Raw genomic sequence first — 57,671 nt, 5'->3', positions numbered from 1 at the left:
GCGCTGGTGAGATCGCGAGCGCCGTCGCGCAGGGGAGCAGCGCGCATTTCGGCCGCTTCGCGCAGCTTTTGTCGTGCGGTGGCCTCGGTGAGCAGCAAGCGCCCCTTTTCCTCGCGCGCTGCATCGGGTCCCAATATGACCTCGAGGCTGGTCAGTTCCGCCTGGATGGTGACATAAGCCGTCTCCGCAGCCATGACAGCCTCGTCGGCATGGCTGCGCAAAGGCAAGGCCTCGCGCACGCTGTTGCGTGTTGTCGCCACACGCTGCTCGGCTGCGGCATGATGTTGCCGGATCTGTTCTGGATCGACTTTGAGTTCGAGGTCCCCGGCCCCGAGGGCACTCAGACGAGCAAGCTCCTCGTGTAATTGCTGTATCCCCTTGGGCGCGAGATCGGCAAGTCGCTGACGCGCCAAGCCCAGTTCGGTAGCTTTGTCGCGCGCTTCCACTAGGCGCTGGCGTGCCGTCCTGAGGCTATCGACACCGAGGGACGCAAGCAGGCTGCGGTGCTTCGCTTCGGCGTCTTCGATGGTCCGGTCGGCCTGCTGCGGCCGATTCGATCGCAGGGTCAAGGCTCCGATGCCGGCAATATCCAGGCGTACGGTGCCAGCAAAGCTTTGGTCTTCTGCATGGGGCAAGGGCTTGGCATCGATGGTCACCAAATCGGCGGCGCCGTCCCGGTATTCCATGCATAGCGTCGGCAGGGTTGCCAGGTGAGCTGCACGAAGGCTGGCGATCTCGATTTCGAGCGCCTGGAGTTGCTCGACAGCTTGTTCCGGCACCGCCAGCATCGCCAGTGCTGCCTCTCCATCTTCGATCTGGGTTCTGGCGACTTCGGCTTGTTTCAACCGGTTGTCCGAGCCGGCCAGTTGTTCGGCAGCGTCACGCGCCAAAAGAGTCGCATCCAGCCGCGCGAGCAATTCGCGTGCTTCGCGCTCTTCCAGTTCGGCTGCTTGAACTTCGCCCATCGCTTGTTCGTTTTCGGCAATGGCAGAAGCGCGCCGATCGAGAACCTCACTGCGGCGAAGCTGCGCAATCGTCGACTGCTGGCGCAAATCCGTGGCTCGTTTGAGCGCGGTCCGAAAACTATCGAGGGCCTGCTGCGCCGCGTCGTGGTGAATTGCGGCAAGGGCAGCTTCCGCCTCGGCGGCTTTCAAGGCTTCGCTGTGCGATTTGGCGGCCTCGACTGCGGCTTCCGCGGCCGAGATGGCTTCCCGCCGAGTGGCGCCTTCTTCGGGGTTTTCAAGCTCAGACAGACGCGCCAACGCCATGCGCCGCTTGTCGAGCGAATCGCGCAGACCGGTGACTTCGGCGCTGAGACGCTGCTCGTCTTTCACCAGCTTGTCACGCTCGTCGAGCGCTGCCGCATAGAGACCGCCGCTCTTGGGACGCAGCGTTGACGTAACCAGGCTATAGAGTTCTTCTTCACATGCCGCGGCGATTTCGGCCATGCGTCGCCCGCCGGTCAGGGCTTCAACTTCCCCCTGAACCGAGGACAGTAGGCTTTCGCGCACGCGTTTTTCGCCGTCCTCCTCGCTTTTGCTGCGCCTTTCGATGCCGGTGACCCCTTGGCGAACCCAGAGCAATCCTGCCGGTCCTGCGCTTCCGCCATGGATTAGTTTGCCGATAAAGGCTTCGGCCTCATCGGCTTGAGCCAACAGTCGCCCGCCGTCGAGGTCAATAACGCTGGCCAGCCTGCCGCCATAAAACTGCTTGGCAAGTCGATAGCGTCCTTCTGAAGTGGTGATGTCGGCCTCCACCACCGGATTGCCCCCACTGTAAGGCCGCAACAGTCGCACGCCTTCGGGTGTGCCCGTGTGAGGCTGGAAAAAGAGTGCGTGCAGCGCTTCGAAGAAGGTTGATTTGCCGAACTCATTGACCGCGCAAAGCACGTTGACGCCGTCGCCGATGTTTTCGATGGCGACGCCTTGCCCGGCGAACCGTTTGACGTTGTGGAGCCGAAGGGCCGTAAGTTTCATGATCCCATCGCCTCGCAATAGCTGAACAACCGAACCAGTGCTTCTCGCGATATGTCGCGTTCGACAGCCGACCGGGTTTCGTCGCTGCTTTCATCCAACAGTGCCTGCGCTGCCTCGCGAAGGGCACCAGAGCGGTCGATCCGATCCAAATCGCCACTTTCGCAGTCGGTCGCGAGCCCGTCCCCGTCCAGTTCCAGATAGGCGAAGTCGGGCGCGGCTACCGCGATCGCCGCTTGAAGGATCGTTCGCCCACTTAACCGCACCCGGCCAGACGCGGCAATTCGCAGCAAAGTCTGACGCCGCAGATGAGCCGGTGGAAGCAACGCTTCAAATGCCGCGGCGCTGTCGTCGCCAGACAGCAGATGCAGGGGAGCGGTTTTCCAGGAAAAGCTAGCTGTTTCAACGGCCACGATCTCGGGCACGGCGCCAGGCCCGGCAATGGAAACGACAAGGGCCTGACCGGGTGTATCATGCTTGAAACGGTCAGGTTCGGGCGCACCGCTATAACGGCTGCGCTCATTGATGGTGACGGGTCCGTGCCAGTCGCCAAGTGCCAGATAATCGAGGCCGGCCTTAGTCGCGCGATCTGGTGCAATGACATCGGACGCTGCTGAATCTTCGGAAAAGTTCTGAATAGCGCCATGAGCAAGGCCGAGCCGGATGGCGCCTTGCGGCGTCGCGGCGCTGTTCATCCACTCGGTAAGGTCGCGACCGGGTCTGCGGGTGGTGCAAGGTGCAGGCAGCAGCGCCACGTCCGCGCCAATGGTCAGGGTTTCGGGCCGCGTCGCCAGCAGGACATTGTCCGGCACAACGCTGTCCGCTGCACTCCACAATTGATCAGCCAACAGGGAATCATGGTTGCCAGGCAGCAATATCCAGCGCAGAGGCGCGCTCTGGCTCATCTCGGCCATGGCCTGCCGCAACATCGCTGGAGTGGGCGTTTCGGTATCGAACGTATCGCCGGCCAGAAGTATGGTGGATGCACCATGGACGCGTGCCTGCTCTGCCAGCCGGCTGATCGCGCCATGGCGCGCTTCACGGAGCCGCCCGCGCAGATCCTCTGGCATGTTGCCGAACCGCTTGCCGATATGAAGATCGGAGCTGTGGATGAATCGAAACATGGAGTCTCCGAGACTATGTCGATGCCAGGTTGCGCTGGGCGCGATCGATGGCTTCATCCAGCCGGGAGCGTGAAATCGCCGCAAGTCGCTCGACACCGAGCAGACGTGCAAGGTCGAGAGCGGGGTCGGACTGTTCCAGAATGTCCTCGTTCGCAACGACGACAGCGGCCAGCTCGGCGATTGGAATGTCGGCAATGGACCGGCGGGCATCGGCATCGAACGGCATGCGATAATCAAGCAGGTCGACCACCGTCCCTCTCTTCCATAGGAAGCTGCCGCTGGATTCTTCAGTTCTATCGAACTCGCGCAGATGCAGGTCGATCCGCTCCCGAATCTTGTTGCCCGTTCTGAGCCAGCCATGCGCCCGTGCGATGCGCTGCGCAAGGACGTCATCTCGCAGAGGTCCTTCCTGCTCGATCACCGCGTCGACCATGGACCGCAGCGTGCCTCGGTAGACGAAGTCATAAAACTGATCCGGGCTGGTGGAAAATCCGGTTAGATCAGTCAGGCGATAACGGCCGCCCGTCGGTACGGTATCATGCGTCGAATGCGCGGCCGCAGGCAAAATTCCTGCAGATGCCGATGGGCGCTCTCCCGTCGCGAGGGGAGCGGCGACAAGTTCTGGCTCTGATTTTATCGACGGATGTTCCGGTTCGCCGGCCGATGCTAGGTCTTCGGCTGGCAATGGGTCCATGGGGTCGACCTTATGTCCCATGTCCCAATGGATCGCGGCTTCACTTTCCTGTTGTTCAGCCTGTTTGCGACGGCTTTCCTCGAGCAGCGCGGCCAGGCTGGCATGAAGCCTCTCGGTGCAACCTTCGAGATCAAACCACCAATCGGTTGACCATACCCGGACAATGTTCCACCCGAGGCCGCGCAGGACCTGCTCGCGGACCTTGTCTCGATCTCGCGCCGTGGCAGAACTGTGATAGGTCGCGCCGTCGCATTCGACCCCAGCCAGATAGGCGCCGGCGAGATCGGGATGCCGGATCCCTATATCCACTCGAAAGCCCGAAATGCCGACTTGAGGAACGATGGTCCATCCGCGCTTCTCAAGCTCGGCAGCGACGGCCTCCTCGAAAGGGGATTCCAGGGCTCCGACCGATCCGCGTTCCTGCGCTGGCAATGCCACAGCGCCGCGTTCGGCAAAATCGAGAAAGGCTTTGAGATGCTGTACGCCGATCGCTTTGGTTCGGTTGGGGTCGATCTGGTCGGCGGCAAAACCTGAAAATACGATCAGTTCCTGCCGCGCACGCGTCACCGCGACATTCAGCCGGCGTTCGCCGCCGTCCCGATTCAGCGCGCCGAAATCCATGCTGCGCTTGCCGGCATTATCTTGCGAAAAGGTGATCGAAAACAGGATTATGTCACGCTCGTCCCCTTGGACATTTTCCAGATTCTTGACGATGGCGGGCTCAATACGCTCGTCGGCAAAGAACCATTCAAGCTCCGGCTCTGTCTGGCGTGCCTTGTCGAAAAGGTCGAGGATGAGCGACTGCTGTTGCGCGTTGAAAGTGATGACTCCGAGCGTGGGTCGGTCCTTTTCCGGTAGGGCCAGCCAACGCCGCATCCTGCTGACCGCCTCGTCGGTTACCGCTTGGGCTTCGATTCGATTGGTGCGGCTTTTGCCACGGTCATAGATGCCGGTCGTGATTTTTCGCAGCTGAACTGCCCGATCTTCCACCGTTGGCGAAGGGAATGTGATGAGCCGGTTCTGATAGTAGTGATGGTTGGAAAAGGCGATCAGCGACTCATTGCGGCTACGATAATGCCAGCGCAGGTCACGTACCGGGATGCCGGCCGCTTTGGCTTCGTCGAGAATGCTCTCAAGATCCTTTTCGTGTTCGACGACTTCCTCGTCCTCCTCGTTGCGGCCAAAGAAATTGGTGGGCGGCAACTGCTTGGGATCGCCTACGATTATGGTTTGATGGGCTCGCGCGATGGCACCGACGGCGTCCCAGGTGGTGATCTGCGATGCTTCGTCGAAAATCACCACGTCGAACAGGGCTTGGTCGGGCGGTAGATATTGAGCGATTGAAAGAGGGGACATCAGCATGCACGGCGCGAGCTTGGCAAAGCTCGTCGGCATCGCGCCAATCATCTCGCGGATTGACCGGCTGGGCCGCTGCAATTCCATCTGATGGCGCAACAGGCCCAACTCGGAATTGCGCGGGACGCCTTGCACAGCCGGCAAACCATGAGCGATGGCACTGATGACGCGAAGGCTTGCTTGAGCGCGGACAAGATCGTCGATTTCCCGGAAATCTTCGATGGCGTGCTCGTGCTGGAAGCGACGGAAATTCCGCAGCACCGGATCGGCATCCAGCGTGGCCGGCAGCCACCAGCGTACATAGGCCAGGCGGAACGCGGATTGAGCTTCAGCTGGTCGCACTAGACCCGCCTCGATATCGTCGACCAACGCTCCCAGATTGTGACTGACAGCCCTGCGACGAATGCCGCACCACGAAGTCCAGTCCCGGAGAAGATGACGGGCGTCGAGCAAGTCTCCCATCGCAGTCGTCAATTCGGTCAGCGGGTTATCATGTTCTGCCCAAGAAGGCGTCTTTCCAGCAGGGATCGCAAATTGGGTCTTGGCAGCCTCGAATGCTGCAGAAGCCGCAAGGAAGCGGGCTGCCCCATAGCGCATCGTGCTATCTGCTGCACCGCTTCGCAGGCTCGGGGCGGTTGCTTGCAGGAGCGCTTTGAAATCCTCCGTGCCGAGGCCGGGCAGGCGTAGCGTCTGTCGAAGCCTTTCGGCCATCGAGAGTATCTGATCGATACGGTGGGTGTCGGTATCAAGTGCGGCAAATCCGATCGGCTTCCCAGATAGGATGTTGGCTTCGACAGTGGCCCGGCGGTCCTGCATCAGGCGCAACAGCAGCAAGTCGTGCTGAGGATCGGCTACCCCCTCTGTGACATAGCCTTGAAGCAGCTTCTGGACTTTGCGTTTGCCCAACTGACTGTTTGGCCAGAATGCAGAAGCGGCCTGCTGCCATTGCTGCTCTATGTCCTCCACCCGTATGCGCGCAACGGCAGCCTCGTCATAGCGGGCCGACAGGTCCTTGCGAGACTTGCGATAGTCTCCGATTGCCTCATTGAGAGTGGCGAGGGCTCCCCGCAACTGGGCGAAATCTCGATCAAAGACAATGCTGACGTCATAGCCGGCACTGTCCTGGAGTGCCGCTGCTAGTTTTCGCAGCGCTTCGAGCTCCGCTTTTGACGCGTCGCCTTTGGCGCGCAGGCCGATGCTCACCAGGAAGGCGTCGAGTGCGGTCGCTAGAACCTCGGACGCATTCTTGAGGGTCTTTGCCCCTTCGAGCAAATTGTCCTGCCAGCCTGACGTCCACTCGGTGACATCTATAAGACGCAAGACCGACCGCATCTCCACCGACTGAAATGCGAGACCTGTTTCGGCGGCAATATGCTCCAGCGCCAGCCGGTTTGCCTCGTCATGGGAATCGCGCGATGGCCAGGACAATCTCGGAGCGTGCTGCCGCTTGTTCTTGAGAGCGATGCCGAGCGCCAGATAAGGCGTCAGACCATTGACATGGTGCCGATGCAGCGCTTCGACATAGGCATTCAGTTCGTCGCGACGGACGCGAAGCCGCTCGTTGATCGCAATCCACTCCGCTGCGTCCACGCGCACGCCGCTTTCCCAGCTGATCCTGAGCTGGGTGAGAAAGTTGCGTCGGTCCGCCTTGCTGGAATGGAGTTCGAGACAATGCGCGCCCAGGCCATGTTCGCGCAGGCGGCGATACACCACATCGAGCGCCGCCGTCTTCTCGGCCACAAACAGCACGGTTTTGCCAACTGAAAGACAGTTGGCAATCATGTTGGCAATGGTCTGGCTCTTGCCAGTGCCGGGAGGACCGATGATGACAAAATCGCGACCCTCAGCGGCGGCAAGACTTGCGGCGGTCTGTGAGGAGTCGGCCGGCAGCAGCAAAACCATGTCGGACGGGGCATAGTGCCGGTCGAGTTCGCGCTCGTCGCGGAATGATGCGCCATTGCCCTCGAAAGCTATCTCCGGCGTGTCGATCAGATGGCGCACGACACGGTTTTCGCGCAGCGCATCGGTACGCTCGACCAGATCCTTCCACATGAGAAACTTGGCGAAGGAAAAGGTCGACAGCGCCGTCTCGTCCACCACCTCCATGCCGGGGACGTCGCGCACTGCCTGGCGCATAAGACCGAGCAGCCTCGGCACATCAACGCCGCTTTCGTCCTCGGGCAGCTCACCGGAAAACTGTGGCAGTTTGAGCTCGAAGTCGCGTTCGAGAAACTGCAACAAGGTTGCGTTGAATCGCGGTTCATCTTCATGGAAGCGCAAGGTAAAATGCGATGTTGCGCTGCGGCGCTCGATTTTGACCGGTACGAGCAGCAATGGCGCGCGATAGCTGCGCTCGTCCTCGGCCTTCTTCTTCCAGCGCAGGAAGCCGACCGCCAGGAAGAGCGTATTCGCGCCGCCCTCGGCAAAATCGTTGCGCACTTGCCGGTAAAGATCGATCAGCCGGGATTCCAATTGACGCCCATCGAGCGTCGACGGGAGCTCGTCGCGCAGAAGCGCTTCCGCGGCAAAGCCACGCTGGAGGTCACGTCCGTGCACCTCGCGATAGAGGACAGCATCCCGCTCGCCCAGTGGATTCTGTTCGGGGAGCGAAATCAGCCGGATCGAAGCGCCTGCCATCAGACGGTCCTCGAGGTAGCCGACGTCAGTACAAAGAAACGGAATTGTCTTCTTGGAGTCCGGAAAATTGAGCAGGCGGTTCCGCAGTGTCAAATCGAGGAGCTTTTTCTGCCAGCGGTCGATCCGTCCGGCCGCTGTCGTCGGCTTTACCTCGACGATCTCGACCGGCAGGGCTACCACGGCCGGTGCGGCTGGCAACGGCAACGCGATTTCGGTTGCCGCCTCTGCATCCACGCTGCGGCGCGTCGGTTCGTGCGAAGCAAGCGGTGTGATGCCGCCGCTGCGCGAGCGGCGTATATCGATGGCTGCGACAAAGGTGGCTACCTGCGTTTCGTCGAGCCGCTGTTCGATTGCGTGTTGGGCAGCCTCCAACGTCATCGCCGGCCGATGCGTCACGCCTGTCGTCTCAAACACGATGAGTTCGCGCGATGCCAGCGCCTTGCGGACCTCCATGGCATCGGGTTCAATGGCGTTGGCGAGCGTCCTTTGTGTCATCCAGACGCCGACGGCCGCGTGTCCCTGAAACATCAAAACGACGGGATGCAAGCCCGTCGCCTCCAGGGCGGACGCGAATAACAGACTGGTATCGAGACAGGTTGCCAGCTTTTCTGCCGTAATAATTGAGGGACGTCGAATTTTTTGGCCGCGGCTTTCGAAGCTCGCAGGTGGCTCTGCATAATGCAGCGATAGGCCAGCAATGGCCGAATAAATTGCGGCCGCCAGCATGAATGCGCGTTGCGGATTGCCGCTTTGATAGCCATCGAGGCTGGAAGGATGACCATGCGCTGCGAGCAGCTCCGCTGCGGAACGCAGCAGTCCTGCGATCGCCGGGTCGTTCGGCATGACGAATGCGGCGAGCAATTGCGCCATATCGACGACGCCACCCCATTCGTCGCGGGCAAGCAGGCGCACCGCAACGCGCTGCTCGGCCAGCACTGCGCCTCCTGAGGTTAGGCGCAACGTTATCTCCCCGCGCTCAGCCTCGTTGAGACCGGCCAGATAGCCGGCGTCGAGATCGATTTTTCGATCGCTTAAGGGAAGCCGGTCGCCAGCAACGATCCGATCAATTGTCCAGCTTTTGGCGCGCAAAAAAGGGGGGTTCGATGTCAGCTCGAGAGTGCATTTTTCGAAACCCTGCTGGGTCGGGTTGTTGAGCGCGATAGACCGGATCACCGGAATAGCATTTTGGAAGGACGCATATGTAAAGCTGGCGGCGATGTCCGCCACGACTTCTATTACGGGCGCGGCTGATATACCGGCAGCATCGCCAGTCTCCGAACTCGTTTCCATACCCCATCCCCTATTTTCATTTACGATAGAACTTTGCCGCCAGAATTTGAAAGTAAATTCTCGGTATGGTCGCCGCTTATGTCCAGCAGCATAGATTTCTAAAAGTGTTACCGCCCAGATAACGGTCGAAATGGAGACAGGCGATAATCGGTCGTCACGATTGGAGGGGATCCAAAAGTCGCGGAAATCGGAGCGCCGGCGCACGCTGCTGAAACCCAAGACGGGCAGGACGTCATCCGCAAATGTGTGGCGGTCCGGGCGCCATGGACCAAGCGTTGCGCGCCTATCGCGAGCGCTGTCGTGGCGCCTATCGCGGACTCGGACCCAGCCCGACAGTGACGGCGAACCTCGATCGGCCTATCGGTGAGGCGGTCGAATTCCGCCCATAGACTATCGAAAGGCACGCACTTCCAGCTCTATCTCCTCGTACGCGTTGCCGGCTACCTAAATTCGTGCGCGCGGTCCAATGCCTTTGATTGCTGATGTCGTTGTGGAGACGTTTGATCGCTGAAGCATTTGTTTGCTGACCTAGCGGCGCGGGGGGAGGTCATTTATTGGGTACATCTCCAGCACTCTATGTGCGATCGCGAGGAAAATTTGTCCAGACAAGCGAATTCATCGAATCTGGACTAATCAATAAGTATAATGATGGTAAGATTCGGGGGGCAGGAATGGCCGAGGTTGGACTTTTGGAATGGGCGGATAAGCAGCCCGACTGGATTAGGGATGCCTTAAGAAGACACGCCGCGCGGCCGGGCTTCAACCTCGAGCAGGAGGATAAGGCCGGTGTAACAGCTCGGGTCCGCCACGTCGGTGGATTTACCGCTGATCTGCCCGAATGCTCTCCGCTCTCGGCGGAGCATTTGAGGGCCAACAGTTCGAACGAGCCGCGCGCGGTGCTTTGCTCACTCGGCCCCGTCAAGCATTTGAACCGCCTCGCCGAAGAGCAGCAACTGCGTTTCGCCACCGATGGCATCACCATTATCTACGGCGACAATGGAAGCGGAAAGAGCGGCTATTGCCGGATCGCGAAGAAGCTTTGCCGTAGTCTGACGGCGGATGATCTTCTTGGCAACGTGTTCGAGATCGGCACCAAACCGCCAGCCGAAGTGCTTGTCCGGTTTCTCGAAGAGGGTGCTACGGAACCGACCCCCATAACCTGGAAGGACGGAACGCTGCCCCCCGCGTCAATTGCACGGATCTCCGTTTTCGACTCCGCGAACGCTCGCCTCTACGTCGATAAGCAAAACCGTATCGGTTTTCTGCCCGCAGCCATCGCGCTTCTCGAAAGCCATGGACGTCACCGCACCGAGCTCGAAGCCGACTTCCGGGAAGAAATCAAAGCGATCGAAAAGAACCTAAAGACACCATTGCCGAGTGGGTACACAGCTGCCGGCGCGGTCGTAAAGCTGCTGGCTCGTCTCGAAATCAAGTCAAAGGACGTGATGCCTTCCGCAGCCGAAATCAAAAACCTCGCTGCCCTCTCAGAGCAGGACATGGCTGATCTCGCTGGCCTCGAACAGGCTCTGGCAAGCGACCCTTCAACGATGGCGACAAAGCGTCGGCGTGCCAAGGCGGCCTTGGAAAAACTGCTGACTGCATCTGAACAGATCGACGCGGCTCTCTCAGCGGCGGCCCTCGAGATTTATCGCAATCTATATGCAACAGCCGATTCTACAGCGCAGGCTGCACAACTTGCCGCCTCAGGAGCGTTCGCGACTATGCCGTTGAGCGGCGTTGGGCTTTCTCCCTGGCGGTATATGTTCGACCATGCACGAGCCTATTTAGCGAGCGTCACTGGCATCGATCATCAGCACTTGCCAGATCAGGAAGGCGATCGTTGCATGCTCTGCCAGGAGCCGATGACGGCGGACGCCGCGGGGCGGATCCAATCCTTCAATGACTTCGTAACGGGCGCCGCAAATAAGGCGGCGCAAGTCGCATCTATTGCCCATGAAGAGGCCCTGCGCCAAATCAAAGGACTCACCATTGCGACCGGGGAGGCGGTTGAGGCGGCTCTCGGAGAGTTTGGCGATCTGTCCGCCGCACGCAAGGCGATGGTGGCCCTGATCTCGGCATATTATGTCGAGGCAGGTAAAAGGCGTGATGCAATTGTCGTTGCGGCTGCGCTGTCCGAGTACGCTGCGTTCCCGCAACTTGCGGCGCCAGTTGCATCGAAACTCCGAACGGAGGCGGAGGCGCTAGAGGCCGAAGCGCTGACGGACGACAAGGCAGCGGCCGACGACGGGAACCGCGCTACCGATCGAGCTCGTCGCGATACACTCAAGGATCGGAAAAAACTGGGCGACGATCTCACCATCGTTCTCGCGCGCTTGGCGAATCTCGAAGAGCGGCGCAAGCTTCTCTCATGCTGCGATGCTGTCGAAACAGGCTCGGTGTCACGGCAGATGACGTCGCTTCGACGAAGCCTCGTCATGCAGGATCTCGAAAAGCGCGTCGTCGCCGAGATTGAGACTCTGGCGTTAACGCACATCCCGTTCGCAGTTAATGATCGTAGTCAAGATGGGCAGAGCTATTTCGAGGTCGGGCTCAACGCGGCAAAAGCGATCTCAAACAGCAAGGTCTTAAGCGAAGGAGAGCAGCGCGCGCTTGCCCTGGCCTGTTTCTTAGCCGAGGTCGGAGGAGACACATCGCGTCAAGGCATGATCATCGACGACCCCGTGTCATCTCTCGACCATGTTCGGATCAGGCGGGTCGCGGCAAGGCTCGTAAAAGAAGCGGCCACAGGACGTCAGATTATTATTTTCACCCATAATCTTCTGTTCTTCAACGAGGTGGTTGACGCAGCTGCGCAGGCCAATCCGCCGATTCCCCTTGTTCGAAACTACATCAACAAGTCCGAATCTGCCGGTTTTGGCTTGATTAGCGAAACTGACGAGCCGTGGATCGCACAGTCTGTCACGAAGCGCATCGAGACTCTCAAGACGCGCCTGAAGAGCTTCGACGGCGCCACTGATTTCACCACCGATGCTTGGCGAAGGTCAGCGAAGGATTTCTACAGCGATCTTCGGGAAACCTGGGAGAGGCTCGTTGAAGAAATCCTGCTCGGTAAAGTCGTCGAGCGATTTAACAGCGATGTCAAGACACAGAGCCTGAAGGGTGTGGTGGTCGAGGACGAAGACCACAAGCGAATCTATTGGGCCATGAAGCGAGTTTCGGAGCGTTCTGGACATGACATGGCGTCCGCCAAGGCCATTCCAGTTCCAACACCAAACGATATGAAGAGCGATCTTGATGGAATTGACCAATATCGTATCGACACCACCAAACGAAAAAAGGATGCCGAAAAGCGCCGGATTGAATTCGAACAGCCTCCCAAGGCGACTGTACTCTAGCCTAATGACTATTGTCGTGTATTACTGGCCCTCACTGGCTTCATCCTGCTGCGCATGCCGGTGTCCGCCTGCCGCGGGCGAAGCCGACGTGACGAGGAAGTATCGCGAGGGCGCCAAGCCATCAATGGCTGTGCGCTCGCTCTTCATCTTGGATTTCAGCGCCGAGAAGCCTGACCGCTGGTAGTGCTTCGCCTGCACAATGTCGCCGCCGGCAAGGGCATGTCGACCATCCATCGCGTCGTCCGGTCCCTCGGGAAAGGCCTCGAAACGCTTGTCGATCTCGCGACCTACGAGGTCGCGGGCCAAATCCTCAAACTCGTTATGGGACAAACTCGAGAAATCATAAGCCATGCGCCCAGATTGAGTGCCCATTTGGTGGGCAGACAAGCAACCGGGGGCACAATTGCGTCGTGCCTCTCCATTACCAACAAAAAGATAAACGCGCTTTCCAGGCGATGCGGTCGGATGATCGTTTCGCGCTTGGCAAAAGCGAACGGATTAGTCTATGGCTCTCGGCGGGGGGGCGAGTTATGCGACGGGTGCGAATCCTTCAAGTAGGCGATATTCACTATCCGGATTGGCATCCTTCCTCTAGCAACATCGATGCCAAGGATAGCAAGTTCGCTCCGAAAATAACGCAGAAGCTACGCGCGTCTTCGCTGCGTGCCGTCTTGACGAAGCTTCGGCGGCTGACGACTTCGAAGCCCTTGGATTCGATCGCCTTCATGGGGGATTTCACGAGCCGTGGCGACAAGACTTTCATTGCTTCGGCATTCCAGCATTTCACGTTGCTCTGCCGCGCACAGGGGCGCAGTTCAAAGGCGCTTCCGTTGATATTCGTACCGGGAAATCACGATGTGAACCGTGATGACGCGCGCGAACTTGGACCGACTGAGAAATTCAGCGAAATGGCGAGTTTAGCCGCCCGCTTGGGTTGGCAGACCGTTCCCGTGGACCAACCCGTGCACTTCAGACTTCCGACAGGATCCGCAGGCGCAAACTTCATCCTCGTCAACACAGCGATAGGCAGTTGGGAGCTTCAGAACCTTCCCGCGTTCCTTCGTGATCGTCTCGAGGCACTCGGTCCTTCTACAGAACCTGTAGATCTCGGCTCGCCGGACACCTCGGGACATTCGCCCGCGACACCTCCCAGCGATCCAGACAAGGAGGCGTCCGACGACGAGTATTACGGTCAGATGGACACGCCATACATCTCGCGTGAGATGCTTGCAGGCCTACAGGAATTGCTCCAGCAGCCCGACATGCGTTACGGCATCATGATCGGCCATCACAATCTGCTGCCACAAAAGACTCCGCGCATTACGCCATACGCGGAGATGCTCAACAGCGGATTTGTCAGAACTCAGCTGCTGCAGGGCAACAAGCCTATCGTCTACCTGCATGGACACATACATGCCGATCCGGTCGAGATCGTCAACGATCCAAGGTTTCCGGACGGCAAATTGATCTGCATCTCAGCACCAGAGATACAGTCAGGTTTCAATGAGCTCGTCTTCTTCACGACCGATCAGGGAGAGCTCGTCGGCATCCGACTTATACCCTACCGCACCAATGTCGCCGACGGGACGGTCATGGAAGGCGAACATTGCTTCATCTCGACTATGTCCAACGGCAAGGCCTTTCTGAACAACGACACGTTTGACCTGATGCGCCGACTGCGCGACCATGCCACCAGGCGCGGGAATGGGTTACTCTTCTGGGACGAGATCACTGAGATTGCCGCCTCCGCCGAGCTCGGGCTAGATTTGGAAGACTCTCTTCTGATGCTCCAAGCGGCGCGCTTCGTCGAGATAGACGGCCTCACGAAGGCAAACTCGGCTTGGCGCATTAAGGTAAGGGACGAATAGAGATGGAGAATCCGTTCGGCCCCAACAGGATCGAGTACGAAAGTCGCCCGATACTGTGGTTCAGTCAGAAGTCGGCCTTGATTTCTGCCGCCGCCAAGCCGGTCTTCGTCGCAGGGACGAGAGGCAGCGGCAAGACCAGTATTCTTCGCTCGCTTTCCACAGTTCATATCCTCGAAGACAAAAGTCTCGCGGACCAAGTCGGCAAGCTCGGCTGGTATGGCGTCTTCTTCCAGCTCAATGAGACATTTTCGCCCCTAATCGACAACGCGGTTCTGAACCTCATTCCGGAGCGGATACGCTTCGACACGGCCGCCGTGATCCCGCGGCAATTCGTAATCTTCTCTCACTATCTGGAGCTGAAGATAGTCGAACGCCTGCTCGAGAGCATCAGCCAGCTCAGACGCGACAGCCACTTGAAATACCGGGCCTCTGAAGATAGGGACGTCGCCTTGGCACTGCATCGCGAAGTGCTGCACTTCATACCCCAACCTGCCCGTCTCGACTTCTTCAGCATAGATGAGCTGCGGGGTGGGATAACCCGGTACGTCGACGAATGCTTCAACGCGTTCTTCTTTGCCGCCGATGAGGGAGCGACCGGCTTCAGAGCGACAGACCCTGGCGCGATCATTAACAAGGTCGCGACCGCGATCACCCCACTTTTAAATGGCCCATCTTTCGCCGGTGACAGGGCGCCCTTCTTCAAGATCCTGATTGACGACTGTGAGGCACTGACACCGCTCCAACAGCAGTTCCTGAACACCTTGGTGAGGAAGACGCGCGGCAATGTGAAATGGGTCCTCGCCTACATCGGCGGCCTTTACGACACGATCCGGACGATCATACCCGGCCAGTCGCTCTCGAATGCTGACCGGGACGTCGAGAATCTTGATTCAGTCGATCCGAGGGAGTTCGCCACGCTGTGCGAGAACGTGTCGTCGCTTCGGCTCTACTATGCGCTTCCTGACCATCTGCGGAGTGATCTCAAGCGCAACGATGCGCTCAGCGCGTTTTCGCTCAAAAACCGGCTGGGGCGGCTTTCCGTCAATGACATCATCGAGCGGGTTATCATATCGGGTCATTCCGAGGGCAGAGAAGAGCTTGTGGCACTCGCTGATGCAGCACGTGAATTCCTCTCCGTGAATTTGAGGACGGCGGATCAGCAGCAATTCCTTCTTGATCGAAAAGCGCGCCCTTATGCCGAAGGGCTGGCGCTCGCGCTCATGAACCCGGAAATCAAGCGCCGGCCCATGAGCAAGGCGGATGCTTCAAATCTGAAGAGGTCGATCGCCCGGAAACAGGGATGGGCTTTTCTGAAAGCGTGCCAGATGCTGCGTCTGCATGACTACCCGTACGTAGGGCACCAGATCATCACATCATTGAGCGACGTCTGTATACGCGATTTCCTTGATATAATGGGAGAGATCTTCCGCCGCAGTGTTCCGAGTTCCAGTGATCCACGAAAACTGGTGGAATTCATCAACTCGGATTTACAGATTCATCTCGAACAGCAGAGACAGGCTGTGAACGCCGCCTCTCAACGGAAGCTTGATGGACTTCAGGCGCTTTCACATCCGTACGAAGAAGAGAGCGTGCGCATGGTGCGGGCGTTGGGTTACCTGACCGCTCGCCTCCAGACAGAGTTTGCCGAAGAAAATGCTCTAGGAACGACAGAGAGAGGCATTTTCAGGGTTGATCTAAAGGAAATGCGCTCGCTGGTGAACCGACTGGAGCAACCCAGCGGAAAACTGGACGAGGTCCTGCGTCGGGCGGAAAGGGATGGGTTTATCCGGGAGGTCTCCGCCGCCGGCAACTTTGAGGTGGACCGCGCCGACCCCGCATCGAAGGAGATGCTGATCAGATTGCATCGGCGATTTGCACCTTACTTCGGGTTCTCCTATCGCGGCCCGTACGAAATCAACACAATCCCTGCGGCGCAGATGGTCGACCTGCTTTTTACCAGGCATCGGCTCCCAGAAGACTGGGCCGACTCGGTGTTTAAGGAGCTCGTCGCGCGGCCCGCACTCAAGACCGAATTCCAGCACTCGCTTTTCGAGAGCGATCTCGAATGACCGCTTCAACTGTCGAGTATCGAGTCTTCGGCCATCTGGCCGTCACTGAGAAGGCGAGAGATGCAGGTACCTGCGAAACGATGGAGGCAGATATCGCGATCGTCGCGCTTGGATGGGAAACGCGTTTCGCCGCGTTCGAAAACCATCTTGACCTGAAGGTCGGCAAAATCGTGGTTCTGGACTTTGCTCTGAAGGAAGCGAACGTCCCAGCCGTCGAAGAAAACCGGCGAAAGCTCATCGCTATGGGTACCCGATGGGGCGTCGAAGTGACTGCGATCACCCTCGAGCCTTCCATCGAGTATCAGAAGAACATCAATCTCCTCGATCACCTGCTCACTCAGATGGCCGCTTCATGTGGCTCATACGAAGGAAGCCTGCGGAAGGTTTTCGTCGAGTGCTCGACGATGCCGCGAATCTACATCCAATGGCTGATTGCGGTGGCATTCAAGAAAATGTCGATTCAGTCTCTCGAATTCGGGTACGCCGAAGGTATCTACGGGAACGCGATCGGCAAAGAGGATTTTTCCAGCGGCTTGGACCGATACGTCACCGTCCCTCATCTTCAAGGCAGCGGAGGAATGGGCGAAGAGAAAGTCCTGCTCGTGGGGATCGGAGGAGATGCCGACGTATTCTACGGATTGATCGATATCGTCAGTCCGGAACGGATCTCGCTCCTCGTCCCAAGAAGCGAGAAGAATGCGCATATCGATGCTTTGCTCGATCAACAGGTGGCCAAGGTACGTGAAACCCACCGGCTCGAAGATGGCGAAGTTCGCGACATCCAGGCTTTCGGGCTGATGGCCCACCTCGATGCTTTCGAGACGTATCTCGACGGGTTCGGCTCGCGTGCGGTGGTGAACGTTTTTGTCAGCGGCCCGAAGGTTCAGGCCATCGCTGCTGCCGTGCTCGCCTGCTCCGACAGCCGCGTCCATCTCAAGGCACGAATTCCCACCTCCTATGCCCATCGTGAAGTCTCAGCGAATGGGCGGTATCATATCTATAGGCTGATTGACCTGACATCCCCTGCCTGCAGCCTTCCCGGGACGTTCTGACACGATCTTGCATTCGAGTAGCATCATGGTCCCAGTAGCCGTTCCGCCAAGCCTTCAGCGCATGTTCGTGTCGCCCGATCCGGTCGATGGGGGACTAATTCCCACTTAGAAGCTGCTCTACATCAGATCAGGGGAAATGCAGACTGGCAGAATTCCATAATTAGCGACTCAAAACATATACTCAGGCGAGACTGTTTAGCATAGAAATAGTGAGCGCTCTCCAATATGTTAGGCTCTGTCGCAGTAGCGCAACAAGCTCAGTCTTTGGATGGGTGGTATGAGGATGAGACGACTGAATGTGTACAGGCTCAGTCATTTTATCGAGGCTCTCGTTTTTGTCGTAAGCGCGTTCGGTGCGACGTGGCTTACCAGCTTTGTGAACGCGCCATGGTGGGCATATGTGATTATAGCGGCCATCACTATGGGCATGTTCGTAGCCGTGCGTCGGGTCCTTTCTGAGCCGCAACGTATGGGACTCTTGGCACACAACTCGGCAGCGACCTCTGCGTGAACCCAGGCGCCTTGAAAATGTCCCCGATGCGTCCGGATTTTTGGCGGTGATCTTCAATCAAATGCGATGAGCTGCAATTTCTGGCGACGGCCACGCTAAGGGCGGGCCTCCAGCACCATGTTGAACGGTGTCTCCGCGGCGCGACGCAATCGCTTGAAGCCGCCGCCGGTCACAACCTTGCGCAGCCTCGCCTCACCGGCCTGGGCTCCAAGCGCGAGCCCGACTTCCTGCGACACGGATGCGGGCGTGCACACGAAAGTGGAAGCGGCATAGTAAACGCGGCCGACGGGATTGAGGTTCGCCGCCAGATGATCATGCGCGAACGGCTCGACGATCATCCACGTGCCGTCCGGCTTGAGCGATCCGTGGACATGGGTGGCGGCGCCCGTCGGGTCGCCCATGTCGTGAAGGCAATCGAAGAATGTGACGAGGTCATACGTTCCGGGATAGCTCTTGGCGGCCGCCACGTCGAACCGCGTGTTAACGCCGACGCCGGCTACCTCGGCCGCCTTGCGGGCGCGCTCAATCGAGGGGGCATGATAGTCGAAGCCGACGAAGCGCGAATTGGGGAAGGCCTGTGCCATGAGCACGGTCGATGCACCATGACCGCATCCAACATCCGCGACGTCCACGCCGCGTTCGAGCTTCTCGACGACGCCCTCCAAGGCCGGCAGCCAGGAGTCGATCAGATTGGCATTGTAGCCTGGACGGAAGAACCGTTCCGTACCGCGAAACAGACACGCGCTATGATCGTGCCACCCGACGCCCTTGCCGGACTGGAATGCCTGCCTCACCTTTTCTTCATCGAGCCACAGCGCGGACAGGAACTCGAATGCGCCTGCCATGAAGGCCGGGCTGTCTTCATCAGCGAACACCAGCTCTTGCTCGGCGTTGAGATAGAATTTGTCGCTCGCTTCATCGTAGTCGACGTAACCCGCCGCCGCCTGCCCGGAAAGCCATTCCCTTACGAGGCGTTCCTGGGTGCCGGTGCGTGTCGAAAGTTCGGCGGCCGTCATCTTGCCGCCTTCGCGCAATGCCTTAAACAGGCCGAGTCTGTCCCCCAGCAGGACTCCCGCGCCCGTTGCGATCGCACCGAGATCGCCGACCATTTTCCCCAAGAATGCGTCCAACTTTTCCTGATTCGCTTCAGACATCTGAATCTCCCTTTGGGTTCAATCTCTCCAGGCGACGGAGCCGTGCTCGTCATGAGGCGCCTTGAGCATCAGATGCTCGAAGACATGCAGATATCCCCGGCGGCTCATCCGCGCTGCCGATCCTGCACCAGACCATATCGGTGACGAGCGGCGCGGTGGTCGGGAATGACAGCCACCTCCATGCCGTTGAAAAGCAGGAAATCCGTCACTTTGCCCTCGTCGGTAACCGGCGGAGCCGGAGTGGTCGTCACCAGGGCAAGCCCTGTTGCAGCAGGTATCCTTGGGCAGCCTGTCAGAACATCGATGACTCCGGTTGTGGTGCCGGGGCGGGCGATCAGGGGCCAAGTGATTGTTCCGCGGCGGCTGTATGTTGTGGTAAGGTGATCATGCGAACTCTTGTTGGTCGGTCACGTGTTTTGCGGATGACCCGCATGTACTGTGCCAAATGAGAAAACCATTCAAACGCAATCCAGTAGATCTGACTGTATCCGACATTGTCGGAATTTGGACATCGCCGAACGCGAAGCGCTCGGGGCTTGTGACGATACTTGAGCGTGCTGCTTCGGAGGAGGGATGCGCCTCGAACCGGCCGCGAGGCCTTTTTCTGGCAACGGATATTCCGGCCGGGTTAGGCCGCGAGGAAAGCGACGGTGAATAAGAGGTAGAGGACCAACCGTTTTGAGCGGGTAGTTGCCGTGTTGCGCCCCCAGGCAAAGGCCAGCACCACGGAGCAGTATTTCTGGTGGCGATACTACATCGCCTTTAAGTGCCGGTTACCCGTTTTTACCCAGTTGGCCTGGTGCATTCAGAGCGAGGTCGTTGGAAACCGCTTATTGTGGCTATGAGCAAACTCGGGATGGAGGAGTGGACCCAAAAATTGGCAAAATGCCCCAGGGAGGATTACATGGGTCGCTCATTCCCCGTACTCGTTACAGGTGCGCGTCGCTACGCAAACAGCTTGCTTTTGACTTGGCGTTTCTTGCCGTTTCGGCATCGCTCACTAATTCGGCCGCTGCCGACACCGTGAACTGGCGTCAATTCGAAGGGACCAGCATAACTTGGGCCTACGACATCCACCCCTATGCGGATGCTCTCGCTGCGCAACTTTCCGGAGTTCGAGAAGCTGACCCGGCATCAAGGTCACGCCGGAACTCTACCCAGACGATTCTTACTGGAACAAGATGACGATCCAACTGACGACGAAGTCGCCAGCATGGGATGTGTTCGGCACTGGCATTCAGCCCGCGTAGGACCTCGCTCCGAGTGGCGCCTGCTGGACAAATACCTGAGTGATCCGAAGCTTACCGATGCTGGATACGACTACATTCGGACATGATCAAGAAGTGCGCGGCTCCTTCCTTCGCCAATGATAACTGGAACCAGGTCGTGGACGGCATCTCGTCCGGCCGCACCGCGATGACGATCGACTCAAAAATGTTCGGCTTCTGGAACGATGTTGCGGGGAAGCCGGCATCCGGCAAGATCGCCTTCGCTCCGCCGCTGCACGCACCGAGCGCCACGAGCTTGGATTCTGACATCTGGATCTGGGCTCTCGCCATGAACGCGGCTTCCGAAAAGAAGGGCACGGCCTGGCTGTTCATCCCGTGGGCCACCTCCAAGCAGGTGGCGCTCAAGGGTGCCCTTGCTGGCCAGCTCGTCAATCCGCCGCGCACGTCGACCTGGCAGGACGATACCTAGACTAAGTACGCTTCGCAGCCCGAGTTCAACAACTTCGTTGACAGCTTCAAAAAGATACAGGATCAAGCCGCGCTGGCTTTCACACCGCGTGTCGGCTTCGGCGAAGCCATGAACGCATGGGCCGTGGCGATGCAGAAGATGGCAAACGGCGATGACGTCGAGACGACGTTGAGGGCGCTTGCCGAAGAAATCCGCACTGGCCTCTGATCAAAAGGAACAGGGCAGTACTATTGCACTGCCCTGTTCCCGCCAACGGCGGAGATCACGCCGTGTCACCCCAAGCACTTAAACCCAGCGCTGCTTCGCCCGGCCGCGCCGACGATTTTTCTTGGCCGCCAAGGCGGCAGCCTGCGGCCGGGGCCACAACCGAAACGACCACGGCGATCAGTCCGTAAGCTGCCCGGGGCAGCGGAAGGGCGGAAAGCGCCTTCAGGTGGCCGCACAAGTAGGGTCTCGAGACGGACTCAGCGCGGCAGCACGCTCGATCCCATCAGCGCCTCATCGATGGCGCGCGCCGCCTGGCGGCCCTCGCGGATCGCCCAGACGACCAGCGACTGGCCGCGCCGCACGTCGCCCGCCGCATAGAGCTTTTCGACGCTGGTCCTGTAGTCCCGGTCATTGGCCTCGACATTCTTCGAGCGGCGGCTGTCAATGGCGATCTTCATCTGGCCGGCCAGTTCCGACACCGGCCCGCGAGCGGCTGGCCCGGCAAAGCCGATGGCGATGAACGCGAGATCGGCACGAATGACGAATTCGCTGCCGGCGATCGGCTTGCGCTTTTCGTCGACCTCGCAGCATTTGACCCCGGTCAGCTGGCCGTCTTCGCCGATGAACTCGAGCGTCGCCACCTGAAACTCGCGCTCGGCGCCTTCGGCCTGCGAGGACGAGGTGCGCATCTTGGTCGCCCAGTAGGGCCAGACCGAAAGCTTGTCTTCCTTTTCCGGCGGCTGCGGACGGATGTCGAGCTGGGTGACGCGGACCGCGCCCTGGCGGAAGGCGGTGCCGACGCAGTCGGACGCGGTATCGCCGCCGCCGACGACGACCACATGCTGGCCGCCGGCGAGGATCGGATGCGACGGCCACGCCACCGACTGGATCGGTTCGCCGCCGACACGCCTGTTCTGCTGCACCAGATAGGGCATCGCGTCATGCACGCCGCCGAGATCGTCGCCGGGAATGCCGGCCGCGCGCGGCGTTTCGGAACCGCCGCAATAAAGCACCGCGTCATGTTCGGCGAGCAGCTCGGCAACCGGCTTGTCGACGCCGACATTGACGCCGCAATGGAAGGTGACGCCCTCGCCCTGCATCTGCTCGATGCGCCGGTCGATATAGTGCTTCTCGATCTTGAAGTCGGGAATGCCGTAACGCATCAGCCCGCCGGGCCGGCTCTCGCGCTCATAGACATGGACGTCGTGGCCGGCGCGGCCGAGCTGCTGGGCAGCCGACATGCCGGCCGGGCCGGAGCCGATGACGGCGACGCGCTTGCCGGTCTTCTTCTCCGGCGGATAGGGCCTGATATGGCCGGTCTCGTAAGCCTTGTCGGCGATCGCCTGCTCGACCGTCTTGATGGCGACGGGAATGTCCTCGAGGTTCAGCGTGCAGGCTTCCTCGCAAGGTGCGGGGCAGATGCGGCCGGTGAATTCCGGGAAATTGTTGGTCGAATGCAGGTTGCGGATCGCATTGTCCCAGTCGCCATTGTAGACGAGGTCGTTCCAGTCCGGGATCTGGTTGTGGATGGGACAGCCCGTTGGCCCGTGGCAGAACGGAATGCCGCAATCCATGCAGCGCGCGGCCTGTTTCTCGACCTCCTTGTCCGACATCGGCAGCGTGAATTCACGGAAATGCCGGATGCGGTCGGAGGCCGGCTGGTACTTGTGCACCTGCCGGTCGATTTCGAGAAAGCCTGTTACCTTGCCCATAGTCCAGCTCCTGCTGTCCAGATGGCGCGCCTGGCGACGCCCTGCAGCTGGATCAGATGGGGCATCCCGTCCACACATGGGCCGCACCAAGTTGCCCAAAATTCGACTATGTACACTTGCCGGGCTCAAAGCTCGTGAGGGGCTCGCCATGCAGCCAGTTCTCGACTCTAATCGAAGGAGCCGGGGACTCCATCTGCAATACCACGTTGCGGTCCAAAGCTATTTCCAAAGGTTTCTGCACGAGCTGGTTTCCTCTCAGAGACGGCACACGGGTTCAGGGAGGAGCGCATCGCTCGTCTTGCCCCATTAAGTGCAGTCACAGTCACTCAGTCTCAAAAGCCATGCCAACGCGCTCAGCGCGCAGTTAGCGCCCATTGCTTCGAAAAACCTCGTCAGTGCCCAGATGTTGGTTGTAATGAACCTGACATTTGTCTGACGCTGTCAGCTTTTGGACACGCGATCACGCGCTTCGTGCCGCCAGGCCAGGCCGAGCCCTGTGTTGCCAGCGGTCGCTTCGATGATTGTACCGCCCGGCGCGAGCTGGCCACGCTGTTCGGCATTAACGATCATCGACAACGCAATGCGATCCTTGATCGATCCGCCGGGATTTTGGCTTTCGAGCTTGACGAAGAGAATTCCTGACTCCGACGTTGTACCGCTGACCAGCCGTGTTGGAGCTGAAATCAGAGGAGTTCGCCTTGGTGGAGACCTTTCGGACGCAGCGATAGCAGCCATCAACCAGCTTCTTCTAAAACACAAGGTGATCTTCTTCCGCGGCCAGGAGCATCTCGACGATGCGGAGCAGGAATTGTTCGCGCGGCGTCTGGGTAACCTTGTACCTCATCCCACGCAGGGGCCGGCAGCCGGCACGGCCTCAATCCTCAATCTCGATTCCGGCCGTGGCGGTGGCAGGGCAGACCAGTGGCATACCGATGTGACTTTCGTCGATGCCTATCCGAAATTCTCGGTCCTACGTGGCGTCGTCATTCCGGCGGCGGGGGGCGACACGATCTGGTCCAACACGCACGCCGCGTACGAGAATCTGCCGGCGCCGCTCAAAATATTGGCGGACAATCTGTGGGCTATTCATAGCAATGCCTACGACTACGCAGCCGTGCGCCCGCGCGCCACAGCCGAAGAGAAGAAGCACTTCGAGGAAGTTTTCACATCGACGATCTACGAGACCGAGCATCCGGTCGTGCGCGTCCATCCGGAAACCGGGGAGAAGTCGCTGCTGCTCGGCAATTTCGTGCAGCGCCTCGTCGGCCTTTCCAAGAGCGATTCCGCCAAACTCTACGAGGTGTTCCAGTCCTACGTCACTGCCCCGGAAAATACCGTGCGGTGGCGCTGGCAAGTAGGCGACGTCGCTATCTGGGACAACCGTGCTAACCAGCATTATGCGGTCAACGACTATGGCGACCAGCACCGGGTTGTGCGTCGCGCTACGGTTGACGGTGACGTTCCGATCGGCGTCGACGGTCGCCGCAGTATAACCCATGTCAAGGCAGCCAAGCCGGCGGCGAAGGCAGCCTGACCGTCTGAACAGGGTAAAGATGAAAACTTCGTATCGCCGCGGCCATATCGCGCTGCTTAACCGCCCCACAAAGCCTTATGATTTCCGAGAAGCAAGGCGAGTTGCGGGCTCGAGGCTTGGCCCGAAATCGAGGTCCTGCAGCGTGGCGCATGGCTCGAGTCGCTGCTCGTGGCCCCGCTGCAGCGGTACAGGTCCCCCACCGCCCCACCATCTCGCCCGCCCTGCACCTCGGATAGCGATCATTCACCGTTTGTTCATTATGATAGCGCACGATCATAACTGGACATGCTGGTAGCTCGTACATGCCTGAAGGCCCTGCGCGCCGACCCAGCGCCGGGGCCTTTTTACTTCCGCAAAATCGATTCCAGCAACGCGGGCACTTCGCAGGATGTCGGAATCCCGCGCTTGCGATGATACGCCGTACAGCGAATTGCGCGAGTCAAACGAATTTGGGTTTCTCAAATATAGAATCGTCGATACCGATCCTGATGGATCGAGCCTCGACGACGAAGTCAACCATCTTCAAACGGAATTATTCAACATTGCCGAGAGCTCCCGGTGTGCCGTCGAAGCCGACATTGGGGAGGTCAGCGGTCACCAACGATCATGGTGATCGCCAGCATCTTTCGTATTCACATAACCGTCGGCCTTGTACTTTCCCGAGGCCATGACATGAGTGGGTCTTCCAAGCACCGATTTGGCCCGGTAGGATTTGCAGGGGGCGCGGACAAGCGGATGAACAAACGGAATGATGCCGGAAAACTGCGCGCGCCTGCTGGGATTTAGCCGACCGTCGATAGGAACATAGCCCTGGTCGACGGCTTTCTGAAGGGCAAGAGTTTCGCCGACCTGGCTCAGGAACATGGCTTGTCGACAACGAGGGTGCGCCAAATCATCGAGAAGGCCGATCGGCTCGTGGGCGGCGCATTCAGACCAAGACTGAAACGTCCAACGCCTCGCCTCGGTCCGATTTCATGGTCGACTATCCCTATGTGTGCAAATGGCCGAGAAGCACCGGCTGGGTAGCGTCACGCCGCATCATTCTTTGCGGAGCTGGAGCGCGCGGGATCGCTGGAGCGGCTGGTGAAAGCGGTTGCCGGGGCGCACAACACGTGAGCTGGCGCCTCGTGTGGCAAAAGGAGAGGGCGAGAGCCCATGGCCTGCAATGAAGCGATCAAGCATTGCGATCGTGGAACCAAGCTAGTCGACCATCCGGACCGCGGCCTTCAATGCCAGCTCGCCTTGGAATCGGCCTTCCAGGAATTGGCTGAGCGCGCAGCGGAATCCGGCTGGACCGAGGAGATAGCCACGCGCTCCTCGAACTCGCCGGCGCGCGCCTCAGGAGCGACTCCGCCAATGACAGACTGAGAGGACGATTAATCGTGCCAGGGCAACGAGAGAGCGGCAGGTTCAAGAAGCTTCGCCTGAACCGATAGGAACGTCGCTGCGCCAATAAAATTGGCGGTGAAGGCTGACCGCGGCCGAGTCGGGCAAGCGAGCGAAGTGCTGAAATAAGGGCGTGAGAATCCAAGACATCGTTTGTAGAGAGCATCGAGCTTCGCGAGATTGTGGTACAGGATCGACCGCAGGTGTTCTCGCAGCGCTCGCAGAACCCGGGATTCTTCCGCGGCACCCGCCAAGGCGAAGAACGGTCAGAGTTGCACGATAACGTTTAAAAGCGAGCCTTCCTCCGAAAGTCTGCGCGCGCAGTTCCACGGTCCGATGCGCTTTCATAGCTATTCCAATCGCCGCGCCCATCCTCTCCCGGATCAGGTCCAGCGGGTCTGCAGTGCATGCGCCCCCAAAGTGGACGCCATTGGGCCGGGTGAACCGGGCTCGATTGCGCGCCGAAGGCCCGTTCCAGGCCCGGAAATCCGGGTCCGTCAGGGCGAGCGCGTGCGGGTCGAGGTAGAGAACGGCCTTGCCGAGAAAACGACCGTGCACTGGCATCGCGTGCGTGTGCCACATGCCATGGATGGCGTGCCTCACCTCACGCAGAAGCCCGCGAAAAGGCAACGGAAGATCTAGCATTTATGGGGGAAATGTTTTTTCGGAGTGCTTGACCCGCAGGAAGGGCAGGGCATGACTGCCTATCGCCCGACCCGGCCGGCCGCACTCATGACCGGCTGGGCTCGGTTAATCCTGCATGCCGCGCCCATGAGGTTGCGCTCTGTCGGGAGTGCGTCGAGCACAACGACGAGATGTAGTTCACGATCTTTGAAACGCGTGTCAACCATCCAAAGTGTGGATGCCTTTCATCGAAACAAACGATTTCATCAATGTTCTGGAATCCTGCATGGGCAGAACAGAAACCGCCCGAAAGGAGATTTTTCATGCGCTCTACCGGGCAGTGGAGTGCTGGGAAAGGGAGTTGCAACTGACCGGGTCCGACTTCTTCCGAGTCTATGGACAGACTGGGAGACGCGCACGGTGTAGCGGCTCACATCGTCATACTGCACCTACGCCACACACCGGCCGGACCTGATCCGGCTTTATGAGCATTGGGCTTTGTCAGTTGCCCAAGCGTGATGGCTTTCGCGACGCGGCGCGCCTCAGGAACTGAGCCGCGTCCAGGTCGAAACGCGGGAAAGAAAGACAGGAAACAGAATGGCCGATCAATTCGCAACGGACGTCATTGCCCTGATCAAGAAACGCGCCGAGTCGGAGAGCGGTGAGGGAATGCCTGCGTCATTCGTCGGCGAGATAACAATCGCCACGGAACTGGACGCGCTCGGGTTTGATTCGCTGGGTTTGGCGGACGTCCTCTGGGATGTGGAGCAGGCCTACGGCATCAAGATCGACATGAACACGGCCGATGCCTGGTCCAATCTCAAGAATGTCGGCGACGTCGTGGAAGCCGTCCGCGGCTTGCTTGCGAAGGAGGCTTGAATGGACAGGCGCGTCGTTATCACCGGAGTGGGCGGCCTGTGCGGACTGGGCACCGACGCCGCCTCTATGTGGAAAGAGATGCGCGAAGGCCGCTCCGCCATCGGCCCGATCGCCAATTCCGAGCTTCATGACCTGGAGGGCATGACCGGCGCTGAGATCAAGGCGCTGCCCCAGCACGACATCAACCGGGGGCATCTCATCTCCATGGACCGCTTCAGCTTGCTCGCCGTGCTTGCAGCGCGCGAAGCCATGCGGCAGGCCGGACTTTCCTGGGACGAGGGGAATGCCCATCGCTTCGGCGCGACAGTGGGCGTCGGATTTACCGGTTCATACGCAACAGAACAAACTTACCGCTCACTGCTTTTGGGTAGCGCAATCCGTGCTGAACTCTTCACTGGAGTAAAGGTGATGCCCAGCGCCGCTTCCGTCCATCTTAGCTTGAGCCTCGGCTTGCGCGGGCCGGTCTTCGGGGTGACCTCCGCATGTGCCTCGGCCAACCATGCGATCGCCTCGGCGGTGGACCAGATCAAGCTGGGCCGGGCCGACGTAATGGTTTCCGGAGGCAGCGACGCACCCTTCGCATGGGGCGTGCTGAAAGCATGGGAAGCAATGCGCGTGCTTTCACCCGATACCTGCCGGCCCTTCTCCGCCGATAGGAAGGGCCTGGTGCTGGGCGAGGGTGCGGGCATGGCCGTGCTGGAAAGCTACGAGCATGCCACGAGGCGTGGTGCCACAATTCTTGCCGAGATCGCCGGCGTCGGCCTTTCCGCCGATGCCTTCCACATTGCCGCGCCATCTGTCGAGGGGCCAGCGTCGGCGATGCGCGCCTGCCTTGCCGATGCCGGGCTGAATGCCGAGGACGTCGACTACCTCAACGCGCACGGCACCGGTACCAAAAGCAATGATCAGACTGAAACGGCGGCGATCAAGCGTGTGTTTGGAAACCACGCTTATTTGATGTCCATCTCTTCCACCAAGTCCACGCACGCGCATTGCCTCGGCGCAGCGAGCGCGCTTGAAATGATCGCCTGCGTGATGGCAATCCAAGAGGACGTCGTGCCGCCGACCGCCAACTATCGCGAGCCAGATCCCGCTTGCGACCTCGACATCACACCCAATGTGCCGCGCGAGCGCAAGGTGCGCGTCGCCATGAGCAACGCCTTCGCCATGGGCGGTACGAACGCAGTTCTGGCATTCAGGCAGGTGTAGAAGCCATGCAAGACGCCTCATTTGAGGTCACCTGTCGTATCTAGCTGCTTGCCGGACCACTATGTGAAGCGAGCGCTATTGGCTGCCTCTGCGATGCGGGAATTGGCAGCGGACGTCTCACGATCAAACAGGCATCTGCTTGTAGAATTCTTTTAATCGTGAAGCGGCGCGAGTGCGCTATCCGTTGAGGTGAGCAAGGCCGGCGCCCTGGGTGAGCGCTGGTGTCGGGTGGTGGAAAGTACAGGGGGAGCTGTGTGGCCCCCTCTTTCTCGGCCTCGACGATGTGCGAAGGAGCCTGTGCGGCGAACGGGCCGACGCCCCAGGCTCAGAACCTGGGCGAACCTAACTCCCGCCAAAGGACAGCCCAGAGCTGGATACACGAAAGAGATACTGAACCCGCGAATCAGATTCTGATCAATCGTCGTGTCTGAGCTCCGCTCGGCTCTTACGGAGATAATCGCGCGGCCCGGCAACGGCCGCGCGTGCCGCGGGCGTGAGCTTTGCGCTTCGTCAGAAGTGCCTCGAGCGTGACGACGATAATTGACCAGCCATATGGAACGCATTCGCCCAGTTATCCAAAGCGTGGATACCTTTCATCTAAACAAAGGATTTTACCGTTTTTGCTGCAGGTCCCATAGAGGCGCTTCAAGTTGGAAAGATAGGTAGTTCCCATGGTTGCGTTGGATCCGAGGAGCATCATCTGGTGTGCGGGGCGCACAAAGTCAGTCGCATCTGCATTACGGCTTGGTCTTTCGGCGGTCTCCACAAGTTACGCCCCGTTGGTGCGATGCCAATTATTTAACCAATGCTTGGACATTTATCTCAACCAGACAGCTCCAAGGTGAGGTCTTCCATGCGCCCGAATGTCGATTGGAAGTTGTGCTGGGAAAATGAGCTGCAACTGGCCGACCATGTCGAACTCTCCGACTTTTTTCGAAAGACCTATGGACGGACTGGCGCCTTCAACGCGGAGCCATTCGAAGGCGGCCGCAGTTGGGCCGGCGCGAGGCCGGAATTCCGCGCAATCGGCTACGACGCGCATGGGGTAGCGGCTCACATCGGCATGCTGCGGCGCTTCATCAAAGTTGGCGAGGTCGACTTGATCGTCGCTGAATTGGGCCTGTACGCGGTTCGTCCGGATCTTGAAGGGCTCGGAATCGGTTTTTCGATGCGCGTGGCGTACCCAGTGCTCCATCAGTTGGGTGTTCCATTCGCTTTCGGCACGGTTCGGCACGCGCTGCGAAACCATGTCGAAAGATTCTGCAGAGCCGGCCTCGCGAACATTGTGTCGGGCGTTCGCGTACGATCGACCCGTCCAGATGTGCATCCCGACCTGCCGCCCACGCGCCTGGAAGACGTACTCGTGTTGGTTTCGCCGATCGGACGCTCGATGGACGAGTGGCCGTCCGGTACCCTGATCGACCGGAACGGTCCGGAACTATGAAGCCTCTGGACTACATATGCGAAGGGCAGAGTGACAATGCCGATGGCACTGCAGAGCGCAGCGTCTATCTGACGTTTGACGATGGTCCCAATTCATTTTTCACACCGCAGATACTCAATGTGCTGGCGCAACATCAGGTGACGGCGACCTTCTTCGTTGTTGGGGCCTACGCGGCCGACGAGCCGGAACTCGTTCGCCGAATTATTACAGACGGGCACGGTATAGCCAACCACACGATGACTCATCCGGACCTGGCCAAATGCGGGTCCGTCGAAGTCGACTGCCAGATAGTTGAGGCAAACAGAGTCATAGGGATGGCTTGCCCGCAGGCCATGGTTCGGTACTTTCGTGCACCGTATGGCATCTGGACCGAAGAAGTAATCGCTGCATCAGCGGGTGCGGCATTGGCGCCCGTCCATTGGTCCATTGATCCACGCGACTGGTCTCGCCCCGGCGTTGACGCCATCGTCGACAGAGTGCTCGCCGATATCCGGCCGGGCGCAATCGTGCTGTTGCACGACGGGTGCGCTCCCGACGAATTGCAACCAGGCAATCAAGCCAGTCTGCGCGACCAGACGGTGACAGCGTTGTCACGCCTAATTCCAGAATTGCACGGCCGCGGATTTGTAATCCGATCACTTCCTCAACACCCCTGAACAAACAGAGATCCTATGGACCTTCTCACCACAGCCAGTACTGTTGCCGTTTCGTCTTATGCGGTGCTCTCGACTGTTTACAGAGGCATGCAAGCGGTCTACTCCCAACCGGAAAATGTTACGCCGCCGTCGGAAAGCTTGTTCGGATCCGACCGTTGGCCGAGCGTGGATGTCATTATCCCCTGCTACAATGAGGACCCGCGCACACTCGCGGCGTGTTTAGCTTCCATTGCAAATCAAGATTACGCCGGAACATTTCAGGTCTATCTGGTTGACGACGGTTCTGGAAATCGTAATGCCGTCATCCCGGTACATCACGCCTACGAGGGCGACCCGAGATTCAATTTCATTCTGCTCCGCGAGAATGTTGGCAAACGCAAGGCGCAGATCGCCGCCATCCGCCGCTCATCTGGAGATTTCGTGCTCAGCGTCGACTCTGACACGACACTTGCGTCCGACGTCATCACAAAGCTTGCAGTAAAAATGCGGGATTCCATGGTCGGAGCGGCCATGGGCCAGCTGACGGCATACAACCGCAGCGACACTTGGTTGACCCGATTGATCGATATGGAATACTGGCTGGCTTGCAATGAGGAGCGCGCGGCGCAAGGTCGCTTTGGTGCGGTCATGTGCTGCTGCGGCCCATGTGCAATGTACCGCCGGTCTTGTCTCCTTTCTCTGCTGGATCAATACGAGACGCAGCTGTTCAGGGGGAAACCAAGCGACTTCGGTGAAGACCGTCATCTTACGATCCTCATGCTGAAAGCAGGCTTTCGAACCGAGTACGTTCCAGGTGCCGTCGCGGCGACAGTCGTTCCGGACAAGATGGGACCTTATTTGCGCCAACAACTCCGCTGGGCACGAAGCACCTTCCGGGACACGATGCTTGCGCGAGGTCTACTGCGTGGCCTGGATCGCTATCTAACTTTGGATGTGATGGGAGAGAATCTCGGCCCATTGTTGCTCGGCATCGCGGTAGTAACGGCGCTCGGTGAGCTACTATTTTCACATACAGTAAATTGGTGGACGGTGCTGGCTATTGTCACGATGACCATAATCAGATCTACGGTGTTATCTTTCCGCACTCGGCAGCTTCGATTCATCGGCTATTCAATGCACGCGTTAATCAGGATATTCCTGTTGATCCCCTTGAAGGCTTACGCCCTGTGTACATTGAGCAATAGCGATTGGCTGTCGCGTAAAAGTGTTCCCCTGCCCAACAGGAGCACAAAGGAAATCACAAGCGCGATGCCGCTTGCCGGAGCAAATGCTGCGGGCAATTCTGGAATTGCGGAGTCACTTCATACTGCAGATCTTTCGCTCACAGCTGGTGAAGTCTGACGGCCTTGCAGCGCCGAGTGACCGAGTAAGTTGTGTCAGTCGACACGGGGTGAAGCTTTCGAGTTACCTATGGTCAGAACGGGAACTATCTGGAAGCGACACGTGGCATCTTGACGTTATTCTTTGGCGGAAGCGATACACGCGTCGCTCCGGCCGCGACTTTCCAAAGGTGCCATCTCAAGGCGGTGGCCTGCTCTGAACCAGAATTCGCAAGTAAGCTGCCGGTGGCCAATCGGACTCATTCCGCTTGAGATAGACGCATGTCCAATGTAGCAATCGACCTTACCGGCGTAACCAAATTATTCGGAAACAAGCTCGTTGTGGACGGGCTGTCCTTCACCGTTGCATCGGGAGAGTGCTTCGGTCTGCTGGGGCCGAACGGCGCAGGCAAGAGCACGATTGCGCGTATGCTCCTCGGTATGACCCGGCCTGACGCGGGTGATATAACAGTCCTCGGTCTACCAGTGCCGGCACGCAGCCGCTTGGCCCGCAAGGGCATAGGCGTGGTCCCGCAGTTCGACAATCTCGACCTGGAATTTACGGTACGCGAGAACCTGTTGGTGTTCGGGCGCTACTTCGGCATGAGTACAAGAGAGATCAACGCCGTCATCCCACGGCTCCTCGAGTTCGCTCGCCTTGAGAGCAAGGCGGATTCACGTGTCGGCCTGCTATCCGGCGGGATGAAGCGGCGCCTGACGCTGGCACGTGCTCTGATCAACGACCCCCAGTTGCTTGTGATGGATGAGCCCACGACCGGCCTCGACCCGCATGCCCGCCATCTGATCTGGGAGCGACTTCGTTTCCTGCTGGCGAGCGGAAAAACGATCATTTTGACCACCCATTTCATGGAAGAGGCTGAGCGGCTTTGTGATCGGCTGTGTGTTCTCGAGCGGGGACGCAAGATCGCCGAGGGCAGTCCTCATGCGCTGATCGACGAGTACATTGGGTGCAACGTGATCGAGATCTTCGGCGGCAATCCACAGGAGCTGATTTCGCTGATCAGACCGTACGTTCAGCGTGTCGAGGTAAGCGGCGAGACGCTCTTTTGCTATGCGCCTGAGCCGGAGGATGTGCGCATCCAGCTTCGCGGTCGAGCGGGTCTGCGTATTCTAGAGCGTCCACCCAGTCTGGAGGACGTTTTCTTGAGGTTAACCGGACGTGAGATGGAGAAGTGAGCAATGGGTGAACGTTTTGCGGCCGCTCTACCCGCCAACGCCTGGAACTGGATCGCGGTGTGGCGCCGCAATCATCTGGCATGGAAGAAGGTGGCATTTGCTTCAATGCTCGGCACCCTTGCTGATCCGATGATTTACCTTTTCGGGCTCGGCACTGGCCTTGGACTGTTGGTAGGCCGCATCGAAGGTGCATCCTACATCGCCTTTCTGGCAGCCGGCATGGTTGCGACGAGCGCGATGACAGCATCAACCTTCGAAACAATTTACGCGGTTTTCGGTCGAATGCGCGATCAGGGCACTTGGGAAGCAATCCTGCACACACAACTTACCCTCGGCGACATCGTTCTCGGTGAATTGACCTGGGCAGCCACAAAGGCCTTTCTGGCCGGTACGACAATTGCGATTGTTGCCGCCGCGCTAGGTTATGCCGCGTGGACGTCGGTTCTCTACGTGCTGCCGGTCATCGCTCTCACCGGGTTCGCCTTTGCGAGCCTGGCCATGCTCGTCATCGCGCTCGCGCCCAGTTATCACTATTTTATTTTCTATCAGACGCTTGTCATCACACCCATGCTGTTCCTTTCGGGCGCGGTTTTTCCAGTCGGCCAATTGCCAGGAGTGTTTCAGCAGATTGCGGCCTTCTCGCCGCTGGCGAATTCTATCGATCTAATCCGTCCGGTGATGCTCGGCCGCCTGGGCGACAATGTAGGGCTGCATATAGGCGCACTTTGCATGTTCGCTGTATTGCCTTTTTTTCTGTCGGCTGGACTGTTTCATCGACGACTAATGCGTTGACGCTTACCTACGCCCATCAACGAGAAGGAGGTCCGCAATGCCGGATTGCAAACTGCCCCCAGCGGCCCGGAGGCATGCGTGTGCCAGGAATCGCGAGTGGTACAACAACGCCGAAGCCGGGCGCCACCCAGCCGCTGCAGGCACGCGCCCATCTTCGCGACCACACCTCGGAGTACAGGCTGGGTGGTGAGGCGCGCGGACCCACCCGGAGCGTTCAAGCGATAGCAGCCAAGCTTCTTGTGCGCGTCCCCAGACCGTCGCGGCCATTATTTAGTTGGATACACATGCAATGACCCACAACGAACCAACTCCTGAGCCTTTTGTGATCCTTGCTATGCCAAGGACCGGAACACACTATTTAGAAGAATTGCTAAACGAGCATCCGACCGTTCTGAGTAACGGTGAGTTGCTAAACGAATATGATCCCAATTGGCCCAGCACGGATCGCCTGCTAGGCACGGATCGCGAGCTTCTTGAGCTTGCCTATGTGCGCTGCCCTATGCGCGACTACAAGAATGTGACGCATCTTGGCTGCAAGATCAATGAACCTCAGTTTCGCGAGCGTCCAGCATTCTTTGCGGAATTAGCTCGTTGGCCAGCACTCAAGGTCATCCTCGTTGTTCGCCGAAACGTATTGGAATCGCTCCGATCCTTTGTGCAGGCCAGGGAAAGCGGTCAGTGGCTGAAGTTCAGCTCGGACAACGATACCGCTCGGCCACCGAGCGTCAGGTTGTCAATCGCCGACTGTGAGGCTTATTTCAAAGCCGCCGACGATTTTCACGCTCGCGTTATGGACTCCTTCACGTCGACCAACCTGCTTGTAATGGAATACGAGAGCCTACTTCACGAACCTGCCCAATGCTTGGGAGCGGTTTGGGATTTCCTGGGCGTTCCAGCGCTTGAGCCATCAGATAACGCCATCTTGCAGCGCCAGGAAACGCGACCGCTTGATCAAACGGTGGAGAACTTTGACGAGTTGCGGATTCACTTCGCACGCGGACCTTATTCAAGATTTTTTGACCTCGGAGATTCAATGCGCTCCTACGCTTAATCGCTTGTACCGCGTGCTCTGATGGGCGTGTAGGATATCCTGCAGTTTGCGCGCATTCCGTTCCAAAACTGACAAACCAAAGTCACCAAGGCAACCGGCAGTCGATCTGCGGCGAACATCAAAGGGCACGGGCGCAAGGCGACCTGGTCAATTCCCTCTCTGATGAAGCACTTCCTCAGACGCGATCTTTGGCGAGCCTCGAGTGCAGAATTCCGGCAAGGTGGAGGGTTCCAGTGCGCAACTGCACCAATCTCGCTGGACGGGACAGGCGTCCAGTTGGCACGGCGCTTGCTCCGAGATGACAGCAGCGCTCGACCGGAGCGCAGCATGGGAGAAGGAGGAGCCCCCACCCCGATCCGGTCAGGGAGAGAGAAACGATGTTGGTTCCAAGAGTCCCCCGCGCGATCGCAGCGCCCCGCAAGCGCCATTTTGCCCGGACCTACGTGCAGGTACTTGCCGCCATGGTCCTTGGAGCCGCAATTGGCTACCTCTATCCGGAAACCGGCCAAAGCCTGAAGCCGCTCGGCGATGCCTTCATCAAAGTCATCAAGATGATTATCGCACCTGTCATCTTCCTGACAATTGCGACCGGCATTGCCGGCATGAGCGATCTGCAGAAGGTCGGCCGAGTTGCCGCCAAGGCGATGGTTTATTTCCTTACCTTCTCGACGCTTGCACTCGTTGTCGGGCTGATTGTCGCGAATATCGTTCAGCCTGGCGCCGGCCTCAACATCGATCCGGCCTCGCTCGATGTCGAAGCCGTTAAGGGCTATGTGGCCACGGCTCACGAGCAGTCCGTGACCAGCTTCCTGATGAACATCATCCCGTCAACGATTGCCAGTGCCTTCGCGGAAGGCGACATCCTGCAAGTCTTGTTCTTCTCGGTCTTGTTCGGCATTGCTCTGGCGATGACCGGAGAGACGAGCAGGCCGGTCGTTACCTTTCTCCAGGCGCTCACCGCCCCCATTTTTAAGCTCGTCGGCATTCTGATGAAGGCTGCACCCATCGGCGCCTTCGGCGCTATGGCCTTTACGATCGGCAAATACGGAATCGGTTCGGTGGCCAACCTCGCGATACTGGTCGCGACGTTCTATCTGACCGCCTTCCTCTTCGTGTTCGGGGTTCTCGGCGTGGTCTGCCGCTGCAACGGCTTCTCGATCTTTTCTCTTGTCCGCTACATCAAGGACGAGCTGCTGCTTGTCCTGGCAACGTCCTCCTCGGAGGCCGCGCTGCCCTCGCTCATGGAGAAGATGGAGAAGGCCGGCGCCGCGCGTTCGGTCGTAAGTCTCGTCATCCCTACTGGATACTCATTCAATCTGGACGGCACCAATATCTACATGACGATCGCCGCCCTCTTCATCGCGCAGGCGACGAACACAGATTTGTCAATTGCCGATCAGATCCTCCTGCTGCTAATTGCGATGCTTTCCTCGAAGGGTGCGGCAGGCGTCACCGGCGCCGGCTTCATCACATTGGCCGCTACTCTGTCTGTCGTGCCGAGTGTTCCCGTTGCCGGAATGGCTCTAATTCTTGGCGTGGACCGCTTCATGTCGGAATGCCGCGCGCTGACGAATTTAGTCGGTAATGCGGTGGCATCGCTCGTTGTCGCTCGCTGGGAAGGCGAATTGGACCAGTCCCGGATGGAAGCCGCTTTCCGCGGTTAGGGTTACATCAAACGGGCTCCCCGCAAGCAAGCAATAGCGCGACGTGTAAGTCACGGCCTTCACAGCAGTCGAATTGCCGGCCTCCAAAGAGCGCTGGAAATAGTGTACTAACGCGGAGAGTAATACAACACCATGAAGCCCCTAAGCAAACGAACGGTTCACGGAAACTCATCTGGGTCCGCATGGAGCGCTGTTCGTCGAATGCGTTATCAACCGTGGGGTGTGGTAACTATTTCAGCTTGCCGCCCCAAGCCGTCGCGGGATCGCACCGGATGACGGAGGACCGGCCGATCAGAATCGCTAGGGGAAAGCGCGTCACAATTGCCGATCTCGCCCGCGAAGCCGGAGTCAGCGTAGCAACAGTCGATCGGGTTCTGAACGTCCGCCTTCCGGTGCGAGAGGAGACCGCCCAGCGGGTCCATGCGGCCGCGCACGCGATCGGCTATCATGCTGCCGGTCTCATCAAACAGCGCTTGCAGCAGCACCTGCCGCACTACAAGCTGGGCTTCATCTTGAGAAAACCTGCCCACGATTTTTACCAAGATTTCGCTCGCAATATTGAAGAGTCGGTCAGTATGGCTAAATCCTTCCACGGCCTTCCGATCATCGAGTTCGCGCAGTCACATTTGCCGCGTGACCTGCTCCCGCTTCTTAAGGACCTTGGAAGCCGCTGCCAGGCGATCGCCATGGTGGCGGCCGATCACCCGAAAATCACAGCATCAGTCGAGGAGCTCAAGGCGAAAGGTATCCCGGTATTTTCGCTGTTATCCGACTTCGCCGATGGCGTGCGCGAGGGCTACATCGGCCTCAACAACAGCAAGGTCGGACGGACTGCCGCTTGGGTGTTTTCCAAGGCCGCAAAACGGCCCGGCAAGGTGGCGGTGTTTGTCGGAAGCCATCGCTTCCAGGCGCATGCGACGCGGGAAACGGCCTTTCGTGCCTATTTTCGTGAGAACGCGCCCAAATTCGAGGTGCTTGATCCGCTCGTGAACCTTGATGAACGGCAGCTCACTTACGAAAAATTGCTGGATCTTATGCAGCGGGAACCAGAGCTCGTCGGCTTCTATATGGCCGGCGGGGGTATAGAGGGAGCAATTTCCGCGCTCCGAGAAGAGGGGAGCGGTCAGGATCTCGTCGCGATCGTGAGTGAAATGACGCCGCAGTCACGTGGGGCGCTTGCGGATGACATCTTGACGATGGCGGTCGGCACGCCAATGCGCCGACTTTGCCAGGAGCTGATAATGGCAATGGAGCGGGCCATCAAAGCCGGCGTCGCGGAGAGCCCGGGGCAGACATTTCTGCCGTTCGACATTTATCTTCCGGAAAATATTTGACCTTGATGGATTTCTATCATGAGCGCCCATTTTCCTTTCACCGATGAAAGGAAAGCTCGATTGACTCGGCCGTCTCTGTCCGATCTGTGAACCGGCGTGGTTCCGTCTTGAAAGAAGCCGGATGCCGAAATGGCAGCCGCGCTTCATGGAAGGAAAGTCAAGCAATGCGCCAGGTATCGCCCCGCTTTGCACTCGATCACATGGCGGCGCCCCGCCTTGACGTCAGTGCGCTTTTCGCGCTTGCCCGTGACCAAGGCCTGACCGACGTCCAAATCCGTTACCCTCATTTCAGCAATCCTGTCGCACGCGGCATTCCGGCTGCGGACGTTCGGTTTGCCGCTACCGAAGCGGGCGTCACGATCATCTCTGTCAACGCCTTGCAGCGGTTCAACGACTGGACTCCAACGCGTCAGGCCGAGGCAAGCAACCTCGCCGATTATGCGACGGCGTGCGGGGCAGAGACGCTCGTGTTGGTGCCGGCCAACCGCAGCTCGTGGCCCACCAATAGCGAGCGCCAGGACAATCTTCGTTTCGCTCTAAACGAGATCAAGCCAATCCTCCAGTCGCGGGGTCTGATCGGTCTCATCGAGCCGCTGGGTTTCCGAACCTGCTCGCTTCGATCAAAGAAGGAAGCGGCCGAGGCCGTTGCCGCGGTTGATGGCCAGTCCGTCTTTCGCCTCGTGCACGACACGTTCCACCACACCCTGGCCGGGGAGACATGCCTGTTCTGCGAGCTTACCGGCCTGGTGCACATTTCAAGCGTAAACGACCCGACCTTCTGGATTTACCCCGATCGCTTTCTTGCAGGTTCCGACAATGGCAGCCAGATTCAGGCGCTGCTGGATGGCGGCTACGCGGGACCTTTCTCGTTCGAGCTGATCGAGGAAGTCCATTCTCTGGACGATCTCGCAGGCGCACTTGCCGCCAGCATCGACTTTATCCGGCGAGGGCTATTGTCGTCAAAGTAGATGGTGACAGGTGTAGTGACTATAGGTGCGCCTGAATTTTCCGAGGGTTCACAGCGGGGCAGCCATCCGAGATGCCTCCTGTATCATTATCTCCCGCATCCAGATGCTTGCCGGATCGCTATTGTGGAGGGCCGGCCATTGGAGGGTCTCGGTGAATGTGGGAAATGGCAGCGGAAGTTCGATAACCCGCAGGGGGAACGTTTTTTCGAAATGCCTGACCAGCCGTAAGGGCATGGTCGCTATACGAGCTGTGCCGGACACCATAGGTGGAATCATGCTGAAGCCCTGCACGGCGACCTCGACACGTCTCTTAAGGCCATGCTCAAGCAAAAACCATTCCTCGATAGACGGCTTCATCGTACGCCCGAACCTGACCGCGACGTGCCTCATCGACATGTATCTCTCGAATGTAAGCTGCTGTGGCAGCTGCTTGTTTGTGGGACAGCCTACGCACACGAGCTTCTCGTCAAACAGCGCAATGCTTGAATGCACACTCGACGTGAACATATCCGGTAGAATTAGAAAATCGACGTCACCGCGCCGGAGAAGCTCATCGGGGCTATCGTCGACAGGCAGCAGTTCGAAGCTGACGGCGGGGGCTTCCCGTGAAATACGCTCCACAAGCTTTTCGAAAAACACGAGCGTGACGAAATCGGAAAGAATGATCCTGAAGAGGCGATCGGCTCGAGCTGGGTCAAACGGATCCGAAGAAATAATCGAGCACTGGATGTGCTGGAGAGCGTCGCGAACTGCGGGGGCAAATGCTGCCGCACGCGGGGTTAGAAATCGTTCGCGACCTCTTATCGTAAACAGTTCATCGCGGAAATAATCGCGCAGTCGGGCGACGGCCGCACTCATGGCGGGCTGACTCAGGTTGATCCTGCGTGCCGCCGCCGAGAGATTACGCTCCGTCAGGAGTGCGTCGAGCACAACGAGGAGATTTAGATCAAGTCCTTTGAAACGCATGTCATCAGCCATCCATGGGATGGATGCCTTTAACCGAAACAAACGACTTTAACAATTTAGCATTCTTGCAATCTTTTGTCGCAAAAAGTTTATGATGGATGACGTTAAGGTCCGACATATGAGCCGCGTGATCTGCCGAAGCGAGCAATCGTTCGTACTGTGCAGGTCAGAGATTGGCAGTTTGAAACGCCGGGCCGATGGCGCCGGGCTATCAACCAGCGTCTTCGGCGGCCCCGACCTAGCTGGGCGTGGAATCTAATAGGGTGCACCTTTCCAGTCCGAGGCGACTGATGGGCGGTTTGATCCTAAGCTGCCGTGAGGCCTGTGCCAATTGTATCGGCGAGCCAATGCAGCAGTCCGGCAGCGTTTTTGAGAGCTGTTGTAGGCTCGGCCTAAGCCCATTGGCGCAAGCCTATCTGAACGAAGCGCTTGGCCTTGCCGCTATCCGGTATGTGATCTGTGGTGTCTTCTCGTCCTGCTGTTCTTGTTTTGGAACGCCCTTATGGTGAGCCCATCCGGGACGTGGGGCACCGGGAGCACAAAGGTGCAGGCAGGCCGTCAATAGACCGTGGGCTGAGAGCCCGAGCTCGTTACATGGCCGCCCCTGGCGACTTTCCCGGATGCGCTGCGAGCGCGGATCAGTAGATGTCGTGTTGCCCGCCAGCTCCCGTCTTTGACCGAGCCAAGAAGGAGGAACGGGCATGCTTATCATCGGACTGGATATTCACCGCGCCTTCGCCGAAGCAGTGGCATGGGAGGAGGGCAGGCTCAGGCGACTCGGCCGCGTCGACATGCGGCGCGATCTGCTGGCGGCGTTCGCCGCGAAGCTGTCGCCGAACGATGTCGGGGTGATCGAGGCCACCGGCAGCGCGACGTCCGCTGCAGCTGTGATTGCGCCGCATGTGAAGAAGGTGGGGATCGCCAAGCCGAAACAGGTGTTTATCGTTGCCTATGCCAAGATCAAAACGACGATCGACGCCGACGTTCTTGCGCAGCTCTATGCCAGCGGCTTCTTGCCAGAAGTCTGGATTGCGGACGAGCCGACGCAGGCTCTGCGTCGACAGGTGACACGGCGCAATCAGATTGTCCGACAGAGATCTCGATTGAAGAGCGTCATCCAGTCGATCCTTCATAGCCACCTGATCCGTCCTGCCCGCATGCCGACCTGTGCGGCGCCAAGGGTCGGACCTGGTAATCGAGCAGGTCGTACCGCAGGACGAGCGCCTCGCGATCGATGGGCATCTGCGCGAGTTCGACCGATTGGGCGAAGACCTCCAGGTCATCGAACGCGATCTTGTCCGCTCGGCTCTCGAGGATGAAGGCGTGAAGCGGCTGATGACCATTCCCGGCGTCGACATCACCGTCGCGCTGGCGATGAAGGGCGGCGATCGGCGACGTGTCGCGCTTCGACGATCCGCAGAAGCTCGTGACCTATCTCGGGTTGAACCCAAGCGTCCAGCAGTCCGGCCAGGTCCGGCCTACCATGGGCGGATCACCAAGCAGGGCCGTGGTCATGCGCGCGGCATGCTCGTCGAGGCGGCCTGGGCGGCCGCTCGTGCTCCCGGACCGTTGCGAGCCTTCTCCCTGCGGCGTGCGAGCCCGGCGCGGACAGCATGTCGCGGCCGTGGCAACCGCACGCAAACTCTCTGTCGTGATCTGTCATCTGTTGAGAAGGGCGAGAGTTACGCGTAGGCTCGACCCTCCCTGCATGCCAAGAAGCTTGCGCGATGTGGAACTCAAGGCCGGGAGCAAGGCTGTGCGCGGCCAAAAGGGAGCGCACGCCTACAACATAAAGAGCCACCGGGAAGAAGAGCGCCGCTGGGTGGAGCAGGCCGAGGGCGCCTATGCACGCCTCGTCGCCGGTTGGAACCCACGAGGTCCGAAGAGGGTAGGCACGGATGCCGCAAACCGGGCGCCCAGCTTGGCATAAGGGCTACGTGGCCTCAGGAAGCGTCGTCGCCAATGCAGACCATGGACGAATTCCCAGCCGATGCCGAGATGCCGGTCGACCGTGCCTGTCGCCGTCCGGTGATGCGATGCCCCCGAGCGGATGAGTTCGCCCCGGATGCTCCCGGTCACGACGCACGGGTTCGGGTTCCAAGGCGCTCAGTTTTGTTCGCGCCCAATCGGTGTAGGACGCGGCAGAAAATACGAGCGTGACGAAATCGGGAAGAATGATCCTGAAGCGGCGATTCGGTAGAGCCGGGTCAAACTATCCGACGAAATAAACGAGCACTGGATGGGCGGGAGAGCGTCGCGAACTGGAGGGCAAGAGCTCCCGGACGCAGCGTTAAGTTTGAATACCTCCGCGGACATGGTCGCGAGCTTATCGCGCAAATAATCGAGCAGCCGAGCGCCGGCCGCACTCATGACCGGCTGGGCTCGGTTAATCCTGCATGCCGCGCCCATGAGGTTGCGCTCTGTCGGGAGTGCGTCGAGCACAACGACGAGATGTAGTTCACGATCTTTGAAACGCGTGGTCAACTATCCAAAGTGTGGATGCCTTTCATCGAAACAAACGATTTCATCAATGTTCTGGAATCCTGCATGGGCAGAAGCACCTGACGCACACCGATGCCCCCACTGCCTCATGGCGTGGCGAGCGTCTTAAGAAACCGCCCGAAAGGAGATTTTTCATGCGCTCTACCGGGCAGTGGAGTGCTGGGAAAGGGAGTTGCAACTGACCGGGTCCGACTTCTTCCGAGCCTATGGACAGACTGGGAGACGCGCACGGTGTAGCGGCTCACATCGTCATACTGCACCTACGCCACACACCGGCCGGACCTGATCCGGCTTTATGAGCATTGGGCTTTGTCAGTTGCCCAAGCGTGATGGCTTTCGCGACGCGGCGCGCCTCAGGAACTGAGCCGCGTCCAGGTCGAAACGCGGGAAAGAAAGACAGGAAACAGAATGGCCGATCAATTCGCAACGGACGTCATTGCCCTGATCAAGAAACGCGCCGAGTCGGAGAGCGGTGAGGGAATGCCTACGTCATTCGTCGGCGAGATAACAATCGCCACGGAACTGGACGCGCTCGGGTTTGATTCGCTGGGTTTGGCGGACGTCCTCTGGGATGTGGAGCAGGCCTACGGCATCAAGATCGACATGAACACGGCCGATGCCTGGTCCAATCTCAAGAATGTCGGCGACGTCGTGGAAGCCGTCCGCGGCTTGCTTGCGAAGGAGGCTTGAATGGACAGGCGCGTCGTTATCACCGGAGTGGGCGGCCTGTGCGGACTGGGCACCGACGCCGCCTCTATGTGGAAAGAGATGCGCGAAGGCCGCTCCGCCATCGGCCCGATCGCCAATTCCGAGCTTCATGACCTGGAGGGCATGACCGGCGCTGAGATCAAGGCGCTGCCCCAGCACGACATCAATCGCAAGCAGTTCGTCTCCATGGCCCGCTTCAGCTTGCTCGCCGTGCTTGCAGCGCGCGAAGCCATGCGGCAGGCCGGACTTTCCTGCGACGAGGGGAATGCCCATCGCTTCGGCGCGACAGTGGGCGTCGGCGGCTTGGGCTGGGATGTGATGGAGGAAACTTACCGGGCCCTCCTTTTGGACGGCGCGAGGCGAGTTGGCATCCTCGCTGTACCCAAAACGATGCCAAGCGCCGCCGCCGGCCAGGTGAGCTTGAGCCTCGGCTTGCGCGGGCCGGTCTTCGGGGTGACCTCCGCATGTGCCTCGGCCAACCATGCGATCGCCTCGGCGGTGGACCAGATCAAGCTGGGCCGGGCCGACGTAATGGTTTCCGGAGGCAGCGACGCACCCTTCGCATGGGGCGTGCTGAAAGCATGGGAAGCAATGCGCGTGCTTTCACCCGATACCTGCCGGCCCTTCTCCGCCGATAGGAAGGGCCTGGTGCTGGGCGAGGGTGCGGGCATGGCCGTGCTGGAAAGCTACGAGCATGCCACGAGGCGTGGTGCCACAATTCTTGCCGAGATCGCCGGCGTCGGCCTTTCCGCCGATGCCTTCCACATTGCCGCGCCATCTGTCGAGGGGCCAGCGTCGGCGATGCGCGCCTGCCTTGCCGATGCCGGGCTGAATGCCGAGGACGTCGACTACCTCAACGCGCACGGCACCGGTACCAAAAGCAATGATCAGACTGAAACGGCGGCGATCAAGCGTGTGTTTGGAAACCACGCTTATTCGATGTCCATCTCTTCCACCAAGTCCACGCACGCGCATTGCCTCGGCGCAGCGAGCGCGCTTGAAATGATCGCCTGCGTGATGGCAATCCAAGAGGACGTCGTGCCGCCGACCGCCAACTATCGCGAGCCAGATCCCGCTTGCGACCTCGACATCACACCCAATGTGCCGCGCGAGCGCAAGGTGCGCGTCGCCATGAGCAACGCCTTCGCCATGGGCGGTACGAACGCAGTTCTGGCATTCAGGCAGGTGTAGAAGCCATGCAAGACGCCTCATTTGAGGTCACCTGTCGTATCTAGCTGCTTGAGGGGCGGGGCATTGTGATACAGGGAGAGCTGTGGGGTCCCTCCTTCTCGGCCTCGACGATGTGGAAGGAGCCTGTGCGGCGAAACGGGCTAGACGCCCCCAGGCCCAGAACTTGGGCGAAACCAACTCCCACCAAAGGACAGCCGGTTTAGTAGCCGAACAATGAAACCTCGCTCGACGAGCCGCCGTCTCTACTGTCTCCGGCCTCACGCGGTTGAAGCGAACAGCGCAGCAGCTACTGTTCCGCACAACTCGGATGGCAATTGGGACAAGTCCGCACATGTCGTCACGTACGCTGAACGCCGCAGGTACAGCCAAACTGGGGCGGGGCGTTTCTGCCGTTTTGATAGAATTCTATCAAACTGACAATTTTCCTTGCATAAATGCAAGGAGAGCTCGGTTGACTCCCCTCCTTTCTTGTCAAGGATGAGTTTGCAGGCTGCGGTGCGGCAGAAGCCGGACAGAACAGCGACCGGTCGAGTAAAGGCCTGCGCAAACCGCATATTGCGAGCGCCCGCGCGGAGGAAGACGCTCGTCCTGGTGAAAGGCAACGATGCTCAGGCGCCATTGCCATTTGCCGAGGGCGTCCGCGCGCCGAAAATTTCGAAGCAACAAAGGTGAGATCGAGAATGATGATGACGAAATACAACACAGCTCACCGTCCAGTGCAGTTCTACCGGCGGGTGGCGGAGTGGGATGGGCTGCCAAATGGAACGTAAAAAGATCAGCAAGGAGATGCTTGGCGATAGTCAGGCGCTGCGCAAGCTGCGTGAGCACCTTGTCAAGGTGGCCAAGGCGAAGACTACGGTCCTGTTGCGAGGTGAATCCGGAACCGGTAAGGAGCTGGTTGCCAAAGCCATTCACGAGCTCTCGCCTCGCGCCAAGCAGCCCTTCATCAAGGTCAATTGCGCGGCGCTCACCGAGACGCTTCTGGAATCTGACTTGTTCGGTCATGAGAAGGGTGCCTTCACCGACGCGAGCAGTTTGCGCAAGGGGCGCTTTGAGGCTGCCGACAAAGGCACATTGTTTCTGGACGAGATTGGCGAAATATCAGGTTCGTTCCAGGCTAAGCTGCTGCGTGTCCTGCAGGAGCAGGAGTTTGAGCGCGTCGGCAGCAACCACACCATTAAAGTTGATGTTCGCGTGATTGCCGCAACGAACAGGGACTTGGAAACGGCAGTTCAACGCAAGGAGTTCCGGCAAGACCTCTATTATCGCATCAACGTCGTCACTTTACGCGTGCCGGCATTGCGCGAAAGGCGAGGTGATATTCCGCTCTTGGCCGCTCAGTTTCTCAAGAATTTCAATACTGAGAATGATCACACGCTGACCTTCGCTCCCGAAGCGATTGAGGTGCTAATGAACTGCGAATTTCCAGGCAACATCCGAGAGCTCGAAAACTGCGTTCAACGGACGGCAGTTCTGGCGACGGGTCCATCAATCCTCAGAACTGACTTTGCCTGTTACGCGGATCAGTGCTTGGCCGCGGCGCTGTGGAAGAACGGACCGCCGACGTCAGAGAAGTCGACTACGATCCAGCCTTCCGCCGCCTGTGCCGCCCCGCCCGTCGGCGACGGGCAAGCGCCGATAGGCCCTGCCACGAGTCGTGGTAGGGTGCCCGATGCCGATACGGTCATTGCTGCCATGGAAAAGTGTGGCTGGGTGCAGGCAAAGGCGGCGCGCCTGCTCGGTTTGACCCCGCGCCAGATCGGCTACGTGCTGAGAAAACGCGGTATCGAGATCAAGCGTCTCTGAAACAACCCGCCGAGCAAGAGCTGGAGCAGGTCAAGCATTGGTGCTCTGGCGAGCCCATCGGCCAGGCTTACGAAGTGGGTGTGAACAGCGCTGCCAAGATTCCGGCCGTGTGCTTTCTACCACGTAGTCATACTGGGGCTCTGCGACTGACAAACTAAAAAGGAGTAATCCTATGGCTAGTAACTTCGCTCTACACCGCAAGGCAAATCAATTCGACGTGCCTGGATCCAGAAATAATCGATGTATTATTGGTGACACGCCAGCATGCGTAGAGGCGACGCGCAGATCTCCGCTGGCGGGACCTGGTCGATACATTAGCTGATGGCTTACCGCTCGATATCACGCAATCTGAGATGGGCATGAAAGTGAGTTCGACCGCTGGACAGTTGCCGACCTCGTCAGGTATTGGCCCCTGCGACCGGTTGATCTGCGATATCCAAATTCGCGGAAGTTGGTCGAGACGAAACTGTCGCCCCGGCTCGTGACCGACCGCGCGCCCGGCAAGACCGAGTTACAAAGTTGCCGAGGCAGTTTGATGTGCGTTCCTGCATCACTGTACGGGACACGACCTGACGGGAGACTATGATGCGTAGCCAAAAAGAAAAGATGCTCGCAGGCGAGTTTTACAATGCGGCGGATCCGGAGATCCAAGCTGACCTGTTGGCCACCGGGGCTTGGCTCAAGCGGTACAATGATACGCTGGGGCAGACCACGGGGCATTGGCATGAGCTTTTGTCCGAGCGGCTGGGAGAGGTTGGGCGCGGAACGGTCATCCGTCCGCCCTTTTTTTGCGACTACGGATTCAATATCCGCATTGGAGCCAATGCCTACATCAACTTCAACTGCGTTATTCTTGACGTGGTAGAGGTCAAAATCGGGCAAGGAACGGCAATTGGGCCTGCTGTGCAGATTTATACCGCCGATCATCCACATGATGCCGAGCAGCGGCAGGCCGGCCTGCAGGTCGGGCGTCCTGTTCACATTGGCAGCCGTGTCTGGATCGGCGGTGGAGCAATCATTCTGCCTGGCGTCACGATTGGTGATAATGCAGTGGTAGGCGCTGGCTGCGTGGTCACACGAGATGTTCCCGCCGGGGCAAAGGTAGTGGGAATTCCTGCTCGCGTGGCCGACCCACATAAACAGGCATAATCAACCTCGTTGACCCTGGAGGTGCATGCGAACTGTCGAAACTGTGCCGAATTTTTGTCGAAGCCATTGAGCGCTGCATATGTTGTCGCGACTCGGGCGCTTCAGTTCTTTTGCCACGGGGGTCACAAGATCATGTGCGTAATGCCGCCGCAACGTGCTCACGTCCCGCAGCAGCGGACCCTTTCACATCGCCCAACGAATTCAGAGCCTACGTTGTGCTGCCACTAGCATTACTACTCACGAATGTATTCCCAACTGAGTTTTCGCCCTTGGAGGCAAGCAGCGACTCACCAGCAATCGCCGGCCATTAATCCTGGCTAGCATCGACCCCGACGAGGCGAGCCGCGGCGTTGCGGATCGGCATGTCGATGACCGTGATTGCGCCTTCGGCAAGGAAACGACGTTCGTTTCTGGTCAGCGTAGCCGAATCGATCACCGCAAAATGTGGGCCAGTGGAGCGCTTCATCAGCTGTCTGGCATATGTGCGCAGCATCTGATCGTTGAAGCGGCAGCCCACGAAGAAAAAACCCCGGTTGACGCGCCGTTGCTTCACCGCGTCCGGGATCGGCGTCTGGATATCAATTTCGGTTAGGACTTCGACGTAATCGGAATCAGCCACGAGGAAGTTTGCCGCCGGCCTGACGCTGCCGTGCGGCGCATAGAGCACCGTCCTAGCCACTTGTTCGGCCTCGAGTTCTGTTCCTGACAAATCGTAAGTTCTCGTCCAGATGTTACCGATTCCGGTCGCGCGCGTCGTTCCTTGTATCTCGACAACGTCTGTTTGGCCGGCCTCTGCAAGGGCTGCTCGCATGGCGCCATCGTACCAGCTGTCGATGATGACAGACAGTTGAAGGGTTGCGAGCCAGGCGTGAAGAACGGTCGGCTCGGCGGGGGCTGCGAATATCTCCGCCATCCACGCTTGGAGAGTCCGACGATGTCGGCGCTGCTCGATAAACTGCGCGACCGACCACATATTGGTGCGAATCCTGGAAGGGGCAGGCGCCCGCTTGTTGAGGGCCGCGGCGACATCTTCAGGGGTGCAAGGTACAGGTGATTCCGGTGGGTTAAGCTGCAGAAGACCAGGACCGAGATAGGGGATCACTCGATCGGCCTTGAGAGCGCCGTTCAGCAGGTCAATCAGTTTTTTGGCAAAACTGCCCCGGACGACGACGAGATGGTCCCAGCTCAGCATCGTGTTCATACGCGTTTCCTCTCCGCCACTGAACCCACCGGCATCAGGCCCCGTCGGAAATCTTCATCGCCTCGACGGTGATCGGCAAACGCGTGTCGCGCGGAAGGTCGGGCAGCATGAGCCGCCAACCGTTCCTGAGCGTCACGGTCCCGCCCCATAAGTCAGCGTTCTCAATCTCGGTGATCGGCTCTTCGAGATCCTTCTTGGGGACATAAGCCGACAAGCCAGTAGCGGTCCTGCGAATCATTACTTTCATCCGGCTGTTCCCCCGTTGGAAATGCCTTCAGCTCCGCAGGGAACCTCGACTTTGTCGAGGCTAATGAGTTCGCGCGCTCGCATGCCGACGACCGTGCCACGATCGATCCATTCGACCGCATAGATGAAGAATTGCTGGAGAAAGGTTCCAATGTCGCGCACGTAGCCTTCGTCGCCCTTCCGCACGAGGTTTTCGCCGATCTCCTTGCCGGGATAGGTGCCGTCGTTTTTTATGTGGCGTATCGCACGGACCCGCTCACCCTGCATGAACCGTGGCGGTCTGCCGATTTCGACCTCCTGTTCGCGTCTGGACCACATGCTGTCCATTCCTTTCTCGAGGCTTTTGTTGTGGTCGCGGGTTGCAGGCGTCGTCGTGCGGCGAACCCGACCGTTTCGGTAGGAATCAAGCGGGAACGCAGGTTTTCGGTACCGGACAGACCGACACGCATTGCTGCGTATCGAAGGCCTCCTTGCATTCGGTGCACTTGTTTGGATCGATCACATAGGCGTCGCCCTTGAACTTGATCGCTTCCGAAGGACATTCGAACTCGCAGGCCCCGCATTGGGTACATTGGGATGCGATGATCTTTAAAGCCATTCTAACTCCTGGTTATCGGACGAGACGGCTCAGGCCGTCGCCGCTAGTGGTCTGATCCCAAACTCTGCCGCGTAAAGTGCGCTGACTGCGGTCTCGATGTAGTCATGGCCATAGGCGTCGGTTACGCGCAGTCCAGCTCGCGAGAGTTGTTCCTTCGGGCGATTTCCGATCTTGGCGCATAGCACTATGTGTATGCCTTCGAGCGCTGCGATGACGCCCTCGAGGATGGCGTCTTCGCCCCCGCCTCCGAGGCAATACCGCTCGACCTTCCGATGCCCGACCAAGCTGATCCCTCTAGGCGAGACTTCATAAACCTGGAATTCCTTCGCGTGGCCGAAGTGTTCGTTGACCCGTCCACCTCCCTTAGTGGCCACCGCAACCAGAAGCGACTTTTCGGAGTCTGTTGCCTTGACCATACCGATGGCCTCGCTCCTCGCCGCCTCATGATCACGGCGCTCGTGTGCGACCACCTGCCGATAGGCCTGACGCTTGCCAGCATCGTAGGCGACATCGTCGGGAATCCCGTCCAGCGTGAATTCCTGGCCACGATCTTCACCGAGCAGGCCGACAGCATCTGCCCGGCACTGCCGGCAGTGGCGCATCAACTTGGCGCCACCTTCAAGTCGATCCTGAAGAGCCATCATCTCCATTGCCGTTGGGCCGCGCTGCCCGATGAGTCCGTAGTGGGTACCGTGCGCCGGGTCCGAAATCAGAGGCATCACGTTGTGCAGAAACGCGCCCCGCTCCCTGACCATTTTGTTCACCTCAAACAGGTGCTGGTCGTTCACTCCAGGAATCATCACCGAGTTGATTTTGGTGAGGATGCCGCGCGCGCTCAGCATCTCCAGGCCCAGCATCTGCCGCGCGTGCAAGATTCGAGCGGCTTCGATGCCGAAGTAGCGGCGATTTTCATAAAAGATCCATGGATAGATCTTCGCGCCGACTTCCGGGTCGACCATGTTGATGGTGACCGTCACGTGATCAACATTCATTTCGGCAAGCTCGGCGACATGGTCCGGCAGCACGAGCCCATTAGTGGAGACGCACAGCTTTATGTCGGGGATTTCCCTGATGACGCGGTCGAGCGTTGCCTTCGTTTTCTCCCAATCGTAACAGGCATCCCCCGGCCCAGCGATGCCAAGAACCGAAAGCTGCGGAACTTTGTTGGCAACGGCGATGACCTTGCGTAGCGCTTGGTCGGGCGTCAACTTCTCAGACACAACACCAGGCCGGCTCTCGTTGGCGCAATCGTATTTGCGATTGCAATAGTTGCACTGGACATTGCAAGCCGGCGCGACCGCCACATGCATACGCGCGAAATAATGATGCGCTTCCTCCGAAAAGCAGGGGTGATCCTTGATCCTTTCCCAAATAGCCGGATCCCCTTCGCCCGGGCTGGTCGGCGACGAGCCGTAGGAGGACGATGCGCAGCCACCGGATTTCGCGGCTGCCAGAAAACCCTCGGATGTCGTGCTAGTCGGCCCCTCAATCGAAACTGTCGGTGAGGACATCAAACGGCTCCGTTGCTGGTAACGTCGCGGTTCAAGGTGCAAGAGCCATACCAACTGAAAAAAGCGGCTTCAGTTCACTATTCGGGTCGATATCGCATTGTGTCAGGCCGGCGCGACACAATTTTGTCCTGCTTGCGACAGTGCAAGTCCAAATCCGTTCAGAAGCACGAAGCACTCCTTGTCGCGCACAGGGCGCGCAAGACCACTGGCCTGACGATTGGCTCATCAGGCTCTTAGAATTTCCTTCACCTCGATACTATGCCGGCGTATCGCCTAGCCGACTTGTCGCAGCTTGAGGCCGAGAATTCGAGCCGCATTAGCCTGAACCCAGCCGGCCTTCTCCATTGTGTCGATCAGCCGTCACGCTCCGTCCGCCGCGGTCTCAGCCCCCGTCCGGCCGTATCGTTAGAATCGCAAGTGGCTATCTCGTGTTCAGGGGGCGCCGATGCGCCGAACCGGCATCGTGCTGGCCCGTGAGAGCTCGTCGATGACATTGCCACGTTCCGAAAGATTGGTTCCTTCCAGAGGAGAACGCCAAGCACGCAGTTCTCCGGCTCGGACGTTGCCGGGGAAATAGCATTGCGAGATCAGCTCAACTGCCGACGGCGCAAAGCCATGGTTCTCCATATTTCAAGGGTAAGCGCTGTGTCCTTCCAGGAGGACCCGCGATCTGTGGGCCTGCCGATTCTGAGGTGGATCGGAGATCGGCTTGTGTCTGAACTTGAACTTACGATTGACCCTGAGCGGCAGCCTCGGCGTTTTCGAGGGTGATCAACGGCGCTGTTGGTCGGCGGCATTGGTCGATGGACGACAAGGCACGGAGTCATTCCGAGACCCTGGAGCCGACGCGGTGATCTCGGAGGTTGCCCGGCGCTACGGGCTGCGGCCGCGGCGGAACGCTCGCAAGCTTGCGACGTCGGCAGGACAGGCCACTCCCGCCTAGTGGTTTCGGTGGCGCCACCGGAACGACCCGTTGGGCCTATCCGTGCACCAGAGCTCAAGGCCACGGCCTGAGAATCGGCCGCCGCTCACCCTACTTGGTTCCTCAGCCGACTGCGCTAAGAAGGAGAGCAACTTCCGTCGGCGCGAGGATCATTGCGTCGTGGCCAGTGGCGAGTTCCTGCCACGCCCAGCCATCCTGCTTCGCGACCCATTCTCGCGCTCCCGCCATCGGCGGGTGGAGTGGATTAGTGCAGACGACATAGGTTCGGGGTCTGCCGTTGCCGAGCGGGTGCTCGAGCTTAAGTCCGCTTTCGTAGGTGCCTGCCGGATGCGGTGTTATCCGGCGCCGCACCCAGTCCGTGAGCGAGTGTCCCTCGGGAATGCCGAATGCTGTTGGCGGCGGAGTCGGCATGAAGATACCCCGTCCTTCCTCCGCAACCAATTTTCGACGGGCCGCGACGATGTCGGGGGGCATGGTGCTGAATACACTTTGACCGCTCTCGACGATGGCGCTGTCGAGATAAACGAGATGGCTGATATGGTCGGGTATCCGGTCGGCGGCGCCGGTGATGCTGATGCCGCCTAGACTGTGACCGACAAGGATCACATCGCTCAGCTCTTCCGTCACAATGTGGTTGACGATGTCGGTCACGAATGTGTCGGGCGTGATGTCCTTGCACAGCAAACGTGCGCGTTCGCCGACACCTGGTCGGCGTGGTCACGTGGCATCCCATCTTGCGAAGATTGGCAGCCACGTCCCGCCAACACCATCCGCCATGCCAGGCACCATGCACTAGCACATACGTCTTTGCCATGGGTTGTGCCGTTCCACTTGCTCACCGGCCGTTGTGGCTGCCATCCGGCACGATGGCCGGGCGTTGTCCCAAAGGGGCTCGACCACGTGACCGGTGGTAAGTCCGGCGCACAGGGCAGCGCCGTGGCCTGAGGACACCGCTAACGAGTCAAGGAAATTTGAATTGCGAAAGGCCAATATTCACTAGCTCTTTGCAAGTGGATGGAGAGGCTCATGGTGTGCCGCAGTTGCTCGCTGCCGGCATGCTCTTGGCACGGTCCCGGCTGATCATCCGAACTTGAACAGGACACCAAAGCCGCCGCGCGGATAGTTCCACTCGATGTCGCCGCCTTTCTCGCACAATATCCGGCAGGTGCCGCATTCCATGCAGCCGTCGGCGGTGATCTCGACTTGACCCTTGTCATTCAACTCATAGCATTTCGCCGGACAGACGTAGGTCAACGCAAGCAAGTTCGCGCTTGGCTTGTCGTGCGGTCGCACTATAATATGGGGGCGGCCGGAATCGACCAGATAGCGGTTCTGGTAAAGTTTGTCCTCGACACGAACCTTCGTCACTGCGATCGTCATCTTGTACCCTCTTCAGCGCCATGCCAATGCCAGGCGGACCGCGTCGCTGACCAACCCCCAGCGCGAGCGCGCGTTGATGAAGGCGGCCGTGGTGTTCTTTTCCTTCTCGATCTTCGGCGTGCCGTCGACACGCATGAAGTTCTGAGCGGCATGCGACATCAGCCGCGGATAGCTGTCAAAAAAGTTGCTGGAATTGGTGTGGAGCAAGGCTGGCATGTCCTTGTATTTCTTAAGATCCTTGATCACAAAGGAGTCATCCAGCATCGTCTTGTAGAGCGCAAGGTTCGCTTTGGTCATAGGACCGTTGCGGCTTTTGACTTTGATGATCGCCTCAGCCGCGACACGACCCGAGGTCATGGCAAGGTTCGAACCCTCACGGTGAATGGCATTGTTCAGTTGCGCTGCGTCGCCGACGATGACCCAACCGTCGCCGAAGAGCTGCGGAATGGCCTTGTAACCACCTTCGGGGATAAGATGGGCGGCATATTCTTTCACCTCCGAGCCAGCGATCAGCGGCCGGATCGAAGGATGGTTTTTCATCGCATCCAGGAGGGCGGACGGGCTCTCCATCGTCGCGGCGAAATCCGAGACCAGGCAGCCGATGCCGAGTGATATCGACTCCTTGTTGGTGTAAAGGAAGCCGAGCCCGGCCATGCTGCGAGAGATCGTGCCCACGGCCTCGATTACGCAGCCTTCATCGCCCTTGACCCCGAACCGCTGGCCAATGACCTCTTCGGGCAAGAAATGCATTTCCTTGACGGCAAGCGCCACGGTCTCCGGCTTCGGCATCTCGCGCAGGCCTGCGCGAGTGCCAAGCAATCCCGACACCCCTTCTGCGAGAACGACCACATTCGCGAAGACCACTCCGCCAGCCCGGTCTGTGCGGACGCCGATCACCTTGCCATTGCCATCACGGACGAGTTCCGTCGCGGTCGTCTCACACAGGACCGTCGCGCCAGCCTCGCGCACCTTGCGGGAAAACCATTTGTCGAACTGGGCGCGAATGATCGTGTAGCGGTTGGGTTTCGCCTCATTGAAGTCGTCCGACCGGTAATGAATTCCGGTGTGAGACGTGTCGTCCAACACCCAAAGTCGCTGTTCGACCAGGTGCCGCTCGAGGGGCGCATCATCCCGGAAGTCCGGGATGATCTTCTCCAGCATGTTCGCGTACATTATGGCACCCTGGACGTTCTTAGAGCCCGGATATTCCCCGCGCTCCAACTGCAGTACCTTCAGCCCCTGGCTTGCCAAAGTGTAAGCAGCTGCGTTTCCAGACATGCCGGCTCCGACCACTATGGCATCGAATTGTTCAATCATGTCCTCTCCCTCAACTCGCAAGCTTGTCTCGACTGTGCGGCGACAGCCGCCGGGTGAAGGCTTCCGTCAGTGCGGGCAGGAAGCGGATTGCATCCGTGACGATCCCGAGGTGGGCGAACTCGAAAATCGGCGCGTTCGGATCGGTGTTGATCGCGACGATGAGATCGGCCCCCTCGACCCCAACTCGGTGCTGGATGGCGCCGGAAATTCCGGCCGCGATGTAAAGCTTCGGTCGAATGGTCTTGCCAGTTTGTCCAATCTGTCGATCAGCCGGCATCCAGCCCTTCTGGACCAAGGGGCGCGAACAGCCATGCTCGGCGCCGATCGCTCGGGCAAGATTCTTCACAAGCTGAAGGTTCTCCGCCGCTCCGAGACCGAGGCCTCCCGCAACCACGACATCCGCATAGGCAAGATTTGCCATTGCCGACTGGTTATCCGGTAGGAAGCCGAGGACTTTGGTGACGATATCGTCCTCAACGAGCGACAGCTTGTGCCGCATGACACGCCCGACCGGCTTATCCACCCGTTGCGGCATAGGCATGACCCTTGGTCGCACCGTCGCCATTTGCGGCCGGTAATTTAGTGTATAGATCGTACACAACAATGAGCCACCAAAAGTCGGACGGGTCGCGGCGAGTGAACCGTCGGAATCTACATCAAGTTCGGTGCAGTCGGCCGTGAGCCCCGTCTGCAGGGTCGTCGCTACCGAGCCTGCAAGATCCCTGCCCAGTGTGGTCGCGCCGAGAAGGAGGATTTCGGGTTTATGGGTATTGACCAGATCCGTGAGCGCCTTGGCGAACGGCTCGTTCCGGTAGTCGGCGAGCGGCGGCGCATCGACGATGTAGACAAGATCCGCCCCGTAAGCGAAGGCCTCGGCAACAGCGTCCTCGACCATCTCGCCCGGCGGTCCCAGCACGACGCCCGCGAGCTGGACTTCAAGCTTGTCGGCCAATTTGCGGCCTTCGCCCAGCAGTTCGAATGATACAGGATGCACATTGCCGCGTTCGAGCTCGAGGAAGACCCACACGTGCCGGTAGTCTTTGAAATGGTCGGGAAGTTCTTTCTTTACACCGGCACGGCCGGGGGCAATGCGAGGGGTGGTTTGGCTTGCGGTCGACATTTTCTGCTCCTGGCCGTCACGTGCCGCTGTTGAAGGCCAGCTCATGTTCCAGCGCCGGCCGGCGGGTTAAGATATCGGCGATGAGTTCATCGGCTATGTCCTGCAAGCCCCTTTCCGCGGTGTCGATCTGCGCCGCCCTTTCTGCCCGTGCGGTGGGGGCGAAAACACGCTTGACGACTGTAGGCGAGCCACGCAGACCGCACCGGGTGAGATCGTCAATGCCGGCGTCGGCTGCAGTCCACTTCACGACTTGCCTGCGCGCCGCGCACAGAGCCTGCTGGAGCGAGCCCCGGCGGATTTCGTTGGTGTCTTCCAGCATGGTAATGAGGCAAGGGAGTCTGCTCTTCAGCAACTGGGTGCCGCCTTCGGCGCGACGCGCGACTTCGATCTCTCGCGTATCGAGATCGATGGAGGCAATCTTCGCGACATAGGTAAGTTGCGATAAATCTAGGCGCTTGGCTATGCCCGGTCCGACCTGGGCGGTATCGCCGTCAATCGTCTGCTTGCCGGTGAAGACGATGTCCGGCCTGCCGAAAGTCTCCCCAATTTTTGCGATTGCTTGCGAAAGAGCAAAGGAAGTCGCCAGCGTATCGGATCCGGCAAAATAGCGGTCCGTCAAGAGAACTGCTCGGTCAGCACCGTAACCGAGCGCCTTTCGCAGCGAGTCCTCCGCCATGGGCGGACCCATTGTGAGCACAGTAACCTCGCCACCATGAACGTCGCGCAGTTTGAGCGCTTCTTCGAGGGCGAACAGGTCGTAAGGATTGATGATGGTCGGAACACCCTGACGCATGATCGTGTTCGTCACCGGGTGCACGCGGATCTGTGCCGAATCCGGCACCTGCTTGATGCAGATTACGATATGCATTGGCGGTTTCTCTAAGCTCCCAGTCCGGATTCGTGCTTGGCGGTTCGCCTCATTGCCTGCATCGTTCATGCCAAGTCGTCTTCCTGCCTCTATTCCAGAAGGTGGCTTCGTTTGCTTCCGAGGAGGCGTCATGAGGACTGGATTTGTCGACTTCTCGACATTGTCGCGTCGCAGCCGTGTCGGGCTCATTACTTTCCGAACCGCTTCAGTGCAGAGTCGAGCGGGACGAAGGCGCGGCCAGGTGCGGGACATATGTTTGGATCGTGGTCCCTTAGCACCTTGAACACACGTTGCGTGAGCGGCGAGGAAGTCGCGAAATCTTCGTAGGCGCGTTCCAGCTTGGCGCGCACCCGCGCGGCGATTACCTGGTTAGGCAGACCGGAGAAATCTTCTTCGGCAAGGTATTGGCCCACGCGCTTCATGATATGGAGCCGCGAGACATTCATCACTTTCGGGTCGTAGGAGACGCCAAGGCAGGCGAAGAAGTCCTCCGCGGCCGACAGGCCCTTCAGTCGCGCTAGGATATCGGTGCGATCGATCGGGCGGCTATCAGCGGAGCAGTTCATTGTATTCTCCCGGCGCGTAATTGTGGTGTCGATGCATTGGTGACATTGCTGACGGCGTGCCGACCTCTGGCACGGCGGCTGGGCAAGAGACTTGGCGATCTCAAGCTTTTCTGAAGTGGTGAAGGCGACCCCGAGTTTGACTGCTCTCCATTGCGCAGGGTCGTCACGTTGAGGAAGACCTCACGGCTCGTCGGCTATTGTGCCGCTCGGACCCGGGCCGGAATGAAGCTGTTCTGCACCTCGCCCGCACAGTCCAGCACTGGGAACGGCCCGTAGCTTCTCGGTGATCGCAGGCAGGACCTCAAGCACGCGGTCTACGTCATCTTCGCCGTTGTCACGCGACAAGGAGAAGCGGACTGCCCCACATGCCGCGTTCATAGCGATCAGAACATGGCTCGGTTCCAGTGAGCCAGAGGCACAGGCGGACCCGGCGGAACAGGCGATTCCCAGCCGGCTCAGGACAATTGGAATTGCATCGCCTTCGATACCTTCGAATCCAATGTTTGCAGTGTTTGGCAATCGCTCTTGCGGATCGCCGTTGATGGATGTGTTTGGGATGCGCTGGATGATCCCGTTCTCAAGGCGGTCGCGCAACCATTTTATTCGTTTTGTCTCGTCCATGAATTTCAAGGCGAGTTCGGCCGCCATGCCCAGTCCGACTATGCCGGGTGTGTTTTCAGTGCCTGCACGCCGGTCGCGCTCTTGGTGCCCACCCTTGATCATGGAGGAGAAGCGCACGCCACGTCTTACATAAAGCGCGCCTATCCCCTTTGGACCATGCAGCTTGTGGGCGGAGAGCGACAGCATGTCGATCGCGGTCGATTTCAGCTCAATCGGAAGC

General features: G+C 59.1%; 42 protein-coding genes and 7 pseudogenes (2 of these 49 only partly in view). 24 read left to right on the top strand and 25 right to left on the bottom strand.

The annotated features are described in order from the left end of the window. The 3 genes in view from EJ068_RS13310 to EJ068_RS13300 are tightly spaced (at most 13 nt apart) and all read right to left on the bottom strand, a layout consistent with a single transcriptional unit that may run on beyond the window. Positions 1 to 1,976 carry the 5' portion of an ATP-binding protein gene (locus tag EJ068_RS13310; RefSeq protein WP_126063810.1) on the bottom strand. It extends 658 nt beyond the left edge of the window, so 1,976 of the gene's 2,634 nt are visible here — the first part of the coding sequence; it begins with the start codon at positions 1,974 to 1,976; its stop codon lies beyond the left edge, outside the window. After that, positions 1,973 to 3,097 carry a DNA repair exonuclease gene (locus EJ068_RS13305; RefSeq protein WP_126057626.1) on the bottom strand — a complete coding sequence of 375 codons (1,125 nt, stop codon included), beginning with the start codon at positions 3,095 to 3,097 and terminating at the stop codon, positions 1,973 to 1,975. The genes EJ068_RS13310 and EJ068_RS13305 overlap by 4 nt, the downstream gene beginning before the upstream one ends. Positions 3,098 to 3,110: 13 nt before the next feature. Continuing rightward, entirely contained in the window at positions 3,111 to 9,074 is a 5,964-nt protein-coding gene (locus tag EJ068_RS13300; RefSeq protein ID WP_126057627.1) for a DUF3320 domain-containing protein, read from the bottom strand. 671 nt (positions 9,075 to 9,745) lie between these two features. On the opposite strand from EJ068_RS13300, the gene EJ068_RS13295 reads away from it, so the two are divergent. Then, the gene (locus EJ068_RS13295) at positions 9,746 to 12,430 is read left to right on the top strand and encodes an AAA family ATPase (RefSeq protein WP_126063811.1); all 2,685 of its coding nucleotides are present in this window, start codon (positions 9,746 to 9,748) and stop codon (positions 12,428 to 12,430) included. A 21-nt stretch (positions 12,431 to 12,451) separates the two neighbouring features. On the opposite strand, the gene EJ068_RS13290 is transcribed toward EJ068_RS13295, so the two are convergent. Further along, positions 12,452 to 12,781, bottom strand: coding sequence for a hypothetical protein (locus EJ068_RS13290; RefSeq protein ID WP_186815491.1), 330 nt, complete (start codon positions 12,779 to 12,781; stop codon positions 12,452 to 12,454). Positions 12,782 to 12,840: 59 nt separating this feature from the next. On the opposite strand from EJ068_RS13290, the gene EJ068_RS13285 reads away from it, so the two are divergent. From EJ068_RS13285 to EJ068_RS13275, 3 genes are read left to right on the top strand one after another with little or no spacing between them, the layout of a single operon-like run. Further along, positions 12,841 to 14,298: a metallophosphoesterase gene (locus EJ068_RS13285; protein ID WP_126057628.1), complete on the top strand. Its 1,458-nt coding sequence runs from the start codon at positions 12,841 to 12,843 to the stop codon at positions 14,296 to 14,298. A 2-nt stretch (positions 14,299 to 14,300) separates the two neighbouring features. Beyond that, a complete protein-coding gene (locus EJ068_RS13280; protein ID WP_126057629.1) occupies positions 14,301 to 16,367 on the top strand; it encodes a hypothetical protein in 2,067 nt (688 codons plus the stop codon). Next, positions 16,364 to 17,419, top strand: a complete 1,056-nt coding sequence (locus tag EJ068_RS13275; RefSeq protein ID WP_126057630.1) for a hypothetical protein — start codon at positions 16,364 to 16,366, stop codon at positions 17,417 to 17,419. The genes EJ068_RS13280 and EJ068_RS13275 overlap by 4 nt, the downstream gene beginning before the upstream one ends. A 606-nt stretch (positions 17,420 to 18,025) precedes the next feature. On the opposite strand, the gene EJ068_RS13270 is transcribed toward EJ068_RS13275, so the two are convergent. Continuing rightward, positions 18,026 to 19,084, bottom strand: a complete 1,059-nt coding sequence (locus EJ068_RS13270) for a class I SAM-dependent methyltransferase (protein ID WP_024504268.1) — start codon at positions 19,082 to 19,084, stop codon at positions 18,026 to 18,028. Between the two features lie 57 nt (positions 19,085 to 19,141). Beyond that, positions 19,142 to 19,362 (bottom strand): annotated as a pseudogene (locus tag EJ068_RS13265) (insulinase family protein); the annotation flags it as partial. A 1,054-nt stretch (positions 19,363 to 20,416) separates the two neighbouring features. Here EJ068_RS13265 and EJ068_RS33280 point away from each other — a divergent pair. Next, positions 20,417 to 20,782, top strand: coding sequence for an extracellular solute-binding protein (locus EJ068_RS33280; protein ID WP_245454714.1), 366 nt, complete (start codon positions 20,417 to 20,419; stop codon positions 20,780 to 20,782). Between the two features lie 464 nt (positions 20,783 to 21,246). On the opposite strand, the gene EJ068_RS13255 is transcribed toward EJ068_RS33280, so the two are convergent. From EJ068_RS13255 to EJ068_RS33275, 3 genes and pseudogenes are all read right to left on the bottom strand, one after another. Continuing rightward, a complete protein-coding gene (locus EJ068_RS13255; RefSeq protein WP_024504270.1) occupies positions 21,247 to 22,701 on the bottom strand; it encodes a glutamate synthase subunit beta in 1,455 nt (484 codons plus the stop codon). Positions 22,702 to 22,742: 41 nt separating this feature from the next. Beyond that, positions 22,743 to 22,906, bottom strand: a pseudogene (locus EJ068_RS13250) (thioredoxin domain-containing protein); the annotation flags it as partial. Positions 22,907 to 23,181: 275 nt separating this feature from the next. After that, positions 23,182 to 23,367, bottom strand: a pseudogene (locus EJ068_RS33275) (pyridoxal-phosphate dependent enzyme); the annotation flags it as partial. Here EJ068_RS33275 and EJ068_RS13240 point away from each other — a divergent pair. Continuing rightward, a complete protein-coding gene (locus EJ068_RS13240) occupies positions 23,282 to 24,235 on the top strand; it encodes a TauD/TfdA family dioxygenase (protein ID WP_024504271.1) in 954 nt (317 codons plus the stop codon). The pseudogene EJ068_RS33275 and the gene EJ068_RS13240 overlap by 86 nt on opposite strands. A 594-nt stretch (positions 24,236 to 24,829) precedes the next feature. On the opposite strand, the gene EJ068_RS32610 is transcribed toward EJ068_RS13240, so the two are convergent. Further along, positions 24,830 to 25,099, bottom strand: a complete 270-nt coding sequence (locus tag EJ068_RS32610) for a hypothetical protein (RefSeq protein WP_024504272.1) — start codon at positions 25,097 to 25,099, stop codon at positions 24,830 to 24,832. 993 nt (positions 25,100 to 26,092) lie between these two features. Between EJ068_RS32610 and EJ068_RS13230 the strand changes: the two are divergent. After that, positions 26,093 to 26,239 (top strand): annotated as a pseudogene (locus tag EJ068_RS13230) (multicopper oxidase domain-containing protein); the annotation flags it as partial. 104 nt (positions 26,240 to 26,343) lie between these two features. Here EJ068_RS13230 and EJ068_RS33270 read toward each other — a convergent pair. Further along, positions 26,344 to 26,472 (bottom strand): annotated as a pseudogene (locus EJ068_RS33270) (LysR family transcriptional regulator); the annotation flags it as partial. A gap of 370 nt (positions 26,473 to 26,842) precedes the next feature. Here EJ068_RS33270 and EJ068_RS13225 point away from each other — a divergent pair. From EJ068_RS13225 to EJ068_RS13175, 11 genes are all read left to right on the top strand, one after another. Continuing rightward, the gene (locus tag EJ068_RS13225; RefSeq protein ID WP_029356603.1) at positions 26,843 to 27,124 is read left to right on the top strand and encodes an acyl carrier protein; all 282 of its coding nucleotides are present in this window, start codon (positions 26,843 to 26,845) and stop codon (positions 27,122 to 27,124) included. Next, positions 27,125 to 28,333: a beta-ketoacyl-[acyl-carrier-protein] synthase family protein gene (locus EJ068_RS13220; RefSeq protein ID WP_126057631.1), complete on the top strand. Its 1,209-nt coding sequence runs from the start codon at positions 27,125 to 27,127 to the stop codon at positions 28,331 to 28,333. It begins immediately after the preceding gene. Between the two features lie 853 nt (positions 28,334 to 29,186). Beyond that, on the top strand, positions 29,187 to 29,777 hold the full coding sequence (locus EJ068_RS13215; protein ID WP_024505875.1) for a NodA family N-acyltransferase: 591 nt from the start codon (positions 29,187 to 29,189) through the stop codon (positions 29,775 to 29,777). Beyond that, complete coding sequence (gene nodB / locus EJ068_RS13210; protein ID WP_126057632.1) at positions 29,774 to 30,433, top strand: chitooligosaccharide deacetylase NodB; 660 nt, start codon at positions 29,774 to 29,776, stop codon at positions 30,431 to 30,433. The genes EJ068_RS13215 and nodB overlap by 4 nt, the downstream gene beginning before the upstream one ends. Positions 30,434 to 30,448: 15 nt before the next feature. Next, positions 30,449 to 31,774: a chitooligosaccharide synthase NodC gene (nodC, locus tag EJ068_RS13205; RefSeq protein WP_032899868.1), complete on the top strand. Its 1,326-nt coding sequence runs from the start codon at positions 30,449 to 30,451 to the stop codon at positions 31,772 to 31,774. Positions 31,775 to 32,034: 260 nt separating this feature from the next. Then, the gene (nodI, locus tag EJ068_RS13200) at positions 32,035 to 32,949 is read left to right on the top strand and encodes a nodulation factor ABC transporter ATP-binding protein NodI (protein WP_024505873.1); all 915 of its coding nucleotides are present in this window, start codon (positions 32,035 to 32,037) and stop codon (positions 32,947 to 32,949) included. A gap of 3 nt (positions 32,950 to 32,952) precedes the next feature. Beyond that, positions 32,953 to 33,741 carry an ABC transporter permease gene (locus tag EJ068_RS13195; RefSeq protein WP_029356621.1) on the top strand — a complete coding sequence of 263 codons (789 nt, stop codon included), beginning with the start codon at positions 32,953 to 32,955 and terminating at the stop codon, positions 33,739 to 33,741. 289 nt (positions 33,742 to 34,030) lie between these two features. Continuing rightward, on the top strand, positions 34,031 to 34,792 hold the full coding sequence (locus EJ068_RS13190) for a sulfotransferase (protein ID WP_024505871.1): 762 nt from the start codon (positions 34,031 to 34,033) through the stop codon (positions 34,790 to 34,792). Between the two features lie 377 nt (positions 34,793 to 35,169). After that, positions 35,170 to 36,456, top strand: coding sequence for a dicarboxylate/amino acid:cation symporter (locus EJ068_RS13185; protein ID WP_126063813.1), 1,287 nt, complete (start codon positions 35,170 to 35,172; stop codon positions 36,454 to 36,456). A gap of 272 nt (positions 36,457 to 36,728) precedes the next feature. Continuing rightward, positions 36,729 to 37,790, top strand: coding sequence for a LacI family DNA-binding transcriptional regulator (locus EJ068_RS13180; protein ID WP_024505889.1), 1,062 nt, complete (start codon positions 36,729 to 36,731; stop codon positions 37,788 to 37,790). Positions 37,791 to 37,954: 164 nt separating this feature from the next. After that, positions 37,955 to 38,758, top strand: a complete 804-nt coding sequence (locus EJ068_RS13175; protein ID WP_024505888.1) for a TIM barrel protein — start codon at positions 37,955 to 37,957, stop codon at positions 38,756 to 38,758. A gap of 48 nt (positions 38,759 to 38,806) precedes the next feature. Here the strand turns inward: EJ068_RS13175 and EJ068_RS13170 are convergent, their stop codons facing one another. Continuing rightward, a complete protein-coding gene (locus tag EJ068_RS13170; protein ID WP_024505887.1) occupies positions 38,807 to 39,724 on the bottom strand; it encodes a LysR family transcriptional regulator in 918 nt (305 codons plus the stop codon). A 701-nt stretch (positions 39,725 to 40,425) separates the two neighbouring features. Between EJ068_RS13170 and EJ068_RS33845 the strand changes: the two are divergent. The 6 genes and pseudogenes from EJ068_RS33845 to EJ068_RS13145 all read left to right on the top strand — a co-directional run. Continuing rightward, a pseudogene (locus EJ068_RS33845) lies at positions 40,426 to 40,800 on the top strand (IS110 family transposase); the annotation flags it as partial. A gap of 91 nt (positions 40,801 to 40,891) precedes the next feature. Next, positions 40,892 to 41,416 carry a transposase gene (locus EJ068_RS33840; RefSeq protein ID WP_245265439.1) on the top strand — a complete coding sequence of 175 codons (525 nt, stop codon included), beginning with the start codon at positions 40,892 to 40,894 and terminating at the stop codon, positions 41,414 to 41,416. A gap of 1,218 nt (positions 41,417 to 42,634) precedes the next feature. Next, a complete protein-coding gene (locus EJ068_RS13160) occupies positions 42,635 to 42,916 on the top strand; it encodes an acyl carrier protein (protein ID WP_126057635.1) in 282 nt (93 codons plus the stop codon). Next, positions 42,917 to 44,125, top strand: a complete 1,209-nt coding sequence (locus tag EJ068_RS13155) for a beta-ketoacyl-[acyl-carrier-protein] synthase family protein (RefSeq protein WP_126057636.1) — start codon at positions 42,917 to 42,919, stop codon at positions 44,123 to 44,125. A gap of 762 nt (positions 44,126 to 44,887) precedes the next feature. Beyond that, a pseudogene (gene nifA / locus EJ068_RS13150) lies at positions 44,888 to 45,931 on the top strand (nif-specific transcriptional activator NifA); the annotation flags it as partial. A 582-nt stretch (positions 45,932 to 46,513) separates the two neighbouring features. Then, on the top strand, positions 46,514 to 47,080 hold the full coding sequence (locus EJ068_RS13145; protein WP_024505228.1) for a sugar O-acetyltransferase: 567 nt from the start codon (positions 46,514 to 46,516) through the stop codon (positions 47,078 to 47,080). 307 nt (positions 47,081 to 47,387) lie between these two features. Here EJ068_RS13145 and EJ068_RS13140 read toward each other — a convergent pair whose 3' ends face one another. The 13 genes from EJ068_RS13140 to nifS form a co-directional block, all read right to left on the bottom strand. Next, on the bottom strand, positions 47,388 to 48,281 hold the full coding sequence (locus tag EJ068_RS13140; RefSeq protein WP_024505229.1) for an SIR2 family protein: 894 nt from the start codon (positions 48,279 to 48,281) through the stop codon (positions 47,388 to 47,390). 34 nt (positions 48,282 to 48,315) lie between these two features. Further along, on the bottom strand, positions 48,316 to 48,528 hold the full coding sequence (gene nifT / locus EJ068_RS13135; protein WP_024505230.1) for a putative nitrogen fixation protein NifT: 213 nt from the start codon (positions 48,526 to 48,528) through the stop codon (positions 48,316 to 48,318). Beyond that, positions 48,525 to 48,845, bottom strand: a complete 321-nt coding sequence (locus EJ068_RS13130) for a nitrogen fixation protein NifZ (protein ID WP_024505231.1) — start codon at positions 48,843 to 48,845, stop codon at positions 48,525 to 48,527. The genes nifT and EJ068_RS13130 overlap by 4 nt, the downstream gene beginning before the upstream one ends. Before the next feature lie 85 nt (positions 48,846 to 48,930). Continuing rightward, the gene (locus EJ068_RS13125) at positions 48,931 to 49,125 is read right to left on the bottom strand and encodes a 4Fe-4S binding protein (RefSeq protein WP_024505232.1); all 195 of its coding nucleotides are present in this window, start codon (positions 49,123 to 49,125) and stop codon (positions 48,931 to 48,933) included. Between the two features lie 29 nt (positions 49,126 to 49,154). Continuing rightward, positions 49,155 to 50,636 (bottom strand): nitrogenase cofactor biosynthesis protein NifB, encoded by a 1,482-nt coding sequence (nifB, locus tag EJ068_RS13120; protein ID WP_024505233.1) that lies wholly within the window; start codon positions 50,634 to 50,636, stop codon positions 49,155 to 49,157. Between the two features lie 273 nt (positions 50,637 to 50,909). Then, entirely contained in the window at positions 50,910 to 50,981 is a 72-nt protein-coding gene (locus tag EJ068_RS32945) for a helix-turn-helix domain-containing protein (RefSeq protein WP_245467364.1), read from the bottom strand. Between the two features lie 700 nt (positions 50,982 to 51,681). Then, positions 51,682 to 52,263, bottom strand: coding sequence for an alpha/beta fold hydrolase (locus tag EJ068_RS13110; protein ID WP_287152319.1), 582 nt, complete (start codon positions 52,261 to 52,263; stop codon positions 51,682 to 51,684). Positions 52,264 to 52,659: 396 nt separating this feature from the next. Beyond that, positions 52,660 to 52,959 (bottom strand): ferredoxin family protein, encoded by a 300-nt coding sequence (locus EJ068_RS13105; RefSeq protein ID WP_024505235.1) that lies wholly within the window; start codon positions 52,957 to 52,959, stop codon positions 52,660 to 52,662. Between the two features lie 12 nt (positions 52,960 to 52,971). After that, on the bottom strand, positions 52,972 to 54,276 hold the full coding sequence (locus tag EJ068_RS13100) for an FAD-binding protein (RefSeq protein WP_126080604.1): 1,305 nt from the start codon (positions 54,274 to 54,276) through the stop codon (positions 52,972 to 52,974). A gap of 10 nt (positions 54,277 to 54,286) precedes the next feature. Beyond that, entirely contained in the window at positions 54,287 to 55,396 is a 1,110-nt protein-coding gene (locus tag EJ068_RS13095; RefSeq protein WP_126063815.1) for an electron transfer flavoprotein subunit alpha/FixB family protein, read from the bottom strand. Positions 55,397 to 55,412: 16 nt separating this feature from the next. Then, a complete protein-coding gene (locus EJ068_RS13090) occupies positions 55,413 to 56,264 on the bottom strand; it encodes an electron transfer flavoprotein subunit beta/FixA family protein (RefSeq protein WP_126063816.1) in 852 nt (283 codons plus the stop codon). Positions 56,265 to 56,452: 188 nt separating this feature from the next. Then, complete coding sequence (nifW, locus tag EJ068_RS13085; protein ID WP_024505239.1) at positions 56,453 to 56,830, bottom strand: nitrogenase stabilizing/protective protein NifW; 378 nt, start codon at positions 56,828 to 56,830, stop codon at positions 56,453 to 56,455. A gap of 180 nt (positions 56,831 to 57,010) precedes the next feature. Next, positions 57,011 to 57,671, bottom strand: partial view of a cysteine desulfurase NifS gene (nifS, locus tag EJ068_RS13080; protein WP_126063817.1) — the 3' portion only. 551 nt of this gene lie beyond the right edge of the window; only the last 661 of its 1,212 coding nucleotides appear in the window; its start codon lies off the right edge, out of view; it ends in the stop codon at positions 57,011 to 57,013.

It is taken from the genome of Mesorhizobium sp. M2A.F.Ca.ET.043.02.1.1, from assembly GCF_003952405.1.
In the GTDB taxonomy this organism is placed as follows: Bacteria; Pseudomonadota; Alphaproteobacteria; order Rhizobiales; family Rhizobiaceae; genus Mesorhizobium.
This window is presented reverse-complemented; position numbering and strand designations above follow the sequence as displayed.

Bases quoted from the DNA above. Each gene is read 5' to 3' on its own strand.
- EJ068_RS13305 (WP_126057626.1), bottom strand. From the start codon at position 3,097: ATGTTTCGATTCATCCACAGCTCCGATCTTCATATCGGCAAGCGGTTC.
- EJ068_RS13300 (WP_126057627.1), bottom strand. From the start codon at position 9,074: ATGGAAACGAGTTCGGAGACTGGCGATGCTGCCGGTATATCAGCCGCG.
- EJ068_RS13295 (WP_126063811.1), top strand. From the start codon at position 9,746: ATGGCCGAGGTTGGACTTTTGGAATGGGCGGATAAGCAGCCCGACTGG.
- EJ068_RS13290 (WP_186815491.1), bottom strand. From the start codon at position 12,781: ATGGCTTATGATTTCTCGAGTTTGTCCCATAACGAGTTTGAGGATTTG.
- EJ068_RS13280 (WP_126057629.1), top strand. From the start codon at position 14,301: ATGGAGAATCCGTTCGGCCCCAACAGGATCGAGTACGAAAGTCGCCCG.
- EJ068_RS13275 (WP_126057630.1), top strand. From the start codon at position 16,364: ATGACCGCTTCAACTGTCGAGTATCGAGTCTTCGGCCATCTGGCCGTC.
- EJ068_RS13270 (WP_024504268.1), bottom strand. From the start codon at position 19,084: ATGTCTGAAGCGAATCAGGAAAAGTTGGACGCATTCTTGGGGAAAATG.
- EJ068_RS33280 (WP_245454714.1), top strand. From the start codon at position 20,417: ATGATCAAGAAGTGCGCGGCTCCTTCCTTCGCCAATGATAACTGGAAC.
- EJ068_RS13255 (WP_024504270.1), bottom strand. From the start codon at position 22,701: ATGGGCAAGGTAACAGGCTTTCTCGAAATCGACCGGCAGGTGCACAAG.
- EJ068_RS13240 (WP_024504271.1), top strand. From the start codon at position 23,282: ATGCGATCCTTGATCGATCCGCCGGGATTTTGGCTTTCGAGCTTGACG.
- EJ068_RS32610 (WP_024504272.1), bottom strand. From the start codon at position 25,099: ATGTTCCTGAGCCAGGTCGGCGAAACTCTTGCCCTTCAGAAAGCCGTC.
- EJ068_RS13225 (WP_029356603.1), top strand. From the start codon at position 26,843: ATGGCCGATCAATTCGCAACGGACGTCATTGCCCTGATCAAGAAACGC.
- EJ068_RS13220 (WP_126057631.1), top strand. From the start codon at position 27,125: ATGGACAGGCGCGTCGTTATCACCGGAGTGGGCGGCCTGTGCGGACTG.
- EJ068_RS13215 (WP_024505875.1), top strand. From the start codon at position 29,187: ATGCGCCCGAATGTCGATTGGAAGTTGTGCTGGGAAAATGAGCTGCAA.
- nodB (WP_126057632.1), top strand. From the start codon at position 29,774: ATGAAGCCTCTGGACTACATATGCGAAGGGCAGAGTGACAATGCCGAT.
- nodC (WP_032899868.1), top strand. From the start codon at position 30,449: ATGGACCTTCTCACCACAGCCAGTACTGTTGCCGTTTCGTCTTATGCG.
- nodI (WP_024505873.1), top strand. From the start codon at position 32,035: ATGTCCAATGTAGCAATCGACCTTACCGGCGTAACCAAATTATTCGGA.
- EJ068_RS13195 (WP_029356621.1), top strand. From the start codon at position 32,953: ATGGGTGAACGTTTTGCGGCCGCTCTACCCGCCAACGCCTGGAACTGG.
- EJ068_RS13190 (WP_024505871.1), top strand. From the start codon at position 34,031: ATGACCCACAACGAACCAACTCCTGAGCCTTTTGTGATCCTTGCTATG.
- EJ068_RS13185 (WP_126063813.1), top strand. From the start codon at position 35,170: ATGTTGGTTCCAAGAGTCCCCCGCGCGATCGCAGCGCCCCGCAAGCGC.
- EJ068_RS13180 (WP_024505889.1), top strand. From the start codon at position 36,729: ATGACGGAGGACCGGCCGATCAGAATCGCTAGGGGAAAGCGCGTCACA.
- EJ068_RS13175 (WP_024505888.1), top strand. From the start codon at position 37,955: ATGCGCCAGGTATCGCCCCGCTTTGCACTCGATCACATGGCGGCGCCC.
- EJ068_RS13170 (WP_024505887.1), bottom strand. From the start codon at position 39,724: ATGCGTTTCAAAGGACTTGATCTAAATCTCCTCGTTGTGCTCGACGCA.
- EJ068_RS13160 (WP_126057635.1), top strand. From the start codon at position 42,635: ATGGCCGATCAATTCGCAACGGACGTCATTGCCCTGATCAAGAAACGC.
- EJ068_RS13155 (WP_126057636.1), top strand. From the start codon at position 42,917: ATGGACAGGCGCGTCGTTATCACCGGAGTGGGCGGCCTGTGCGGACTG.
- EJ068_RS13145 (WP_024505228.1), top strand. From the start codon at position 46,514: ATGATGCGTAGCCAAAAAGAAAAGATGCTCGCAGGCGAGTTTTACAAT.
- EJ068_RS13140 (WP_024505229.1), bottom strand. From the start codon at position 48,281: ATGAACACGATGCTGAGCTGGGACCATCTCGTCGTCGTCCGGGGCAGT.
- nifT (WP_024505230.1), bottom strand. From the start codon at position 48,528: ATGAAAGTAATGATTCGCAGGACCGCTACTGGCTTGTCGGCTTATGTC.
- EJ068_RS13130 (WP_024505231.1), bottom strand. From the start codon at position 48,845: ATGTGGTCCAGACGCGAACAGGAGGTCGAAATCGGCAGACCGCCACGG.
- EJ068_RS13125 (WP_024505232.1), bottom strand. From the start codon at position 49,125: ATGGCTTTAAAGATCATCGCATCCCAATGTACCCAATGCGGGGCCTGC.
- nifB (WP_024505233.1), bottom strand. From the start codon at position 50,636: ATGTCCTCACCGACAGTTTCGATTGAGGGGCCGACTAGCACGACATCC.
- EJ068_RS13105 (WP_024505235.1), bottom strand. From the start codon at position 52,959: ATGACGATCGCAGTGACGAAGGTTCGTGTCGAGGACAAACTTTACCAG.
- EJ068_RS13100 (WP_126080604.1), bottom strand. From the start codon at position 54,276: ATGATTGAACAATTCGATGCCATAGTGGTCGGAGCCGGCATGTCTGGA.
- EJ068_RS13095 (WP_126063815.1), bottom strand. From the start codon at position 55,396: ATGTCGACCGCAAGCCAAACCACCCCTCGCATTGCCCCCGGCCGTGCC.
- EJ068_RS13090 (WP_126063816.1), bottom strand. From the start codon at position 56,264: ATGCATATCGTAATCTGCATCAAGCAGGTGCCGGATTCGGCACAGATC.
- nifW (WP_024505239.1), bottom strand. From the start codon at position 56,830: ATGAACTGCTCCGCTGATAGCCGCCCGATCGATCGCACCGATATCCTA.